This is a genomic window from Kushneria pakistanensis (assembly GCF_014652795.1).
GTDB lineage: Bacteria > Pseudomonadota > Gammaproteobacteria > Pseudomonadales > Halomonadaceae > Kushneria > Kushneria pakistanensis.
This window is the reverse complement of sequence record NZ_BMZM01000002.1, coordinates 172346-228968: the sequence shown is the minus strand read 5'-3', so window position 1 is coordinate 228968 and position 56623 is coordinate 172346. Positions and strand designations below refer to the sequence as shown.

54 protein-coding genes (2 of these 54 cut by a window edge) are annotated in these 56623 nt (G+C 60.9%); 30 read left to right on the top strand and 24 right to left on the bottom strand.

From position 1 onward, the window contains the following. Positions 1 to 1084: the 5' portion of an ABC transporter transmembrane domain-containing protein gene (locus IE123_RS06500; protein WP_189516326.1), read on the bottom strand. 665 nt of this gene lie to the left of the window's left edge; only the first 1084 of its 1749 coding nucleotides appear in the window; its start codon is at positions 1082 to 1084; its stop codon lies beyond the left edge, outside the window. After that, positions 1081 to 2832 (bottom strand): ABC transporter ATP-binding protein, encoded by a 1752-nt coding sequence (locus tag IE123_RS06495; RefSeq protein WP_189516324.1) that lies wholly within the window; start codon positions 2830 to 2832, stop codon positions 1081 to 1083. Before IE123_RS06495 ends, IE123_RS06500 begins: the two co-directional genes overlap by 4 nt. Before the next feature lie 172 nt (positions 2833 to 3004). On the opposite strand from IE123_RS06495, the gene IE123_RS06490 reads away from it, so the two are divergent. Beyond that, entirely contained in the window at positions 3005 to 3895 is an 891-nt protein-coding gene (locus IE123_RS06490) for a cation diffusion facilitator family transporter (protein WP_189516322.1), read from the top strand. A 27-nt stretch (positions 3896 to 3922) separates the two neighbouring features. Here the strand turns inward: IE123_RS06490 and lplAB are convergent, their stop codons facing one another. Further along, the gene (gene lplAB / locus IE123_RS06485; protein WP_189516320.1) at positions 3923 to 4984 is read right to left on the bottom strand and encodes a lipoate-protein ligase LplAB; all 1062 of its coding nucleotides are present in this window, start codon (positions 4982 to 4984) and stop codon (positions 3923 to 3925) included. Between the two features lie 166 nt (positions 4985 to 5150). On the opposite strand from lplAB, the gene IE123_RS06480 reads away from it, so the two are divergent. Continuing rightward, on the top strand, positions 5151 to 6320 hold the full coding sequence (locus IE123_RS06480; RefSeq protein WP_189516318.1) for an MFS transporter: 1170 nt from the start codon (positions 5151 to 5153) through the stop codon (positions 6318 to 6320). 24 nt (positions 6321 to 6344) lie between these two features. On the opposite strand, the gene IE123_RS06475 is transcribed toward IE123_RS06480, so the two are convergent. Both IE123_RS06475 and mnmE read right to left on the bottom strand, forming a co-directional pair. Continuing rightward, on the bottom strand, positions 6345 to 7241 hold the full coding sequence (locus tag IE123_RS06475) for a PhzF family phenazine biosynthesis protein (protein WP_189516316.1): 897 nt from the start codon (positions 7239 to 7241) through the stop codon (positions 6345 to 6347). A 110-nt stretch (positions 7242 to 7351) separates the two neighbouring features. Then, on the bottom strand, positions 7352 to 8713 hold the full coding sequence (gene mnmE / locus IE123_RS06470) for a tRNA uridine-5-carboxymethylaminomethyl(34) synthesis GTPase MnmE (RefSeq protein WP_189516314.1): 1362 nt from the start codon (positions 8711 to 8713) through the stop codon (positions 7352 to 7354). Positions 8714 to 8896: 183 nt separating this feature from the next. Here mnmE and IE123_RS06465 point away from each other — a divergent pair, with 183 nt between their 5' ends. Then, entirely contained in the window at positions 8897 to 9529 is a 633-nt protein-coding gene (locus tag IE123_RS06465) for a flavin reductase family protein (protein WP_189516312.1), read from the top strand. An 82-nt stretch (positions 9530 to 9611) separates the two neighbouring features. Here the strand turns inward: IE123_RS06465 and pgm are convergent, their stop codons facing one another. The 5 genes from pgm to rpmH form a co-directional block, all read right to left on the bottom strand. After that, entirely contained in the window at positions 9612 to 11276 is a 1665-nt protein-coding gene (gene pgm, locus IE123_RS06460; protein ID WP_189516310.1) for a phosphoglucomutase (alpha-D-glucose-1,6-bisphosphate-dependent), read from the bottom strand. A 94-nt stretch (positions 11277 to 11370) separates the two neighbouring features. After that, positions 11371 to 12339 (bottom strand): NUDIX hydrolase, encoded by a 969-nt coding sequence (locus IE123_RS06455; RefSeq protein ID WP_189516308.1) that lies wholly within the window; start codon positions 12337 to 12339, stop codon positions 11371 to 11373. Between the two features lie 139 nt (positions 12340 to 12478). After that, positions 12479 to 14173 carry a membrane protein insertase YidC gene (gene yidC, locus IE123_RS06450; protein WP_189516305.1) on the bottom strand — a complete coding sequence of 565 codons (1695 nt, stop codon included), beginning with the start codon at positions 14171 to 14173 and terminating at the stop codon, positions 12479 to 12481. Positions 14174 to 14254: 81 nt separating this feature from the next. Then, a complete protein-coding gene (gene rnpA, locus IE123_RS06445; RefSeq protein WP_189516303.1) occupies positions 14255 to 14632 on the bottom strand; it encodes a ribonuclease P protein component in 378 nt (125 codons plus the stop codon). 27 nt (positions 14633 to 14659) lie between these two features. Continuing rightward, positions 14660 to 14794, bottom strand: coding sequence for a 50S ribosomal protein L34 (gene rpmH / locus IE123_RS06440; RefSeq protein WP_019019264.1), 135 nt, complete (start codon positions 14792 to 14794; stop codon positions 14660 to 14662). A gap of 330 nt (positions 14795 to 15124) precedes the next feature. On the opposite strand from rpmH, the gene dnaA reads away from it, so the two are divergent. From dnaA to gyrB, 4 genes are all read left to right on the top strand, one after another. Beyond that, on the top strand, positions 15125 to 16675 hold the full coding sequence (dnaA, locus tag IE123_RS06435) for a chromosomal replication initiator protein DnaA (protein ID WP_189516301.1): 1551 nt from the start codon (positions 15125 to 15127) through the stop codon (positions 16673 to 16675). Positions 16676 to 16772: 97 nt separating this feature from the next. Next, on the top strand, positions 16773 to 17876 hold the full coding sequence (gene dnaN / locus IE123_RS06430) for a DNA polymerase III subunit beta (RefSeq protein ID WP_189516299.1): 1104 nt from the start codon (positions 16773 to 16775) through the stop codon (positions 17874 to 17876). 69 nt (positions 17877 to 17945) lie between these two features. Further along, the gene (recF, locus tag IE123_RS06425) at positions 17946 to 19043 is read left to right on the top strand and encodes a DNA replication/repair protein RecF (protein WP_189516297.1); all 1098 of its coding nucleotides are present in this window, start codon (positions 17946 to 17948) and stop codon (positions 19041 to 19043) included. Between the two features lie 13 nt (positions 19044 to 19056). After that, on the top strand, positions 19057 to 21474 hold the full coding sequence (gyrB, locus tag IE123_RS06420) for a DNA topoisomerase (ATP-hydrolyzing) subunit B (RefSeq protein ID WP_189516295.1): 2418 nt from the start codon (positions 19057 to 19059) through the stop codon (positions 21472 to 21474). A gap of 49 nt (positions 21475 to 21523) precedes the next feature. On the opposite strand, the gene IE123_RS06415 is transcribed toward gyrB, so the two are convergent. Genes IE123_RS06415 through IE123_RS06400 form a run of 4 tightly spaced genes read right to left on the bottom strand, consistent with a single transcriptional unit; the run spans position 21524 to position 25072 of the window. Continuing rightward, entirely contained in the window at positions 21524 to 21940 is a 417-nt protein-coding gene (locus IE123_RS06415) for a hypothetical protein (RefSeq protein ID WP_189516293.1), read from the bottom strand. 26 nt (positions 21941 to 21966) lie between these two features. Next, on the bottom strand, positions 21967 to 22722 hold the full coding sequence (locus tag IE123_RS06410) for a 3'-5' exonuclease (protein WP_189516291.1): 756 nt from the start codon (positions 22720 to 22722) through the stop codon (positions 21967 to 21969). Then, complete coding sequence (locus tag IE123_RS06405; protein WP_189516289.1) at positions 22710 to 23573, bottom strand: arginase family protein; 864 nt, start codon at positions 23571 to 23573, stop codon at positions 22710 to 22712. Before IE123_RS06405 ends, IE123_RS06410 begins: the two co-directional genes overlap by 13 nt. 59 nt (positions 23574 to 23632) lie before the next feature. After that, the gene (locus IE123_RS06400) at positions 23633 to 25072 is read right to left on the bottom strand and encodes an aminotransferase-like domain-containing protein (protein ID WP_189516287.1); all 1440 of its coding nucleotides are present in this window, start codon (positions 25070 to 25072) and stop codon (positions 23633 to 23635) included. A gap of 199 nt (positions 25073 to 25271) precedes the next feature. Here IE123_RS06400 and IE123_RS06395 point away from each other — a divergent pair, with 199 nt between their 5' ends. From IE123_RS06395 to gabT, 3 genes are read left to right on the top strand one after another with little or no spacing between them, the layout of a single operon-like run. After that, the gene (locus IE123_RS06395) at positions 25272 to 26693 is read left to right on the top strand and encodes an APC family permease (protein WP_189516286.1); all 1422 of its coding nucleotides are present in this window, start codon (positions 25272 to 25274) and stop codon (positions 26691 to 26693) included. A gap of 23 nt (positions 26694 to 26716) precedes the next feature. Beyond that, a complete protein-coding gene (locus IE123_RS06390; RefSeq protein ID WP_189516284.1) occupies positions 26717 to 28165 on the top strand; it encodes an NAD-dependent succinate-semialdehyde dehydrogenase in 1449 nt (482 codons plus the stop codon). A 25-nt stretch (positions 28166 to 28190) separates the two neighbouring features. Then, positions 28191 to 29465: a 4-aminobutyrate--2-oxoglutarate transaminase gene (gabT, locus tag IE123_RS06385; RefSeq protein ID WP_189516282.1), complete on the top strand. Its 1275-nt coding sequence runs from the start codon at positions 28191 to 28193 to the stop codon at positions 29463 to 29465. 83 nt (positions 29466 to 29548) lie between these two features. On the opposite strand, the gene IE123_RS06380 is transcribed toward gabT, so the two are convergent. From IE123_RS06380 to IE123_RS06370, 3 genes are all read right to left on the bottom strand, one after another. Beyond that, positions 29549 to 30499, bottom strand: coding sequence for a ribokinase (locus IE123_RS06380; RefSeq protein WP_189516280.1), 951 nt, complete (start codon positions 30497 to 30499; stop codon positions 29549 to 29551). 97 nt (positions 30500 to 30596) lie between these two features. After that, entirely contained in the window at positions 30597 to 31295 is a 699-nt protein-coding gene (locus IE123_RS06375; protein WP_189516278.1) for a pirin family protein, read from the bottom strand. 185 nt (positions 31296 to 31480) lie between these two features. Continuing rightward, the gene (locus IE123_RS06370) at positions 31481 to 32332 is read right to left on the bottom strand and encodes an HAD-IIA family hydrolase (RefSeq protein WP_229819639.1); all 852 of its coding nucleotides are present in this window, start codon (positions 32330 to 32332) and stop codon (positions 31481 to 31483) included. 421 nt (positions 32333 to 32753) lie between these two features. On the opposite strand from IE123_RS06370, the gene IE123_RS06365 reads away from it, so the two are divergent. Further along, the gene (locus tag IE123_RS06365) at positions 32754 to 33911 is read left to right on the top strand and encodes a glycosyltransferase family 9 protein (RefSeq protein ID WP_189516276.1); all 1158 of its coding nucleotides are present in this window, start codon (positions 32754 to 32756) and stop codon (positions 33909 to 33911) included. A 39-nt stretch (positions 33912 to 33950) separates the two neighbouring features. Here IE123_RS06365 and IE123_RS06360 read toward each other — a convergent pair whose 3' ends face one another. Next, a complete protein-coding gene (locus tag IE123_RS06360) occupies positions 33951 to 34853 on the bottom strand; it encodes a DMT family transporter (protein ID WP_189516274.1) in 903 nt (300 codons plus the stop codon). Positions 34854 to 35137: 284 nt separating this feature from the next. Here IE123_RS06360 and cdd point away from each other — a divergent pair, with 284 nt between their 5' ends. The 3 genes from cdd (at position 35138) to IE123_RS06345 (ending at position 36785) form a co-directional block, all read left to right on the top strand. Continuing rightward, on the top strand, positions 35138 to 35572 hold the full coding sequence (cdd, locus tag IE123_RS06355; RefSeq protein ID WP_189516272.1) for a cytidine deaminase: 435 nt from the start codon (positions 35138 to 35140) through the stop codon (positions 35570 to 35572). 26 nt (positions 35573 to 35598) lie between these two features. Further along, positions 35599 to 36162: a putative glycolipid-binding domain-containing protein gene (locus IE123_RS06350; protein WP_189516270.1), complete on the top strand. Its 564-nt coding sequence runs from the start codon at positions 35599 to 35601 to the stop codon at positions 36160 to 36162. A 371-nt stretch (positions 36163 to 36533) separates the two neighbouring features. Then, complete coding sequence (locus tag IE123_RS06345; protein ID WP_189516268.1) at positions 36534 to 36785, top strand: hypothetical protein; 252 nt, start codon at positions 36534 to 36536, stop codon at positions 36783 to 36785. Between the two features lie 169 nt (positions 36786 to 36954). On the opposite strand, the gene IE123_RS06340 is transcribed toward IE123_RS06345, so the two are convergent. Continuing rightward, positions 36955 to 37347 carry an MAPEG family protein gene (locus tag IE123_RS06340; protein ID WP_189516266.1) on the bottom strand — a complete coding sequence of 131 codons (393 nt, stop codon included), beginning with the start codon at positions 37345 to 37347 and terminating at the stop codon, positions 36955 to 36957. A 257-nt stretch (positions 37348 to 37604) separates the two neighbouring features. Here IE123_RS06340 and IE123_RS06335 point away from each other — a divergent pair, with 257 nt between their 5' ends. Continuing rightward, complete coding sequence (locus IE123_RS06335; protein WP_189516265.1) at positions 37605 to 38027, top strand: GFA family protein; 423 nt, start codon at positions 37605 to 37607, stop codon at positions 38025 to 38027. 2 nt (positions 38028 to 38029) lie between these two features. On the opposite strand, the gene IE123_RS06330 is transcribed toward IE123_RS06335, so the two are convergent. Next, positions 38030 to 38980, bottom strand: a complete 951-nt coding sequence (locus IE123_RS06330; RefSeq protein ID WP_189516264.1) for a D-2-hydroxyacid dehydrogenase family protein — start codon at positions 38978 to 38980, stop codon at positions 38030 to 38032. 34 nt (positions 38981 to 39014) lie between these two features. Further along, entirely contained in the window at positions 39015 to 39458 is a 444-nt protein-coding gene (locus IE123_RS06325) for a DUF4174 domain-containing protein (protein ID WP_229819638.1), read from the bottom strand. A 100-nt stretch (positions 39459 to 39558) separates the two neighbouring features. On the opposite strand from IE123_RS06325, the gene IE123_RS06320 reads away from it, so the two are divergent. The 8 genes from IE123_RS06320 to IE123_RS06285 all read left to right on the top strand — a co-directional run bounded on the left by IE123_RS06320 (position 39559) and on the right by IE123_RS06285 (position 46478). After that, positions 39559 to 40527: a ribonuclease Z gene (locus IE123_RS06320; protein ID WP_189516263.1), complete on the top strand. Its 969-nt coding sequence runs from the start codon at positions 39559 to 39561 to the stop codon at positions 40525 to 40527. Positions 40528 to 40625: 98 nt separating this feature from the next. Further along, complete coding sequence (locus IE123_RS06315) at positions 40626 to 41219, top strand: UbiX family flavin prenyltransferase (RefSeq protein ID WP_189516262.1); 594 nt, start codon at positions 40626 to 40628, stop codon at positions 41217 to 41219. Between the two features lie 70 nt (positions 41220 to 41289). Beyond that, positions 41290 to 41850 carry a DUF6438 domain-containing protein gene (locus IE123_RS06310; RefSeq protein ID WP_189516261.1) on the top strand — a complete coding sequence of 187 codons (561 nt, stop codon included), beginning with the start codon at positions 41290 to 41292 and terminating at the stop codon, positions 41848 to 41850. After that, complete coding sequence (locus IE123_RS16260; protein WP_189516260.1) at positions 41850 to 41984, top strand: DUF2256 domain-containing protein; 135 nt, start codon at positions 41850 to 41852, stop codon at positions 41982 to 41984. The genes IE123_RS06310 and IE123_RS16260 overlap by 1 nt, the downstream gene beginning before the upstream one ends. Before the next feature lie 87 nt (positions 41985 to 42071). After that, positions 42072 to 42269: a hypothetical protein gene (locus IE123_RS06300; RefSeq protein ID WP_189516259.1), complete on the top strand. Its 198-nt coding sequence runs from the start codon at positions 42072 to 42074 to the stop codon at positions 42267 to 42269. 217 nt (positions 42270 to 42486) lie between these two features. Continuing rightward, positions 42487 to 44058 (top strand): putative bifunctional diguanylate cyclase/phosphodiesterase, encoded by a 1572-nt coding sequence (locus IE123_RS06295; protein WP_189516257.1) that lies wholly within the window; start codon positions 42487 to 42489, stop codon positions 44056 to 44058. A gap of 48 nt (positions 44059 to 44106) precedes the next feature. Continuing rightward, positions 44107 to 45033 carry a DNA/RNA non-specific endonuclease gene (locus tag IE123_RS06290; protein ID WP_189516255.1) on the top strand — a complete coding sequence of 309 codons (927 nt, stop codon included), beginning with the start codon at positions 44107 to 44109 and terminating at the stop codon, positions 45031 to 45033. A 125-nt stretch (positions 45034 to 45158) separates the two neighbouring features. Further along, positions 45159 to 46478, top strand: coding sequence for a lactonase family protein (locus IE123_RS06285; RefSeq protein ID WP_189516254.1), 1320 nt, complete (start codon positions 45159 to 45161; stop codon positions 46476 to 46478). A gap of 195 nt (positions 46479 to 46673) precedes the next feature. Here the strand turns inward: IE123_RS06285 and IE123_RS06280 are convergent, their stop codons facing one another. After that, the gene (locus tag IE123_RS06280) at positions 46674 to 47570 is read right to left on the bottom strand and encodes an AraC family transcriptional regulator (protein ID WP_189516252.1); all 897 of its coding nucleotides are present in this window, start codon (positions 47568 to 47570) and stop codon (positions 46674 to 46676) included. A gap of 313 nt (positions 47571 to 47883) precedes the next feature. On the opposite strand from IE123_RS06280, the gene IE123_RS06275 reads away from it, so the two are divergent. Next, a complete protein-coding gene (locus tag IE123_RS06275) occupies positions 47884 to 49077 on the top strand; it encodes an iron-containing alcohol dehydrogenase (RefSeq protein ID WP_189516250.1) in 1194 nt (397 codons plus the stop codon). Between the two features lie 230 nt (positions 49078 to 49307). Here IE123_RS06275 and IE123_RS06270 read toward each other — a convergent pair whose 3' ends face one another. Both IE123_RS06270 and IE123_RS06265 read right to left on the bottom strand, forming a co-directional pair. After that, positions 49308 to 50279, bottom strand: coding sequence for an asparaginase (locus IE123_RS06270; RefSeq protein WP_189516248.1), 972 nt, complete (start codon positions 50277 to 50279; stop codon positions 49308 to 49310). Between the two features lie 32 nt (positions 50280 to 50311). Beyond that, positions 50312 to 51445, bottom strand: coding sequence for a DSD1 family PLP-dependent enzyme (locus IE123_RS06265; RefSeq protein WP_189516246.1), 1134 nt, complete (start codon positions 51443 to 51445; stop codon positions 50312 to 50314). 90 nt (positions 51446 to 51535) lie between these two features. Here IE123_RS06265 and IE123_RS06260 point away from each other — a divergent pair, with 90 nt between their 5' ends. From IE123_RS06260 to IE123_RS06235, 6 genes are all read left to right on the top strand, one after another. Further along, entirely contained in the window at positions 51536 to 52165 is a 630-nt protein-coding gene (locus IE123_RS06260) for a helix-turn-helix transcriptional regulator (RefSeq protein WP_189516244.1), read from the top strand. A gap of 105 nt (positions 52166 to 52270) precedes the next feature. Then, positions 52271 to 53233, top strand: a complete 963-nt coding sequence (locus IE123_RS06255; RefSeq protein WP_189516242.1) for a threo-3-hydroxy-L-aspartate ammonia-lyase — start codon at positions 52271 to 52273, stop codon at positions 53231 to 53233. A 111-nt stretch (positions 53234 to 53344) separates the two neighbouring features. Beyond that, positions 53345 to 53782: a RidA family protein gene (locus tag IE123_RS06250; RefSeq protein ID WP_189516240.1), complete on the top strand. Its 438-nt coding sequence runs from the start codon at positions 53345 to 53347 to the stop codon at positions 53780 to 53782. Between the two features lie 186 nt (positions 53783 to 53968). Continuing rightward, complete coding sequence (locus IE123_RS06245) at positions 53969 to 55330, top strand: dicarboxylate/amino acid:cation symporter (RefSeq protein ID WP_189516238.1); 1362 nt, start codon at positions 53969 to 53971, stop codon at positions 55328 to 55330. Positions 55331 to 55401: 71 nt separating this feature from the next. Next, positions 55402 to 56475, top strand: coding sequence for a type II asparaginase (locus tag IE123_RS06240; protein ID WP_189516236.1), 1074 nt, complete (start codon positions 55402 to 55404; stop codon positions 56473 to 56475). A gap of 94 nt (positions 56476 to 56569) precedes the next feature. Beyond that, positions 56570 to 56623 carry the 5' portion of a YbaK/prolyl-tRNA synthetase associated domain-containing protein gene (locus IE123_RS06235; protein WP_189516232.1) on the top strand. It continues 414 nt past the right edge of the window, so the window shows 54 of its 468 coding nt (coding positions 1-54); its start codon is at positions 56570 to 56572; its stop codon lies beyond the right edge, outside the window.

Here is a 56623-nt window from a genome sequence, read left to right as displayed (position 1 = left end):
TCTCGAGCGTAATGTCATTGAGCGTATTGTCGTCAGCGCCGTGATGGCGAAAATCCACCGCCTGGAGCCGGTAGTCGGCGCAGTGGATCGGCTGCGTATCGTCGCCGCTGTGCGCCTGCGGACGATCCAGCAGTGACAGCAGCCGCGTGCCGGCCACGCCTGCCTGCTGAAAGATGTTAAAGCGCTGGGTGATCTCGATCAGCGGCTCACTGACGCGCCCCAGCCAGGTCACGAAGGCATAGAGCACGCCGATTTCGGCACCGCCCACCAGCGCATCGGCGCCATAGCCGATCAACAGCGCGGCCAGAATGATGACGCCCACCAGATCCAGCGCCGAGCGTAAAAGCAGCGCAGAGATACGGATGGTATGCAGCCGGGCGTGATACTGCGCCACGTTGAGATCGTGATAGCGCTGTCGAAAGCGTTCGGTCTGATTGAAGGCCTGCAGCACACTCATGCCGCCGATTGCCTCATTGATGCGCGCATTCTGACCAGCGCGCAGGCGGCGTACTTCCATGGCGGCCGGCCCGCTGGCGCGCTGATAGCCCCAGATGACCACGGCCGCCACGGGGATCAGGGTCGCGGCAATCAGCATCAGCTTGAGATCCATCAGCGCCATGGCGAGAAGAATACCGATCAACAGCATCAGGTTCTGCAGCACCGTGGCCAGAAACTCGACGTAAAGCTCGCGCAGATCATCGGTATCGTTGGTCACCCGCGCCACCATTTCGCCAGTGGGGGTGGCGTCATGGACGTGCTGGGGCAGGCGCATGACGTGGCGAAAGATACGCTTTCGCAGCGCGTGCACGGCGTCCAGCGCAATACGGGCAAAGTAGAGTGTCTGTAGATAGCGGCCCAGCGCGGCAAGTCCCTGACTGCCGACATAGAGCACCAGCAGGATGACCAGCGGCTCGGGGCGCAGATCCCGCGGGACCAGATAGGCATCGATGTAGTGCTTGGTCAGCCAGGGGCCGAGTACATCCATGGCGGTGGCGGTCATGAGCAGCGCCAGTGCCAGGACCAGGCGGCGGCGATCGCGCAGGAGCGGGCGCAGCATCAGCGCAAGCAGGCGACGATTGATCATGACGAAGCCTCCTCACCGCGACCGTTACTGCAACCCTGCTGCTCCTGCCACAGGCGGGCATAGTGGCCACCGCGGGCCAGCAGCGCTTCATGCCTGCCCTGCTCGACCGGCCGGCCCTGATCCAGTACCACGATATGATCGGCGTGGCGCACCGCCGACAGCCGGTGGCTGACGATCAGACAGGTGCGCTCGCGCTCGGCCTCCAGCGTTTTTAAAAGGGCCTGCTCGGTGGTCTGATCCACCGCCGAGAGCGTGTCATCGAGCAGCAGAATGGGCGCCGGGGAGAGCAGGGCACGCGCCAGTGCTACCCGCTGGCGCTGGCCGCCGGAGAGCGTGACGCCGCGCTCGCCGATGCGGGTATCCAGCCCTTCGGGCAGACGCTCCAGATCCGGACCAAAGGCCGCCGCGGTCAGCGCCGTGCGGATCGCCTCGTCACTGGCGTCGGGTACACCCAGCGCCACGTTTTCACCCAGCGTGGCCGCAAAGAGATACGGATCCTGCGGCACGTAGGCATACATCGCACGCAGCGCGCCGAGCTGGTAGTCACTTAAAGGCTTTTCGCCCAGCGTTAGCGTGCCGTTTTCCAGCGGGTACTGGCGCAGCAGCAGGCGAATCAGGGTGGACTTGCCGCTGCCGGTGGCGCCGACAATGCCCACGGCCTGACCTGGCATAATGGTGAGGTGCAGATTCAACAGCGCCGGGGTGTTCGCCAGCGGATAGGTAAAGTCGTCAATGGCGATATGAAGGGCCGGGGAGGGCGCCATGGTCAGCACGCCTTCATCGCTGATGGTTTCACGCTCATGAAAAAATTCGGTCAGGCGTCGCGCCGCCGCCTCGCCGCGCTGAAGAATGTTGAGACACCAGCCGAGCGCGAACATCGGCCAGATCAGCTGCACCAGATACAGCGTAAAGCTGGTCAGCTCGCCCAGCGTGATCGCGCCGCCAAGATAGCGCCAGCTGCCGGCCACGATGGTGGCCAGTGTTGCACTGCCCAGCGCCAGGAAAACGACCGGGTCGTAGCGCGCCTCCATGCGCTGTACCTGATAGTTGGCGTGAGCATGCGCCTCGGCCCGTTGATCGAAATCGGCAATTTCGGCCTCGATCAGCGAATGCTGGCGCAACAGCCGCAGCCCGGCAATCGCCTCCTGGGTACGGTCATTGAGATCGGAAAAACGCGCCAGCGACTGGCCGAAATAACCCTGAACCCGGCTGGCGACGCGATAAAAGCCCCAGGCCATGAAGGGAAAGGGAATCAGCGCGATCAGCGCCAGCGGGGCGTCGATCACGATGATCATCATGGCCAGCACCAGTACCAGTGTCAGCGCGCCATCCACACTGGAGAGCACGCCTTCACCGGCGGCTACTTCCACGGCGTCAATGTCCTGGGTCGAGCGGGCCAGCAGATCGCCGCTGCGGCGCTGCTGAAAAAAACCCGGGTCCAGCCGGGTCAGCTTTTCATAGAAGCGATCGCGCAGGGCCACGCCCAGTTGATAGGAGGCGCCAAAGAGCAGCATGCGCCACAGATAGCGCAATACATACATGGCCAGCGCCACCGCCACCAGCACCGCCGTACTGCGCCAGAGCCCGGGCATGTCGATGCGCCCTTCGTTGAGAGCATCAATGATGCGCCCGGCCCACCAGGGCAGCGCCATGTTGAGAAGACCCACCGCCAGCAGCGCCATGATGGCCAGCAGATAGGCGCGGCGATGGGTCGCCAGAAAATCGAGAAGCAGTCGGCGTAGCGCCATGGGCGTCGGGTCGGATCAGGAAGGTGGATGGAATCTGAAGGATAAACGCCTTCAGTGTAACAAAAGGTCATGACCATCGGCGCCATGTCTTGCCTTCCCATCTCTCGATTCCCGTTGTTGTCACGCCTGGTGGGGATTACGCTATGGCGCTTTGAAGCGTGAGGACAGGATCGTGTCAACCACGATGAAAATTGCCTGGGCCAGTCTGCTGGTGGGCTTTGCCGTACTGGGACTCAAGACGCTGGCGTATGCCCTGACAGGGTCGGTGGCGCTGCTGTCGGACGCGCTGGAAAGCCTGGTCAATGTGGTCACGGCGGTGGCGGCCCTGATTGCCATTCGGGTGGCAGCCATGCCGGCCGATGACAACCACCCCTACGGCCACCACAAGGCGGAGTTTTTCAGTGCCGTGCTGGAAGGCGTGATGATCATCATCGCAGCGCTCCTGATCCTGCGCGAGGCCGTCACCGGGCTCATGGACCCGCAGCCGCTCGAACTGCCTGTCATAGGGATCGTCATCAGCCTGGTCGCCACCGTGATCAACGCTGTCTGGTCGCGGGTGCTGATCCGTGTCGGACGGCGCGAGCGCTCACCGGCGCTGGTCGCCGACGGTCGTCATCTCTTTACCGATGTCGTCACTTCGGGCGGCGTCATCATCGGCGTTTTGCTGGCCATGACGAGTGGCTGGTGGCTGCTGGACCCGCTGGTGGCCATTATCGTGGCCGTCAATATTCTCTGGTCCGGCGCCAAGGTGATTCGGGAATCCCTGAGCGGGCTGATGGATGAGGCCGTGCCGCCCGAAACGATGGCGCGGATTCACAGTGTGATTGCCGCCACCGGCGAAGGGGCCGTCGAGGCCCACGATGTCCGCACCCGCCACGCCGGACGGGCCACGTTTATCGATTTTCATCTCGTGGTGCCGGGTGATACCACGGTGTTTCACGCCCACGAGATCTGCGATCGCATCGAGGCGGGGCTGCGACAGGCGCTCGGGGAGGTGCGCATCACCATTCACGTCGAGCCCGAACACAAGGCCGAACCGGTCGCCGACATTGTGTTTGATTGAGCCGGCGTTTCTGGCTGCCCTGCTCCTTCAGGGCACGCGGGTCAGCCACGCCTCGTCCTGAAACTTCGATTCGGCCAGCGCCTGCGCAGCGGCCAGTTCCTCGGGGCGGACGTCATCAGGGGTGAGCGTAAAGCGCTCTCCAAAAGAGGCCGCCATGCGCTCGATAATGGCCTCGCGCGACAGGCCGGTCTGGCGTCGCAGCGGATCGACCCGCTTGCCGGCGCTGGCGATGCCCTTGTCGGAGAGCTTTTCCCGGCCAATGCGCAACACCTTCGTCAGGCGCTCGGCGTTGATGTCATAGGCCATGGTGACGTGATGCAGCACCGCGCCGTTCAGGCGCTTTTGCGCAGCACCGGCGATCTTGCCGCCTTCCGAGGTAATGTCGTTGATGGGCACATACCAGGCATGAATGCCCATGTCGCCCAGCGCCTGAATCACCCAGTCGTCGAGAAAGGCGTAGCTTTCGACAAATGACAGCCCCTCGACCAGCGTCTCCGGCACGATCAGCGACCAGGTAATGGTGTTGCCCGGCTCCACGAACATCGCGCCGCCGCCGCTGATGCGCCGCACAACCTCGATGTCGAGATCACGGGCGGCGTCCAGATCGATCTCGTTGGACAGCGACTGAAAGCTGCCGATGATCACGGCCGGGCGGTCCCACTCCCAGACCCGCAGCGTCGGGCCGCGCCGGCCTTCGGCGACCTCGCGGGTCAGCACCTCATCAAGGGCCATGTGCAGGGCCGGGGGCTCCGGCGGGCGATGGATCAGGCCAAAACCGTGATCGCGCCAGTCCGAGCTTCTGGCCAGCGCCCGGCGGACTACGCTGGCTACTGCCGGGGCTGAAAGACCCACCATGACGGTGCCCTCCGGCAGGGCCTGACGCACCCGCTCGGTCAGTTCTTCGGCGCTGGCGGCAACGCTTGTACCCACCAGCGCCTGATTGATGGCATCGAGTGCCTCATCGGGTTCAAGAAAGAAATCGCCCGACAGGCGCACCGAGGCGAGTCGACCGCTGTCGGTGGTGATATCGGCCACCAGCAGCTTGCCGCCGGGGACCTTGTATTCGCCGTGGCGTGAGGCTTCGACCATAGTCTAAAATCCCGGTCCGGTTTAACGTTTCGGCAGTATAGCCGTTGGCGATCCACGGGCCGCTACCGGTGGATCCGATCCCCTGTTTCATATACGCGATGCCTCATGGCACGGCCCTTTTGGGCACGTGCGATGAGTATCGGCTTTTTTTAACGTGCGAGGCATCATGGTTCGTCATACCCATCCCCTGCTGGTGCTGCTGGCACTGGCGACCGGTGGCTTTGCCATCGGCACGACCGAGTTTGCCAGCATGAGCCTGCTGCCCTTTATCCAGCAGGACATGCAGATCAATGCGTCCACGGCCAGTCACATCATCAGTGCCTATGCGCTGGGCGTGGTCATCGGCGCGCCGGTGATTACCGTACTGGCCGCGCGTATCGATCGCAAATGGCTGCTTTTGATGCTCATGGGCCTGTTTGCGCTCGGCCACGTCCTGAGTGCGCTGGCGCAGAGCTATGGCTCGCTGATGGTGTTCCGGTTTCTCAGTGGCCTGCCACACGGCGCCTATTTCGGGCTGGCGGCGCTGATGGCCGCCTCGGTGGTCACCAGTGGCAAACGCACGCGTGCCATCGGCATGGTCATGCTGGGACTGACGGTGGCCACGATCGTTGGCGTACCGATGGCCACCTGGCTGGGCCATGCGGTGGGCTGGCGCTGGGGCTACTGGCTGGTCGCTGCCTTGGCACTGGCGACGATGGTCATGATTGCCCTGTTTGCGCCCAGAACGGGCGTGGCCAGCGAGCGCAGCGCCAAGGGCGAGCTGCGGGCGCTGAAAAACGGTGCCGTACTGCTGACGCTGGCCATCGGCGCCGTCGGTTTCGGCGGCATGTTCTCGGTCTATACCTATCTTACCTCGACGCTGGACAGCATCACGCAGATGACCTCTGCCACCATTCCGCTGGTGCTGGCCGTTTTCGGTCTGGGCATGACGATCGGCAATATCGTCGTACCGCGCTTTGCTGACCGCGCCCTGATGCCTACGGCCGGCGGACTTTTGATCTGGAGTGCGGTGGCGCTGGGAGCCTTTCCGCTGGTGGCGGGGAATGCGTGGCTGGTCACTATCGATGTGTTCTGTATCGGCATTGGCGGTGCGCTGGGCACCATTTTGCAGACCCGGCTGATGGACGTGGCCGGCGAGGCACAGAACATGGCGGCCGCGCTCAATCATGTGGCCTTCAACATGGCCAATGCGCTCGGCCCCTGGCTTGCCGGCCTGTCGCTTGCCATGGGCTTCGGCTTTCGCTCGACCGGGGTGGTGGGCTGTCTGCTGGCGCTGGGCGGTCTTGCGATCTGGATATTGGCACATCGTCAGGAACGGCGGTTGCAGGCGGCCTGAGACGCCGCAGGCGCCTTTCGTGTTTTAAAGGCGCAGCCGGCCTTCACTGATCACCACGGCCGTTCCGCCGACATGGAGGGCCGTGACCCTCTGTTCGGCTTTTTCGACCAGTACTCCAATGCGGCTGGGACGGCTCATCTCGATGCCCTGAGTGATCGTATACTCCAGTGTCCCGGTCTCGTGTGACTGCAGCGCCAGATAACCAGCCAGCGGTGCCGCGGCGCTGCCGGTGGCCGGGTCTTCTACCACCTGATCATTGATGCGAAGCTTGCGCGCCCGAACGGTGCTCGCACTCTCCTGAACGTACAGGTAGAGATTGGCGCCGTGTTCGGCTTTCAGTGCTGCCGGCAGCAGGGAAGGGTTGGCCTGAACGTCCCCCAGCGTATCAACGGATGACAGACCGATCAGGTGAAAGGGCGTGCCGCAGGAGGCGCCGACGACCGGGTCGTCGATGATACTCTCCGGTGACAGCCCCAGCAGGCTTGCTGCGGTCGCGCGCGTCAGCGTCGACGGCGCAATGCTCAGCGGTTGAGGGGTACTGAGCCAGGCGTGTTCGCCGTCAAAGCGAATGGGCACCTCGCCTGCCTTTTCACGCAGGATCAGCGGTGTCTGATCGTCATGCCAGCCGATCCTGCGCAACAGCCACGCCGCGCCGATGGTGGGATGACCCGCAAAGGGCAGCTCCTGGTGCGGGGTAAAAATGCGCAGATCGAAAATGCCCGGCATGGCGGTAGCGGTCATGAACACCGTCTCCGACAGATTGAACTCGCGGGCGATGCGCTGCATGACGCTGGTGCACAGCGCGCCGGCTTCAGGGAAGACGGCCAGGGGATTGCCCTGAAAGGGCGTGTCGGTAAAGACATCCAGCACAATGTAATCAAGAAAGGGTTCTCGCGGGTCGATCACACTATCAAGCGGCATAACGGCTCTCTTGTCTGGAATTGGGTCCACACCCCGGCATTATATTGATCCATGCCAACGATATGATGGCCGAGGTGCCGTGCAGGTCGCCACATTGTCCGCGGTGAAACCTACTTGCCGATACAGAAACTCCCGAAGATCTCGCCCAAAAGCTCATCGGCGGTGAACTCGCCGGTGATCTCACCCAGCGCGTCCTGAGCGGCGCGCAGGTCTTCCGCCAGCAGTTCGCCGGCGCCGGCACCGGCGAGCTGATCCGCGCCGTGGGTGAGCGCCTGACCGGCGCGGTCCAGCGCGTCAAGATGGCGCCGACGGGCAGAAAAACGCCCCTCGCTGGTGGACTGATAGCCCATGACAGCCTTCAGGTGCGCCTTTAAATGATCGATGCCGGCGCCGGTCGTGGCGGACAGGCGGATCACAGGCGGTGTGGTATCAAAATCGGGCTTATCCGTTTCCCCGCTTTCATCAATCTTGTTGCGCACCAGCGTCAGCCTGGACGGGTCGGGCAGGCGCTCAACGAATTCGGGCCAGATCGCCATCGGGTCGAGCGTGTCGCTCTCGCGGCTGTCGACCATCAGCAGCACCCGGTCGGCCTTTTCGATCTCTGCCCAGGCGCGTTGCACGCCGATTTTTTCGACCGCGTCCGGTGTGTCGCGAAGGCCGGCAGTGTCGATGATGTGCAGCGGCATGCCGTCAAGATGAATGTGCTCGCGCAGCACGTCACGAGTGGTGCCGGCGATGTCGGTGACGATTGCAGTCTCGCGTTCGGTCAGGGCATTCAGAAGACTCGATTTGCCGGCGTTGGGGCGCCCGGCAATGACCACGCTCATGCCCTCGCGCATGAGTGCCCCCTGGGCGGCGCTGGCACGCACCTCGGCCAGGCTTTCCCGAACGCCTGCGAGCATTTCGGCCACCCGGCCATCGCCGAGAAAGTCGATCTCTTCTTCGGGGAAGTCGATGGCGGCTTCCACAAAGATGCGCAGTTCAATGAGGCGCTGGACCAGCGCCTGTATGCGTACCGAGAATTCACCCTGCAGCGAGTGCAGGGCGTTTTCAGCCGCGGCACGGGAGCTGGCATCGATCAGATCAGCGATCGCCTCGGCCTGGGCAAGATCGAGCTTGTCGTTTAAAAAGGCGCGCTCGGAGAACTCGCCCGGGCGGGCCAGACGGGCGCCGAGTGCCACGGTGCGCTCTAAAAGCCAGTCCATGATGACCGGGCCGCCGTGGCCCTGCAGCTCCAGCACGTCCTCACCGGTAAAGGAGTTCGGCCCCGGAAACCAGAGCGCGATGCCTTCATCGAGCACCTGACCGTCAGCGCCCAGAAAGGGACCGTAGTGGGCCCGGCGCGGTTCGGGATCAAACCCGAGCATGGCGCGGGCGATGTCTGCGGTTCTGGCGCCGGACAGGCGAATGATGCCGACGCCGCCGCGACCGGGCGGGGTAGCCAGCGCACTGATGGTGTCCTGATCGAGCATGAGCGTTCCGAAAGGGTAAGAAGCCGGCAAGGGCGGCATGAATGATATGGCGCCGATTGTCAGCGCTGGGACCAAACGCTGCAAGCGTCGGTCGACGTGGTCGGTTGATGGATTCTGTTGATAGTCCCGCTGGTTGCTATAGTGGTTCGCAGACTATCAATATTGCCATGCCGGAGCACTTCAATGACCGACCAGTTCCACTTCTACGAGCCGCGCAAGGGCCACGGCCTGCCGCACGATCCCTTCAAGGCGATCATCGCACCGCGCCCGATCGGCTGGGTCTCCTCGCAGAGTGAGCAGGGCCGGCTCAACCTGGCGCCCTACAGCTTCTTCAACGCCTTCTGTGCGGCGCCGCCGATCATTGGCTTTGCCAGTTCCGGCTGGAAGGACAGCGTGGCCAACATCGAGGCCACCGGCGAGTTCTGCTGGCATCTGGCCACGCGTGCACTTGCCGAGAAAATGAACACCTCAAGCGCCAGCGTCGGCAGTGAGGTGGATGAGTTTGCCCTGGCCGGGCTGACGCCGGCGGCCTCAAATGTGGTGAAGGTGCCGCGGGTGCTGGAGGCGCCGGTGTCGTTCGAGTGTCGCCTGACCCAGCTGATTCAGCTGGAATCCGCCAACGGTGAGACGCTCGATAACTGGCTGGTGCTGGGCGAGGTGGTCGGCGTGCATATCGATCAACACCTGCTGACGGACGGTATCTACCAGACCGCTGCTGCCGAGCCGATCATGCGCGCCGGCGGGCCCGCGACCTACTACACCATCCATGACAGCGTGCGCTTTGAAATGGAACGCCCGGACAACTCTGGTCAATAGTGGCAGGGGTCAACAGGCCATCAGGAAAACGCAAAAAGGCCGGCAATTGCCGGCCTTTTTTATGCTGTCTCACCTAGAGGGATCAGCCCTTGAGCACGCCATCCACCAGCGCCTTGGCTTCTTCCTGAATGCGCTTGAGGTGCTCTTCGCCTTCAAAGCTCTCGGCATAGATCTTGTAGACGTCCTCGGTGCCCGAGGGGCGGGCGGCGAACCAGCCGGCATCGGTTTCCACCTTGAGCCCGCCGATGGCGGCGCCGTTGCCGGGCGCTTCGGTGAGCTTGCGGGTGATCGGATGACCGGCAAGTTCTGACGCCGTGACCTGCTCGGGAGAGAGCTTGCCCAGGCGCGCTTTCTGGTCGCGGTCGGCCGGGGCATCCACACGGGCGTAGACCGGGGCGCCGAAGCGCTCGGTCAGCGCCTGGTAGCGCTCGCCCGGGTCCTTGCCGGTTACGGCGGTCATTTCCGCCGCCAGCAGGCCGAGAATGATGCCGTCCTTGTCGGTCGACCAGGGCTGGCCGTCAAACGTCAGAAACGAGGCACCGGCGGATTCCTCACCGCCAAAGCCAAGGCTGCCGTCCATCAGGCCATCAACGAACCACTTGAAGCCCACCGGTACCTCGACCACGGTCTTGCCAATACCGTCGGCGACGCGGTCGATCATTGATGACGACACCAGCGTCTTGCCGATGGCGGCGCTGTCGCCCCACTGGGGGCGATGGGTAAAGAGATACTCGATCGCCACCGCCAGATAGTGGTTGGGGTTCAGAAGACCCGTGGAACGGGCGACGATGCCATGACGGTCATGGTCAGTATCGCAGGCAAAGGAGACGTCAAAGCGATCCTTGTTCTCGATCAGACCGGCCATGGCGTGCGGTGAGGAGCAGTCCATGCGGATCTTGCCGTCCCAGTCCAGCCGCATGAAGCGAAAGGTCGGGTCCACGGTGGTGGAGATCACTTCCAGCGGCAGATGGTAGCGCTTTGCGATGCGCGTCCAGTAGTGCACACCGGCGCCGCCCAGCGGGTCAACGCCGAAGGTGAGACCGGAGTCCCGGATCGCGGCCATGTCGATGACCTTCTCAAGGCCCGAAACGTAGCTTTCAATGAAATCAAAGCGCTGTGTGGTCGGTGCGGCCAGCGCCTGGGCATAGCTGACGCGCTTGACGCCCTCGAGCTCACTGGAGAGCAGCGCGTTGGCGCGCTCCTGAATCCATTTGGTGATGCCGGTATCGGCCGGACCGCCGTTGGTGGGGTTGTACTTGAAGCCGCCATCCACCGGCGGGTTGTGCGACGGCGTAATCACGATGCCGTCGGCCAGATCGCTGGTGCGATCGCGGTTATGGTTGAGGATCGCATTCGACAGCGCCGGCGTGGGGGTATAGCCCGGCTCGCCGCCCGTTTCCTCGCAGCCGGCGTCGATGCGAGTTTCGACACCGTTGGCGGCCAGCACTTCGAGCGCCGAGACAAAGGCCGGCTCGGACAGCGCATGGGTGTCCATGCCGATAAACAGCGGCCCGGTGATGCCCTGCTCGCGACGATAGTCACAGATCGCCTGGGTGGTGGCCAGGATGTGCCACTCGTTGAAGCTGGTTTTCAGCGATGAGCCGCGATGACCGGACGTACCAAAGGATACCTGCTGGGCGGGATCCGTCACATCGGGGCGCTCGCTGTAGTAGCGCGACACCAGACGCGGCAGGTGGGCGAGGCGGTGCTCGTCGGGCTGCTGCCCTGCATGGGGATCGATGCTCATCTCTTCATCCTTTGAGAAGCGTGGCGACAGAATATTGACGCCATTCTAGCAGGCGGGGCGAGGGTGCCTCTGTGCCTTTTTGTGAGTTGCCGGGCTACTGATACTCGCTGTGCGCCAGCGGCGTCTGCACGCCCGGCGCCATCTGCTGGCGCCACTGCTCGCGACAAAAGCGAAAGCGCTCGGCCGGACGACCGCCGGTGGTGGTGTCGACCGCGCCCGTGGGCACGACCAGTCCGGTGCGATCCAGCGCGCGGCGAAAGTTCTGCTTGTGCAGGCGACAGCCGATGATCGCCTCGATGGTCAGCTGCAACTGGGACAGGGTGAAGTGTTCGGGCAGCAGGTCAAAGACGACCGGACGATAGCGCAGCTTGCCGCGCAGGCGGTCCATGGCAGTGGCAAGAATGCGCCGGTGATCGGACATCAGCGGCTGCCCCGGCAGGGTGGTAACGACTTCGGTGTTGGCGTGACGCTGGGCCTCGGGCGCGAGCCCTGCTTCATATAAAAGCTCAAAGCGCTCCAGCACCCGGGTATCGACCCAGCGGGCCCCGTTCAGACCGAAGGCCAGCTGCGCGCGCTGGCGCCGCGCATCACGCTGGGCCGTATCCTCGCTACCGTCGATCCAGCGGGTCAGCGCCGGGGCGATGATCATGTCGATCATTGCCGGACGACCATGGCGATAATCCTCCCACGGGAAATGATCGTACCAGCTGGCCCAGACGGCATGCTCGTCAAGCAGGGTCTGCCGATGCGACACCAGTCCCAGATGGCCAATGGAGATATGGCGAGTGATTTCCTGATCCGGCATGTCCGACTCGAGGCGGCCCTGATCGCCAAAGGTGTAGAGCTGCTCGACGTAGTCCAGCGCCAGACCGGTCTGACGGGCCACCCGATCACGAAGGCCCAGCTCGAAGGTCCGGTGCTGACGCGGGTCAAAGTCGCCGGCCGGCAGCATGGGCGCGCGACAGCGATCATCGGGATGGGTAAGCAGAACGGCAGGGGTGGCCGAGTCCATGGCAACGACGACGGCAGAGAGTTCGATGGCAATGACAGCGCTGTCTGGCATGGTGACGGCCCGGGGCATTCCGTGATCAGCAGGTGTTTTTGGCTGGGCGCTATTGTGTCACAACCTGGTCACGTATGGCGGATAAAGAAAAACCCCTGCCTGAGCAGGGGTTTTGGGTAGCACTCGAACCATTGTCGGTTCAGGCAGCCTTTTCCTTGTCGCCATCACCCTTTTCGATGCGCTTGGTGATGTAGTACTGCTGCGCGATCGAAAGCAGGTTGTTGGTAATCCAGTAGACCACCAGGCCTGCCGGGAACCACAGGAAGAAGAAGGTGAAGACAATCGGCAGCATCTTCATGATCTTCGCCTGCGTGGGGTCCGGCGGTGTCGGGTTGAGCTGCTGCTGCAGGAACATGGTCAGACCCATGATGATCGGCAGGATGAAGTAGGGGTCCTGCGCCGACAGGTCATGAATCCAGAGCATGAACGGCGCATGGCGCAGCTCGATCGACTCCATCAGCATCCAGTACAGGGCGATGAACACCGGCATCTGGATCACGATGGGCAGACAGCCTCCCAGAGGATTGATCTTCTCCTTCTGGTAGAACTTCATCATCTCCTGCGACATCTTCTGACGGTCATCACCGTGCTGCTCCTTGATGCGCTGCATCTCGGGGCCCATCTTGCGCATCTTGGCCATCGACTTGTAGGCGGTGGCAGAGAGCGGGAAGAGGACGGCCTTGACCAGTACGGTCAGCAGGATGATCGAGAAGCCCCAGTTGCCGATCAACGCATGGATATGCGTGAGCAGCCAGAACAGCGGGTTGGCCAAAAACCACAGCCAGCCGAAATCGACGGTCAGCTGCAGGTGCGGCGCGACGGCTTCAAGACGCTCGTGCTCCTTGGGACCCATATAAAGGGTCGCCGAGAGATCACCGTTCTGACCCGGCGCTACGGTAGCACTGGGGCTGGCAAAGGCTGCCACGTTGCGACCGCGCTGGTCGACATCGGCGTAATACAGGTTCTGCTGATCCGGATTGGGCGCCCAGGCGGTAGTGAAGTAGTGCTGAATGACCGCTACCCAGCCGCCGCGGACATCGGCGTTATTGAACTTGCCTTCCTGAATGTCCTTGAAGCTGACCTTCTGGTAGTGATCATCCGGCGAGGAGAAGGCTGCGCCCAGATAGGCATGCATGCCCACGCCGGCACCGCTGGTCGGGTCGTCGCTGTTGTCACGCGCGAGCTGGCCGATAAAGCGGGCGCTGACCGGCGTCTGTGAGGCGTTGTCGATCAGGTAGTCGACCTTGACGGCGTAGCTGTCGCGCTCAAAGGTGAAGCGCTTGACGATGTTCACACCGTTGACGGTCACGCTCATGTCGACCTGCAGGGACTGCTGGTCATCACCCAGCTGGTAGCTGGTCTGCTCGGGGCTGAAGTTGATTCGGCCCTGATGACCTTCCATCTGCAGTCCGGAACGCGCGATATAGCTGCGGCGCTGGTCATCGGAGAGCAGTACGAAGGGAGCATCGGACTCAAGACGCTGCAGATGTTTCGGCAGGGCGGCATAGACGATATCGCCACCGCGCGGATCGATACGCAGATCAAGCGCATCGGTGCGAACGCTGATCAGGCGGGTATTCTGAGCATTGGCATTGTCGGCACTGTCAGTATCGCCTGGCATGTCGCCGGACTGCGGCGCACTGGCGCGCTCACTGGCGGACTCGGGCGCATCAAGCGACTGTTCACCGGGTTCAACGTCACTGCTTTGCTGGGACAGGGCGGGAGGCGCTTCATCGGGCCGGTCGTTGTGCCCGTGATCATTGCTCCATTGAATGATCATCAGATAGGCAAGTACGGCCAGCGGGATGACAAAAAGAAGTCGTTTCAGATCCATTGTGGGATTGCCCGGTGGGAAAATGTCGACGCGGCGCAAAAAAAACGACGGGTCGCATTCGACGGGTCGTCGCGCCTCGTATTATTGCTGATGCTCCGGCTGACGTTTGACGTCCTTTTCAAGGCGTCGCCACATGCCGTGAAGCTGTCTGGCCAGTGTCTGGGCGTCAATCTCATGCACGCCCTTGCGCGACAGCACCACGATATCCACGGCCGGCAGCCACTGCTGGCGCAGTCGCACCGATTCTCGCGTCAAACGCTTGAGACGGTTGCGGTCCACGGCACGGCGCACGTTCTTTTTGCTGATGACCAGTCCGACCCGAACGTGACCGAGGTTATTGGGGGTGGCGAGTGCCAGAAGCCCCTTGCCGTGAATCCTGAAACTGGCATGTTCGAAAACATGACGGTATTCCCCGGCGGTCAGGATTCTGAGACCGCGGGGAAATCCCTGACTGGTCATGAGCGCAGCTGATCCACTAATAAGGGATCAGGCGCTCAGGCGCTTGCGGCCCTTTGCACGACGACGTGCGATGACCTGACGGCCGTTCTTGGTGGCCATGCGGGCACGGAAGCCGTGGACACGCTTGCGCTTGAGCACGCTGGGCTGGAAAGTACGTTTCATGGTTGCGATTCCCGAATTGAGACTTGAGTGATCGGCGACACCGATGCCCTCAAAATCGAGGCGCACGGGGGTCAAGAGCCGGGATTCTAGAGAATTCAACGAGGACGTGCAATTTTTATCCACGCATCAATATCAGGCGGGTGTGCATAACTTTGTGCACAAGCATTACACATCATTCCTGCAGGGGCAGCTGTACGGCCTGCAGGGGCCCTGACAGCGGGGACAAGGTTATCCACAACCGGTTTTTCACGCCAACCCGGTGTGGATAACCCGCTGCGCGAGCGTTACACTATCGCCCCATTTGCACGACTCACCATCAAGAGGTCGCGTGTGTCCATCGCTCTCTGGCAGCAATGTCTTGACTATTTACAGGACGAATTGAGCTCTCAGCAGTTCAATACCTGGATCCGTCCCCTGCAGGCCGAAAGCGGTTCCAGTGACCACGAGCTCTCCCTGCTGGCCCCGAATCGATTTGTGCGTGACTGGGTCAACGACAAGTATTTAAAGCGTATCAACGAACTGATGCGCGAGCTGGCCAACGGCCGCCCGCCCAAGGTGATGCTGGATATCGGCAGCCGCCGCACGGTATCCAATCCCGTGTCGCGCCCGGCTGGTAGCGGTGAGCACGATGCCACCGCGTCTCGGGATAGCGCCAGCGAGCCCGCCGTGGAGGCCTGGTCATCGGGTGTGACGCGTGCGTCTGCGCGCCCGCCCATGCCGCCGTCCCCACCTGTTTCGTCGCGAGGCAGCTACCACGACGAGCGCGAGATTCCTGCGGCACCGCCTTCCGGCAACACGATGGGCGGTCGGCGCAACGACAACGGCGAACGTCAGGTCCAGGTCGAGGGCAGCATCCGCCATCAGAGCGGACTCAACCCGGGATTTACCTTTGAAACCTTTGTCGAGGGTAAATCCAACCAGCTGGCACGCGCCGCCTCGCGGCAGGTCGCCGAAAATCCCGGCGGTGCCTACAACCCGCTGTTCCTTTATGGCGGCGTGGGCCTGGGTAAAACGCATTTGATGCACGCGGTGGGCAATCATCTGGCCGGACTTCGTGACAATGCCCGGGTAGTCTATCTGCATTCAGAGCGTTTCGTGGCCGACATGGTCAAGGCGCTGCAGCTCAATGCCATCAATGACTTCAAGCGCTTTTATCGCAGCGTCGATGCGCTGTTGATCGATGATATCCAGTTCTTTGCCGGCAAGGAGCGCTCGCAGGAGGAGTTTTTCCACACCTTCAATGCGCTGCTTGAAGGCGGCCAGCAGATGATCCTGACCTCCGATCGTTACCCCAAGGAGATCAGCGGTGTCGAGGAGCGCCTCAAGTCCCGTTTTGGCTGGGGCCTGACGGTGGCGATCGAGCCGCCCGAGCTTGAGACCCGTGTGGCGATCCTGATGAAAAAGGCCGAGCAGGCCAAGGCGGACCTGCCGCATGACGCAGCATTTTTCATCGCCCAGAAGATTCGCTCCAACGTGCGCGAGCTTGAAGGGGCGCTCAAGAAGGTGATTGCGGATTCCCACTTCATGGGCCAGTCCATCAATCAGGAATTTATCCGCGAATCGCTCAAGGATCTGCTGGCGCTGCAGGACAAGCAGGTCGGCGTGGACAATATCCAGCGTACCGTGGCCGAGTACTACAAGATCAAGGTGGCCGACCTGCACTCCAAGCGCCGCTCGCGCTCGGTCGCCCGCCCGCGCCAGGTCGCCATGGCGCTGGCCAAGGAACTGACCAATCACAGCCTGCCCGAAATCGGCGATGCCTTTGGCGGACGTGATCACACCACGGTCCTGCACGCCTGTCGCAAGGTGGTGGAACTTCGCGAAGAAAATTCCGATATTCGCGAGGACTACAAGAACCTGCTGCGTCTTTTAACCAGCTGATGGCGATCCGGTCCCTTGATACCGCATGCGCACCATCGGCTGTCATCAACATGACAACACTGTGGCCGGAACAAGAGCCTGAAAAGAGTGGAGCCCCATGAAATTTTCCATTTCGCGTGAAGCCCTGCTGCGCCCGCTATCGCTGGTAGCAGGCGTGGTGGAGCGCCGTCAGACCCTGCCGGTGCTTTCCAATGTTTTGTTGACCGTCAGTGACGATGAACTATCGCTGACCGGTACCGACCTTGAAGTCGAGCTGGTCGGTCGCGTGGCGCCTTCCAGCATCGAGCAGAGCGGCTCGGTGACCGTGCCGGCGCGCAAGCTGATGGATATCTGCAAGTCGCTGCCCGATCAGTCCGAGATGACCGTAGCCATCGAGGACGGCCGGGCACTGCTGCGTTCGGGGCGTTCGCGCTTTACCCTGTCGACCCTGCCGGCGGCTGAATTTCCCAGCGTTGACGAATCCCAGGGCAGCACTGAGCTGACCCTGCCGCGACGCACCCTCAAGCAGCTCATCGACGCCACCGGGTTTGCCATGGCGCAGCAGGACGTGCGCTATTACCTCAACGGCATGCTGATCGAACTGCGCGATCATCTGGTACGCACCGTGGCCACTGATGGTCACCGTCTGGCCGTGTGTTCGCGCAGTGCCGATATCGCGCTTGATGAACCCAGGCGGCTGATCCTGCCGCGCAAGGGGGTTGTTGAGCTTTCGCGCCTGCTTGATGACAGCGAAGAGCCGATCACGCTGATGCTGGGTGCCAGCCATCTGCGCGTGCGTACCGGCGCCTACACCTTCACCTCGCGTCTGGTGGATGGCAAGTTCCCCGACTACGAGCGAGTCATCCCCAAGGGGGGCGACAAGCAGATCCTGGCCGAGCGCAGTGAACTTCGTCAGGTGCTCTCGCGCACCGCGATCCTCTCCAATGAGAAATACCGTGGCGTGCGGCTTAATCTGGAAGCCGGCAACCTGCGCGTACTGGCCAACAACCCCGAGCAGGAAGAGGCCGAGGAAAACGTGGCGATCGACTACAGCGGCAGCGCGCTGGAGATCGGCTTCAACGTCGGCTATCTGATCGATGTGCTCAGCGTGCTGGACACCGATCAGGTCCAGCTGACGCTGTCCGACCCCAACAGCAGTGCGCTGCTGGAAGCGCCCGGCGGCGGCGACGCCATGTATGTCGTCATGCCGATGCGGCTCTGACGCTTTTGCGGCATTTTCTGCCACACCCGTGCCCGGTAGTGACCGGGCGCGCGTCCCCTTTGGATCGTCATGGCGCTTGATCATCTCCACTTTCAGGGGCTGCGCAACCTGCCGGCTGTCACCTGGCAGCCCGGGGCACACGTCAATCTGATCTTCGGCGACAACGGCAGCGGCAAGACCAGTCTGCTGGAAGGCCTGCATGTGCTGGGCATGGGCCGCTCGTTTCGTACCCGTCAGCTCAAGCATGCCATTACCCATGATCAGGACGCGCTGACGCTTTTTGGCCGACTGGCGGGTGACCCGCCTCTGCCACTGGGCGTAGAGCGCCGTCGCGATGGCAGTACCCTTGCCGTGCGGGTCGCCGGCGAGAAGATCGATCGCATCGCCGAGCTGGCCCGCCATCTGCCCATGCAGCTGATCAACCCGGACGCCTTTCGTCTGATCGAAGGCGCCCCGGCCGCGCGGCGAGAATTTCTCGACTGGGGCGTGTTTTATATTCACCCCGATTTTTTTGATGTCTGGCGTCGGGTAAGACGCTCGCTCAAACATCGGAATGCGCTGCTCAGACATGATAGAATTGACGAACAGTCGCTCTCGCTCTGGAGCCGCGAACTGGCACGCTGGAGCGATGCGCTGGATACCATGCGCAGCGACTGGATGGCGCGCTTCACAAGTGTTTTCAACGCCACGCTTGCCGAGCTGATCGAGCTGCCGGAATTAAGCCTTCGCTATTATCGTGGCTGGGATAAAAACCGTCCGCTTGAAGAGATCCTGCAGGAAAGCGTGGCGACTGACCGGCAGATGAAGTTTACCCAGCAGGGGCCTCAGCGCGCGGATCTGCGTCTGCGCATGGGACGCTATCCGGCCGCCGAAGTCCTCTCCAGAGGGCAGCAGAAGCTGGTGGTGAGTGCCATGAAACTGGCGCAGGGGCGACTTCTGGAACAGGAAGGCCGCAAGCGCTGCCTCTATCTGATCGATGATCTGGCAGCCGAACTTGACGAACAGCATCGCCGCGCCTTTTGTCGGCTGCTGGAACAGATGAATTGTCAGACCTTTCTGACCGGTATTGAGCCTGCCTCCCTTGAAGGGCACTGGCATATCGATACCGACGTCAGAAGGTTTCACGTGAAACACGGTCGTCTGGCAAGCATGCCAACGGCACGATGACCCGGGAGCATCAATGAGCGAACCACAGGCTTACGACTCATCGAGTATCAAGGTTCTTAAAGGACTGGACGCGGTACGCAAGCGCCCGGGCATGTACATTGGCGATACCGATGATGGCACCGGCCTGCACCACATGGTGTTCGAGATCGTCGATAACTCGATCGACGAGGCACTGGCCGGCCACTGCAGCGAAATCCGGGTCGTTATCCACCCTGATGAGTCCGTGACCGTCTCCGATGACGGCCGTGGCATTCCGACCGATATCCACTCCGAAGGGGTATCGGCGGCAGAAGTGATCATGACCGTGCTTCACGCCGGCGGCAAGTTCGACGACAACTCCTACAAGGTGTCCGGTGGACTGCACGGCGTGGGCGTGTCGGTGGTCAACGCGCTCTCCGAGCAGCTCAAGCTCACCATCTGGCGCAAGAACCAGATTCACGAGCAGGTCTACCATCACGGCGTGCCGCAGTCGCCGCTGGCGGTGGTAGGCGATACCGAACGCTCCGGCACCCAGATTCACTTCAAGCCTTCGGCCGACACTTTCGCCAATATCGAGTTTCACTACGATATCCTGGCCAAGCGTCTGCGGGAGTTGTCGTTTCTGAACTCCGGCGTGGCGATTCGCCTGCTCGACGAGCGTGACGGCCGCGAGGAGCTGTTCCACTATGAGGGTGGTCTGCGCGCCTTTGTCGATCACCTCAACACCAATCGCACCACCATCAATCCGGTGTTTCACTTCAATGCCGAGCGCGAGGATGGCATCGCGGTAGAAGTGGCGATGCAGTGGAACGACAGCTACAGCGAAAACATCTTCTGCTACACCAACAACATCCCGCAGCGCGACGGCGGCACGCACATGGCAGGCTTCCGCGGTGCGCTGACCCGCAGCCTCAACAGCTACATCGAGGCCGAGGAGCTGCAGAAGAAATCCAAGGTCGCAACCTCCGGCGATGATGCCCGTGAAGGTCTGACCGCGATCATTTCGGTCAAGGTACCCGACCCGAAGTTCTCCTCGCAGACCAAGGACAAGCTAGTCTCCTCCGAGGTGAAAACGGCCGTCGAGCAGGAGATGAGCCGCCAGCTCTCCGACTATCTGCTGGAAAACCCCGCTGACGCCAAGGCGATCGTCAACAAGATGATTGACGCTGCCCGTGCCCGTGACGCTGCACGCAAGGCGCGCGAGATGACCCGCCGCAAGGGCGCGCTCGATATCGCCGGGCTGCCCGGCAAGCTGGCCGACTGCCAGGAAAAGGACCCGACCCGTTCGGAGCTCTACCTGGTCGAGGGCGACTCGGCTGGCGGCAGCGCCAAGCAGGGGCGTGATCGTCGTACCCAGGCGATCCTGCCGCTCAAGGGCAAGATCCTCAACGTCGAGAAGGCGCGCTTTGACAAGATGCTCTCCTCGGCCGAGGTCGGCACCCTGATCACCGCACTGGGCTGTGGCATTGGTCGCGAAGAGTTCAACGCCGACAAGCTGCGCTATCACTCGATCATCATCATGACCGACGCCGACGTGGATGGTTCGCACATCCGCACGCTGCTGCTGACCTTCTTCTTCCGTCAGATGCCGGAGCTGATCGAGCGCGGGCACATCTTTATCGCCCAGCCGCCGCTGTACAAGATAAAGCGCGGCAAGAACGAAATGTATCTCAAGGATGAGGCGGCGCTGATCCAGCATCTGACCACGACGGCCCTCGATGGTGCGCAGCTGCACGTCAACGCTGATGCTCCGGGCATCGGCGGTGAGCATCTCGAGAAGCTGGTGCACCAGTACCGTGACGTGATGGATCGTCTGGACCGTCTGGCACGCGTCTATCCGGCGGATGTCCTCAAGCGTCTGATCTACGCCGACGCTGTCAGTGAGGAGATGCTGGGGGACAAGGCGGCCATGACGCGCTGGATCGAAGCCCTGCAGGTCGATCTGGACGAGCGCATTGCCTACGCCGGTGGCCCGCGTTATACCTTCCGGCTGGTCGAAAACGAAGAGCGTGGCCTCTTCCTGCCGGCGGCGATGCTGACCGCTCATGGGGTGGAAACCGACTATCCGCTGGGGCTGGGCTTTTTCCAGTCCGCCGACTACGCCGCCATGGTGGCGCTCAATCAGGCGCTTGACGGTCTGCTGGAAGAGGGCGCCTATATTGCCCGCGGCGAGCGTTCAAAGCCGGTCGAGAACTTCCACGACATCCTCACCTGGCTGATGGCCGAGGCCAGCCGTGGTTTCAGCATCCAGCGCTACAAGGGGCTGGGTGAGATGAACCCGGACCAGCTGTGGGAAACCACCATGGACCCGGACAGCCGCCGCATGCTCAGGGTCACCATCGAGGACGCCATTGGCGCCGACATGATGTTCAACACCCTGATGGGTGATGAGGTCGAGCCGCGTCGTGACTTCATCGAGCAGAACGCGCTGGTAGCGAATCTGGATATCTGATCCGGTCACACCCCTTTGTGATCCAACCGGAGCCTCGCGCTCCGGTTTTTTATGCCCGGGAGTCAACCTCGATAAACCACTTTGGCTTTATGCGGCCAAAATCGCGGCGCATGTGGTGTCTGAGTGCCGCCTTTGAATCCAGCACGACACTTTCCCGTTCGGTGCGCATGAACACCACCCAGTGCCAGAAGGGCACGCCGTCGATGCGTCGCCACTTGATCGCCAAAAGCGCCCGGTCCGGCAGGTCCTCCCAATCGGTAAAGGGCTGCTCGCCCTCAATGGTTTCGATACCCAAAGACGCCAGCAGCCTTCTGACATGCACCGTTTGCGACCACAGTGTGCGATCACTGGCGTGAATGCCCAGGGCGGCTGCCCGGGTTCGCGCGGTCTCGTAATCCAGCCCGGCCAGCGCGGCACAGGCCGCGATGCCGCAGCCAGTGGGTTCTTCCTGAATGACGGGTGTCATGACGTGATCCGTTACCATTCAATCACCTAAAAAAGCTGCCCCTGTTCGGGCCGTGCTGCAAGCCCACGCCTTGCATACTCGGCCTCAAGCGAGGCGTGCACATCAATATTGCCGCCGCGCCAGCCGTTCAGCGCCCGGGTCAGGGCGTCATCATCAAGTGACTCGATGGTCTGGCCGCGCGCCGGGCCAAAGCGCAGGCGTATGCCGGGTACCGGCTGGCCGGTCGTGGCCCAGTCAAGAAAGGTTGAAAAGTCGGTAAAACCAAAACGTGCCATCAGTGGCGGGATCAGCGCAGCGGTCATGCGCGCGTCAAACAGCGCGTCATGGGCGTTAACGGGTTCCTGACCGGTCAGTTCACGGTACGTGTTGCCCAATGAAGCGCTTTCCAGGCCGTCGCGCTTTTTCAGCCGATAGGCAGGAAGGAAGAGATCCAGGCTGCGTTTTGGGCGATAGCCCAGCCGGCGGGCAATCACGTTGTCAAAACTGGTATTGCTGAAACCGATCACCAGCGCATCAAATCCCTGTCGCGCGGCCTCCCGGTAAACCTCGGGCACGGCACGGCGATAGTCGGGGCAGTGGGCGACATCCTCATCATGCAGCCCGTGCACCTGGGTGGTGATCGGGTCGATCGGCCCGCCGGGATGATAGTTGGCACAGGACTGCCAACGGATATCGAAGGCGCCATCGTCCCCCACCGCTCCACCCATGACTGCCAGCTGCACCACGCCACACTCGCGTGCCCGGCCGCCGGCGGTTTCGAAATCGTGGATCAGGGCGCGCATGTCACCTCATCCGACAGGAGCTTTCTGGCCAGCGGCATCAATATCTCCACCAGCACCGTCAGATCTGCCGGCGCCGAATCGTCCGGCCAGTGCGATTCCAGCTCGGCCACTTCCATTCCGATGATGTCTTCTCGAGACAGGGCGGTCATGAGCTCGGCCAGGGCGTCAGGCGCAAGGCCACTCTCGATCTGATAATCGCTGGGTACGACGCCGGCCTGGAGCACGTCGCAGTCGAGATGAATATAGACCGGACGCCCGGCAATGGCGTGCTGCAGCGATTCGGCGTTTAGATGCGTCGGGGACAGGTGGCAAAGACGCTTGTCATCGATCAACGCCTGCTCGCCGGGGTCCAGCCAGTGAGCGCCCGCCAGAATCACCTGAGCGAGCGACAGGTCACTGCCCAGTCCGCTCTCCCAGAGTCCGGCTGCCGCGGCAATTACCATGCCGCCGAGATAGCCCGACTCGGAGGTCTCCGGGGTGTTGAGATCGCCATGGGCGTCGAACCAGACGATGCAGGCATCCGGATGATGCCGTGCGATCACCGGCAGGGTCGCCATGCCGCCGGCACAGCGACTCATGGTCAGCACGGGACGCCTGCCTTCGGAAAGTGTCTTTTCCATGCATCGGGCCAGTGATACCAGATCGGGAGTGACAGCCGCCAGCACCTGCTGCCAGCTGCCCGACAGCGCCTGGCCCGGCGCGCCGAGCGTCTGCAGGGGAATCCCGAGAACGTCTGCCAGACGCTGCGCCAGCGCCAGGGCGCCGGTCATGCCATGAGGATTGCGGCCGGCACAGTTGCCCTGAAAACAGATCAGCGGCGGGGGCGCGGTCAAGGGGGGCTGCTGCACCATGGTGCCTCCATGTCAGAGAGCGGATGGTCTGATCATGCCACGGTGTCTGCGTGATCACATCAGCGTGTGGTCATAAAGGCACGAATGCCTTCGGCCAGCTGCTGTCCAAGACGCTCCAGCGTCTCGCCCTCGACCATGCCGATGCCCAGCACCAGCCCGCGGCGTGGGTCATCGTCCGCGCAGACCGGGCTGAGCGGCTTGACCACCAGACGGTAGTGATTGAGCAGATAGCGCGTCAGGCGTACATCATCGATCTCCGGGGCCAGCGTCACGCACAGGGTAATGGTGCCGGCCGGCGGCGAGATATCGATAATGCCCGGCAGCCCGGTCAGCAGGTCATGCAGGGTCTGCTGGCGTGTCAGATACGCCCGGTTGATGCGCCGGCACCAGCGGTCTAGGTCGCCATCGGCCATGAACTGCGCCAGTACTGCCTGATCCAGCATGCGCCCTTCACGAAATACCTCGCTGCGTACCCGGTTGATGGCACCGCTCAGCGCGCGGGGCACCACCAGATATCCGAGCCGCAGCCCCGGGAACATCAGCTTGGAAAATGATCCGGCCAGAATGGCGTGGCCGTCATCAGGGGAAAAGAGCAGCCCCCGATGGTGAACATCAAAGAACTCGTAGTCATCCTCGATGATGATCGCCGGTGACAGATGCTCGACCAGTGCGCGCTTGTCCTCGATCGGCATGGGCACGCTCAAGGGGTAGTGGCGCGCGCCGGTCAGATACAGGATGCGTGGCGAGGGCGCCATGGCCTGCAGGTCCTGATAGCCCGCGCCGGGCTGCCAGTGGCACTGGGAAATCGCAAGTCCTGTCGCCTGAAAGACGTTGCGTGCGCCCCAGTAGCAGGGTGAATCCATCACGACGCGGTCGCCGTGATCGGCCAGCGCCAGCGCACACAGCTCCAGCCCGTGGTGGGTGCCATCGGTGATGATGATCTGCTCCAGGGCGCACTCGATGCCGCGACCGCGGCGGAGAAAGTCGGCGATCGCGCGCTTGAGCGGGCCATAGCCACCGCTGGAATAGGAGAGCAGCAGGGCGTTGTGCGGTACGGTCAGGGTGGCGTAAAGCGCGCGCCAGCGCCGCATGGGGAAGCGCGCGATATCGGGAATGCCGGGCACGAAGGCACCGCTCTGGATCGCACTGGCACCGGTCGTGCTCAAAATTCGTTGCGCACGCTGTGACAGCGATACCGCCGTTGTCGGCGAAAGCGGTGAAGCGGCATCGGGGCGCCGGCTCCAGCTGCCGCGACCGTGCTGGGTGGTCAGAAGATGCTGTGACTGTAAAAGCTCGATGACGCCGGCCAGCGTATTGCGCGCCACGCCCAGCCGCTGGCAGATATCGCGATGGGCCGGCAGACGCTGGCCGTCGACCCACTGCAGCTCGATCAGCGTGGTCAGGGCCTGCTCCAAGCGTACCTGCTTGCTCAGCCGCTCGGGCTGGCGCTGCCAGGCCGCTTCGAGATCACTCAGGGCCTCTTCGACAGATCGCTGCATGATACGAGTCCGGGCTGAAGTAACGGGAGAGAAGGCCATTATGGTCGTCGCATCAGGCAGTGGTCTACCTGAACACCCAAGTGGTTCACGTACCTGGCGCGCCACAGTGGTAGCGTGTGAGAGGGAGAGATAACAAGACGGCCCGGCCGGACAGAGACTCCCATCGCCCTGAATGACCATAACAATGATGGAACAATCCATGCAGAGCACCACAACACCACGAGAACTGGTACGCGTTCTGGCACGCGCTGACGTGCTGGCCCTGGCCTTTGGCGCGATGATCGGCTGGGGCTGGATCGTCCTGACCGGTGGGGCGATTCTCGATGCCGGCAGCCTTGGCGCGATCATTGCCTTCATCATCGGCGGCATTGCCGTATTGCTGGTCGGCCTGACCTACGCCGAACTGGCCTCGGCCATGCCCAAGGTCGGCGGTGAGCACGTCTACAGCTACCGCGCGCTGGGGCACTTCGCCTCCTTTGTCTGCACCTGGAGCATCGTGCTGGGCTACATGAGCGTGGTCTCCTTTGAAGCGGTGGCCCTGCCCACCGTGGTCGAACAGCTCTTTCCCGGCTATGACGTGGGGCATCTCTGGACGGTGGCCGGCTGGGACGTCAAGGCCAGCTGGGTCGCGGTCGGCGTTGTCGGCTCACTGGTGATGATGGCAATCAACTATGTCGGTATCACCACCGCGGCCCTGATCCAGAAGCTGGTGACCGGTCTGATTCTGGTGGCGGGTGTGCTGTTCGTGACCGGGTCACTGTTCACCGGCGAGGCAGCCAACATGACGCCGCTGTTCAATCACGAGGCCAGCGGTGGATTTGTCGGCGGCATCATGGCGGTGCTGATCATGGTGCCCTTTCTGTTTGTAGGCTTTGACGTGATTCCCCAGGCTGCCGAGGAGATCGATCTGCCCTATCGCGACATCGGCAAGGTGCTGATCGCCTCGGTTTTGATGGCGGTGATCTGGTACGCGCTGATCGTGCTGGGGACCAGTCTGATGCTCGATCACGACGCGCTGCAGGGCACGTCGCTGTCAGTGCCGGATGCCATGGCCGCCGTCGTGGGCAGCGTCTGGGGTAGCAAGCTGATGGTGCTGGCCGGTATCGCGGGCATCATCACCAGCTGGAACGCGTTTTATATCGGCGGGTCGCGGGCGATCTACGCCCTGGCGCATTCGGGCATGCTGCCGGCCTTTCTGGGCAGGCTGCACCCGAAGTACAAGACGCCCACCAACGCCATCATCATGATGGGGCTTTTGTCGACGATCGCACCCTTTCTGGGTCGTCCGGCCATGGTCTGGCTGGTGGATGCCGGCGGTCTTGGCATCGTGATTGCCTATCTATTTGTGGCGCTCTCCTTTCTGGTGCTGCGAAAGCGTGACCCCGACATGGACAGGCCTTTCAGGGTAGGTAATGGCCGGGTCGTGGGGACACTGGCGGTCATCCTGTCACTGGTCATGGCGTGTCTTTATCTGCCGGGCAGCCCGTCAGCGCTGACCGGTATCGAGTGGGGCGTGTTCGGGGGCTGGATGGTGCTGGGGCTTGCGATGTATCTCTTTGCGCTCAATCGTTACGGGCGTGCCTTCAGCGACAGGGTCATGCAGGACGTCTATCACCGCTGACATCACACCCATGAGGTCAAGACATGTTTGATATCGAATTCAGGACACAACGCGCCGGCGCATTGATCGGTGAACACTGGATCGAAGGCGCGCAGCGCTTTGCAGTAAACAACCCGGCCACCGGTGAGCTCGTGGCCGAAGTGGCGGATCTGGGCGCTGATGACACCCGTGACGCCGTGGCCGCCGCCGATGCAGCACTGGCTGACTGGCGCAAGGTGCCGGCCAAGGAACGCTCACGCCTGCTGCGCCGCTGGTTTGATCTGGTGGTGGAAAACACCGACAAGCTGGCGCGACTGATGACGCTGGAACAGGGCAAGCCGCTGGCCGAGTCCCGCGGGGAAGTCGGCTATGGCGCCTCGTTTATCGAGTTCTACGCCGAAGAGGCCAAGCGCATTGCCGGTGAAACCCTGCCCGGGCACGGGGCCGACAAGCGCATTCTGGTCATGCGCGAGCCGATCGGCGTGGTGGCGGCCATCACGCCCTGGAACTTTCCGCTGGCGATGATCACCCGCAAGTGCGCGCCGGCGCTGGCCGCCGGCTGCACGGTGGTGATCAAGCCCGCCGAGGCGACCCCACTGACCGCGCTGGCGCTTGCCGCCCTGGCGCTGGAGGCCGGCATTCCCAGGGGGGCCATCAACGTGGTCACGGCCAAAAGCCCGGTGGCGGTAGGCGAGGTACTGACCACCGACCCGCGGGTACGCAAGGTCTCCTTCACCGGCTCCACCCCGGTGGGCAAGAAGCTGCTGGCGCAGTGTGCCTCCACGGTCAAGAAGACCGCCATGGAGCTTGGCGGCAACGCACCCTTTATCGTCTTTGATGACGCCGATCTCGACGCGGCCGTCGAAGGCGCGATTGCCTCGAAATACCGCAACGCCGGTCAGACCTGCGTATGCACCAACCGCTTTCTGGTGCAGTCCGGCATTTATGACGCCTTTGTCGAGAAATTGGCCGCTCGTGTGCGCGAGCTCAAGGTCGGCAACGGTCTGGAAGAAGGCACGATCATCGGGCCGCTGATCAACCAGGCGGCCGTGGACAAGGTCAGCGCGCACGTCAGTGATGCGCTCGACAAGGGTGCCAGGCTGGTGGAAGGCGGTGAAGCGCATGCGCTGGGCCACACCTTTTATGCGCCCACGGTACTGGCCAATGTGACGTCCGACATGGCGGTGGCCCATGAGGAAACCTTCGGACCACTGGCCGCGGTGTTTCGTTTTGACCAGGATGAACAGGCCATCGCCATGGCCAACGATACGCCCTTTGGCCTGGCGGCCTATTTCTATGCCCGCGACTACAAGCGCATCTGGCAGGTGATGGAGGCGCTGGAGTACGGCATGGTCGCCGTCAATGAAGGGCTGCTTTCGACCGAACTGGCGCCCTTTGGGGGGATCAAGGAGTCAGGGCTGGGTCGGGAAGGTTCACATCACGGACTCGAGGAGTTTACCGAACTCAAGTATGTCTGCCTTGGCGGGCTGTGATCGCTGCACATCAAAGGAGATGAAGATGAATAACAATGAACTCAATGATCTGAAAAAGCGTTATGTGGCCAACGGCGCCGCCAGTGGCGACAGCCATTTTGCCGACCACGCCGAGAATGCCGAGCTGTGGGATGTCGAGGGCAAGCGCTTTATCGACTTTGCCGGCGGGATTGGTGTGCTCAATATCGGTCATCGCCATCCGAAGGTGGTCGAGGCGGTCAAGGCGCAGCTCGATAAGGTCATGCATACCTGCCAGACCGTTATGCCCTATGAAGGCTACGTGAAGGTGGCCGAGAAGCTCAGCCAGATTACACCGGTGCGCGGGCATGCCAAGGTGATGCTGGCCAACTCCGGCGCCGAGGCGCTGGAAAACGCGGTCAAGGTGGCGCGTGCGGCCACCGGACGCTCCGGCGTGGTCTGCTTCACCGGCGGCTATCACGGGCGTACCTTCATGACCATGGCGATGAACGGCAAGGTCGCGCCGTATCGCACTGACTTCGGCCCCATGCCGGGACAGGTCTATCGCGCGCCCTATCCGGTCGAGTCGATCGGTGTCAGTGAGGAAGACGCGCTGCGCGGGCTGAAGATGACCTTCAAGACCGATGCCAACCCGAAGGACACCGCCGCGATCGTGATCGAGCCGGTGCTGGGCGAGGGCGGTTTTCACGCCGCCTCCCCGAGCTTCATGAAGGCGCTGCGCGAGATCTGCGACGAGCACGGCATTTTGCTGATCGTGGATGAAGTGCAGTCCGGCTTCGGCCGTACCGGCAAAATGTTTGCCATCGAGCATACCGGCGTCGAACCCGACATCATGACCATGGCCAAGAGCATGGCCGGTGGCATGCCGATTTCGGCCGTGGTGGGCACTGATCGCATCATGGACGCCTCGGGCGGCAACTCGCTGGGCGGTACCTACACCGGCAGCCCGGTCTCCTGTGCAGCCGTGCTGGCGGTGCTGGACGTGTTCGAGGAAGAGAACATTCTCGAGAAAAGCCGCGCGCTGGGCGAAAAGCTCGGTGAGCGCTTCCAGAAGCTTGAGGGCGCGTTTGACTGTGTGCGTCACTCGCGCCATCTGGGCGCCATGGCGGCCTTTGATCTGGTCCGTGCCGATGGCGAACCCGATGCCGAGCTGGCGGGAAAACTCTGCAAAACCGCCCGCGAGCGCGGCCTGATCCTGCTGTCCTGCGGGATTTATGCCAACACGATCCGCTTTCTGATGCCGGTCACCATCAGCGATGAGGTGCTTCATGAAGGCATGGATCTGATCGAGACCATGCTCGGCGAGCTGACGCAGCAGTAGGCATTGGCGCTGTAGAGACACAAAACGAAAGGCCCCGCTCATGGCGGGGCCTTTTTTAATGCGCTTGTGTCAGCGCCCGGGAATTATTCAGGCCGACCGGCGATCTGTAGAAAGGTCTCGACCTCATCCACAACAGGAATACCGGTCGCCGCCCCGGCACGCTGCACGGCCAGCGCCGCTGCCGCGGTGGCCCGCTCCAGACAGGTGGCGTCGTCGCGGCCCGCCTGCAGGGCGGCCATGTAGTAGCCGATAAACGTGTCGCCGGCGCCGGTGGTGTCCACGGCCTGTACCGGCCGGGCCGGTTGATACAGGGGGTCATGGCGTTCGCCGTCAATGCGCCAGGCGCCTTCCGAGCCGAGCGTGAGCACGATATTGACGCCCGGCAGGGCCTGTTGCAGCGCCCTGATCAGGGCATCGGCATCGCTGTCTTCGTCCAGATCCACCAGCGCGGCTGCCTCGCCGCGATTGACGAACAGCAGTGACAGCTCGGTCAGCGGCAGGTCACGAATGGCGGGCGTCATCGGCGCCGGGTTGAAGGCGACCTTCAGGCCCCGATCCAGCGCCTGACGAATGACGGCGTCAATATCGTTGCACTCGTTTTGCAGCAGCAGCCAGCCCTCATTGTCGGTGTTCTTGATCAGTGCCTCGATGCGCTCGGAAGTGAAGCGCTGATTGGTGCCGCCAAACAGCACAATGGCATTTTCGCCCGCGTCATCGACCTGAATCACGGTATGACCGCTTGAGCCTTCCAGCAGTGTCACATCCGTGATGTCAGCCCCGGCACTTTCCAGCGTTTCCAGCGCCCAGTCATCTGTCCTGCCCAGCTGGCCCCAGTGGGCCACACGGCCGCCGGCACGGGCCAGCGCGATGGTCTGGTTGGCGCCCTTGCCCCCCAGCACGATCTGATAGTCGGTGCTGGACAGTGTTTCGCCCGGGCGCACCAGGTGTGGCACGCGATAGACATGGTCGATGTTGATCGATCCGTAGTTGTAGACGGTGGCCCTGCTGGATGCCGGTTGCTTCGATGCTGACATGACGCCCTCGCTGTTGTGGCAATGCGGTTATAGCAATGATCTGGCGTGATCATCGAACACAACAAGCCCCCTTGTCGATTCAGGGCAGATCAACGGTTCAGGGAAGATCGAAAACCAGCACTTCGGCGTCACGCCCACGGGCAAGCTCGATGCGTGCCTCATCTTCCAGCATCAGCGCATCGCCGCCTTCAAGTGCGTGGCCGTTGACCTCAAGCGCGCCGCGAACGAGATGCACGTAACCACGCCGGCCAGGCGAGAGCTCATGGGTCAGGGCGGTATCGCCGTCCAACAGCGAGGCATGGATGAAGGCGTCCTGCTCGATGCGTAGCGAGCCGTTGCGACCATCCGGTGAAATGATCAGCCGCAGCTGATCGCGCTTTGACTCGGGCGGAAAGTCCGCCTCGCTGTAGCGCGGCGCCAGATTCCGCTCGCGGGGGAAGAGCCAGATCTGCAGGAAGTGCACCGGCTCACTGTTCGAGTGATTGAACTCGCTGTGCTCCACGCCGGTGCCTGTGGTCATCAACTGCACACGTCCCGGGCCAATGCTGGAACCGTTGCCCAGCGTGTCGCGATGGGCCAGCTCACCGGACAGCACGTAGGAAAAGATCTCCATGTCGCGATGACCGTGCTGACCAAAGCCACCGCCGGGGGCGACGCGATCTTCATTGATCACCCGCAGGGGGCCGAAATGCACATGGTTGGGGTCGACATAGCCGGCAAAGGAGAAGGAGTGGTAGCTCTCGAGCCAGCCATGATCAGCGTGGCCGCGCTCATTGCCGGGGCGAAGGGTCAGCATGGGAGTTCTCCAAAAGTCAGGAATGAACCCAGCATCTGCTTCGAATTCCTGCAGGGCAAGGGCATAAAATGAACGTTTGGCATCGAAAAAATAGCATGCGCCCGCCCTGAAGGTTCAGCGCGGGCGCAGTAGCTGAGCAAGGAGTTCAGGCGCCCTGCGTGACAAAATGCGGCCTGAAGGACGGCCTACTTTTTGCTCCCGGCTTTCCTGCCATCGCCGTCATCCTTTTTCGTATTCTGCGTGCGCTTGTCGTCCTCGAGCAGATCCGCCACCGAATCAAGAATTTCCTTGGGCCGATACGGATAGCGCTCGACCTCGGAGCGGTCGGCAATGCCGGTCAGTACCAGCACGGTATGCAACCCGGCCTCGATGCCGGCCACCACATCGGTATCCATGCGATCGCCGATCATGCCGGTACGCATGGAGTGAGCCCCCAGCTTGTTGAGCGCCGAGCGAAACATCATCGGGTTGGGCTTGCCGACCACATAGGGCTCGCGCCTGGTCGCGCTGGTGATCAGCGCCGCCACTGCGCCGGTGGCCGGCAGCGGCCCTTCCCGACTGGGGCTTGTGACGTCCGGGTTGGTGACAATAAAGCGGGCACCATCGTTGATCAGGCGAATGGCGCGGGTAATGGCTTCGAAGGAATAGGTCCGCGTTTCTCCCAGCACCACGTAGTCCGGGTCGGTGTCGGTCATCACAAAGCCGGCTTCATGCATGGCCGTGGTGATGCCGGCCTCGCCAATGACAAAGGCTGAACCATTGGGCGACTGATCCTTTAAAAAGGCTGCGGTCGCCAGCGCCGAGGTCCAGAGCTGCTCTTCGGGCACATCGATGCCGCTGCGCGCCAGACGGGCGCTAAGATCACGCGGGGTATAGATCGAATTGTTGGTCAGGACCAGAAAGGGCTTTTGCTTTTCCCGCCACTGATCGATCAGCTCGGCAGCGCCCGGAATGGCCTTGTTCTCATGCACCAGCACACCGTCCATATCGGTCAGCCAGCAATCAACGTCGCGTTCCACCTTCTTGCCTGTAGTCAAGATTCGTTCCCCCCATGCCTGTGATGAACTTCAGCATAGCGTTAGACAGCGCGTCATGTCTTTCACCGCTGGACGTGTAGCCGGGCGGTACCTGCCTGATATGGCTAACGTCGTCGTGTCAATGGCGGGGAATCATGGCCGAGGCGCCTTTTATGAGACGACATTATTTAAAAACATTGTTTGCTTTCATTATTTTCAGGGGGGGATAAAAGCGACGAAAACAAGAAAGGAAGGGAGATCGTCATTTTTAATATTTCCTTCATTTTAGCATGACTATTTTTATAAAATGCTATTTGTATCGTGGAACAAGTGTCTGTCAATGTGGTCTTTAAATGTCAGTAAAAACGCGGATTTCATTTAATAAATCATTAATGATTGCGAAGGGTTAACCTCGCAATGGCAGGCATGATCAGGTGATGTGATGTCTCTGAAAACAGCGATTCGCACCAATACGGTACTCAAGAAAACAGCGCAGAAGATCGAGAAAAGTGCACGACGTGGCATGACCTTTCTCATCACAAAATATCTTCAAAAAAACGATGCAGTCGAGGTTGAAAATCTCCAGGGCCCTTTAAGAATTTTGCTGGTGCGGCCCAATTACCGTATTGGCAACGCATTGATCATGTCGCCTGTTATCGACACGTTTCGACAGCGTTTTCCCGATGCCCGCATTGACCTTCTCACGACCGACAATACCTGCACGCTGTTTCGACATCAGCCCCTGGATCATGTGCTGACCTTGTCACGCGACTGCATCCTGCGCCCGTGGCGCTTTATTGCCATGATCAAACGCCTGCGCCGGACGCAGTATGATCTGGCCGTGCAGGCCGGTCCCAGCTCACTGACCGGACTGATCTTCGTGCGCTGTATCAATAGCCGCTACACCATGGGCAAGAGCAAGCGCGGCCAGCACTGGTTTGATATCGAAGTGCGGGGCGATCAGGATCACGCCTATGACATCCCGCAGATGTTCGCCCGGGCACTAGCCACACCCTGCCGTAACCACCCGCTGATGAGATTGAGCAACGGCGAGCGCAGCATCGGCCGCGGCGAGCTGGAAGAGCTGGGCATCGATTTCGATGACGCCGGCCACGCGACGCCCTTCGTGGCCCTGTTCGTTGGCGGGCATCTCGACAAGCGCCTGCCGCTGAGCTTCTGGCAGGAGAGTTTCGACGCACTGGAAGCGGCTGGGCAGCGCTACGTGGTGTTTGTCGGCCCCGAGGAACTGCGCCATGCCGCGGTACTCGAGCAGCAGATGGCCCGTGGTCAATACGGCGCGCTTTGTCGCCCCCGGCCGCTGCGCATCTTTGCTGCCATGCTGCATCATGCCCGCTACCTGATCAGCCCGGATTCGGGACCGCTGCACATCGGTGCGGCACTCGATGTGCCGGTGATGGCACTGGTGCAAAAGCGCAAGTCACTGAAGTTTGCCCCGCGCGGCCCGCTGGACATCGTGCTCTGGCAGCCGAACGCCCGGCAACTGCTGGAGGCCGTTACCCGGCCCGAGCAGTTTCAGGGGCGTCGTGACGCTGGCGCATTTGAGTCCGCGATGGATCCGGACATGGCGTTGACGTCATAAGTGCTCAAGCGGCATTGCGGTTGACGCTTTCCGGTTGAATTACCTGGGCCGGGAAGTGCCCGTTATCCAACGCGCTCCGGGCTTTCGCAGTCCCAGCCAGGCATTGACGAGCAGTGTCACCAGCGTCAGCAGGCCGCCGTAGAGGGTCGCGCCCGGCGGGTTTTCACCGAGCAGCCACCAGACCCACAGCGTGCCGAGAATTGCCTCGACCAGGTAAAAGAGTGCCACCTCGGCGGAGGGCAGATAGCGGGTGGCGTTGTTGATCAGCGCCGTGGCCAGTGGCATCTGCAAAAGGCCCATGATGGCGAGCACGGCGTAGCTCTGGGTGCTCAGCGCCAGTGGCGTCGCCATGGGCCAGGCAATAATGGCCGTGATCACGCCGCCGCCGGCGATCAGGGGCAGCCGGTCCAGCATCGGGTAGCGCCGCAAAAGCGTCAGATTGGCGCCGACCGCCATCGCAGCGCCCAGTGCGTAGACGTCCCCCAGCAGGCCATCACCGGTCAGCGACCCGGCAAAGACGATGATCAGCCCCAGCATGGCAAGGCCGATCGCGACCCAGGTTCTCGCCGCCACCCGCTCCTGTAGAAACAGCCGGGTGAGGATGGCTGCAAACAGCGGCGCTGTACTCAGAATTACCACCACGTTGGCCACGCGGGTGTGCATCACCGCCATCACGAACAAAAGCGAAATTGCGGCCAGCAGTCCGGCGGAGACCAGCGAAACTCCGCGATGGGCGTTGAGTGTCGCCAGTCGCCGGCGTTGACAGTAGAAAAGCCCCATGACGAGCGCCATCAATGCCCCGCGCCAGAAGGCGATATTCCAGCCGTCGGTCACTGCCAGCCGCACCAGCAGGCTATCGAAGCTCAGGATGACAATTCCGACGGTCGCCAGCGTCAGCCCACGCGAGTGATGGGATGCAGCATCATGAGGCGTACTAACCATGGCAGTTATCTCCTTCACGACAGTGCCGCTGCAGGGCGCACGTGCTGTCGTGTCTGTAGGGCGTCAGTCGATCCGGTGACCCACCATCCTGACCCGACAGCGGCCGGCAGCCTGTTCCCGTTGCGTCGCCGGGGAGGGCATGGGCGACCCGAGTGATGCCCGCAAGAAGGCACAGCGTTCTGATGGCGACAGGTAACAGTGTCGCTGCCAGCCTTGCATTGCGCTGCTGTTACCGACACGCGTGTGCTGCGACAATGCCCGGCCATCATTATCAGGAGCCTCCCATGACCGAGTCCGTTCTCCCCCCGCTGCCCGAAAGTCTGCGTCAGCAGCTCATTGGCGTGCGCGACAACGCCTATGCGCCCTATTCGAACCATCCGGTCGGGGCGCTCTTGATCAGTGAAAGCGGTACCGTCTACACCGGCTGCAATGTCGAGAGTGCCAACTACAAGGGACTGTGTGCCGAGGCCGGTGCCATTGCCGCGCTGATCGCCCACGGCGAGCGCGAAATTCGCACGATCTATGTCATTGGTCCGGGGGACGGGCTTTGCACCCCCTGTGGCGACTGTCGCCAGCGTATTCGTGAGTTTGCCGCCCCCGATACCGAGATCGTGGTGGTCGATGGTCAGGGCCTGCCCATGAAGTGCTATGACATGGATACCCTGCTGCCGGATTCCTTTGGCCCTGAAAATCTCGGCAGGACTTCAAAAATGGGGTAGATCCGATCGGTGAGGGGAGAAGACATATGCAGCGAGAGAGCAGCTGGACCGGCTGGGATCACCAGGGCAGTGAACATTTGCGGCTGCATATCGGCAGTGACGGTGTTGACGCCGCCAGCCGTGTGGAAGGTCGCCACGCTGGCGCTCCCTGGCAACTGACCTATCGACTGCAGCTGGATGTGCACTGGCGACTTCAGCGGCTATCGGCCCGGCTGACGGATGGGCGGGAATGCCATCTTTCAATCGATGGGCACGGGCAGTGGTGGCGCGATGAGCAGGTGCTGCTGTCATCACTGACAGGCTGTATCGATATTGATATTGCGGCCACCCCCTTTACCAACACGCTACCCATTCGACGGCTGGGCCTGAGTATCGGCGAGTCGTCGACCCTGAGGGTTGCGCTACTGTCCGTTCCGGCGCTGACCTTAAGCATCGCGCGCCAGCGCTATACGCGCCTGTCATCCCGGGGCTGGCGCTATGAAGGCCTCGATAGCGGCTTCACGGCGCAGCTGGAAGTCGATGATCAGGGGCTTGTACTGGATTACCCCGATACCTTTCGCCGCAAGCATGGGCCCTGCATGTCCTGTTGACGCCATGGCGGAAGGGCATCCAGGAGGGTTAGAAAACAGTGTTGTACAAGTTGAGAGAAACGTGGGTCAGTTTTTGACGTATGTTCTTCAAAATGTCACATAAAAACATGCAGAAACGTTTTCCTAACCCGGGTTTAATGTTTACAAAAAATTATAATGTACAACCCTTGTACATTGAATGGCGCTATGCCAAAGTGTGTTCACACGGTCAGCACGGACGCTGACCCGGGATCGACAGGGACGTTGATCAGTACGGCGAGGAACGCCACGGCAGGGACTGCCGCAGATATCGGCCAGGATGGCCAAAGGCAAGGATTGCCAACCATATCGCCCAGGACGGGCGGTAACATCACCAGGGAAGGAACCGAGTCATGACACACTACATCTCCTGCACACGCTGTGGTCACGATCAGAACGCTCCGATGGACACCTGCAACGAGTGGGATGAAATTACCTGCTCCGAGTGTGGCGAATTTCTGGACACGGTTGGTCACTGGAACGACCTTCACGCACCGTCCTTTGCCATGCAGACGCTGAACAAGTCCAGAACACTGACGCTCATGATGGCCCGCGAGAGCCGCCCCATCAATGATCACCAGATCGGGCATCGCGTTTCCGCCTGATAGTCGGCCGAAACCGCAAATCTCCCAAAATGCCGCCCATCGAGGCGGCATTTTTCATGTCCTTCCGGTTACTTTTCCGACGCCTGACCACTGCTTGTCGCGACATTAAAAACGCCCGGCCATGTGCCGGGCGTTTTTTGATCCATCAATCAGGCAGAAAAGGCGCGGTCTAGAAGATGACCGCCAGTACCACCAGCACGAGCCCAAGCAGGCTGACGCCCCAGACCATTGAGCGCACGTAGGGAATGCCCATGGCATAAAGGGGAACGTAGGCCACACGGGCCAGGAAATAGAGCCACGCGCCCCAGGCCGTCATCGCGCCTTCCTGAAGGCCGACGTGGGCGATCAGAATGGCGCCGATAAACAGCGGCAATGTTTCAAACAGATTCTTCTGGGCACGAAACAGCCGCGCCGTCACCACCCCCATCGGTGGGCCTTCCTTGTCGCGCGGGCCGGCATTGTAGTCAATGCCGGTCTCGCGATTGCGATACATCGCAGGCAGCAGGATCTGGACGATGGCAAGCACCAGCGTCCAGCCCAACAGATACAGTTCCATGCTCATGGGTGGCTCCCGGAGTGATCAGGACAACAATTCTCCCCTTGAGCGTAGCAGGCCACCGGCATTGGGGCGTCTGTATGGTGAGAAAGCACATGACACTTTTATCATTTGCCATGAATATAGAGGTTGCTGATGTCTCATACTGGATCTCCAGAGACTGACACCGTGATACGGTGCTTAATGACAACGCGATTGGCGCAGACACTGATCACCGTCCGGCAGTGGCTGCATTACCGGGTAAGGCCTTCAAGGAAGAGATCATGACCGACATTACGGAAAGGGCAGGTGGCTGCCTCTGCGGCCAGGTGCGGTTTACGGTACGTCATGGTGGCGAGGTGCACGTCTGCCATTGTTCGTTATGCCGCAAGGCTACGGGTGGGCCCATGCTGGGCGTCGTCTGTGACGGCGAGCCGGTGTTTGATGACGCCTCGCCCGTAGGGATCTATCACTCCTCCGAGCAGGGCGAGCGCGGCTTCTGTCTGCGCTGCGGCAGCCAGCTCTATTTTCGCCATACGCCTGACAACGCCTATGCGTTCACGGCCGGCACCTTTGATGACCAGTCACCCATGGTGATGACCGAAGAAATCTACATCAAGGACAAGCCCGGCTTTTATGATTTTGCCAACGAGACCCGCCGGTTCTCGCAGGACGTGGACAGCGACATTATCCCGCGTCAGGGGTAGTCTCAGAGCCTTCTGATCGGCGTGCCCGCAAGCCAGGCCTCGATATTCTCGATGGCCTGGCCAAACCAGGTGCGATAGTTGGTATCACTGACATAGCCGATATGCGGTGTGGCCAGCACATTGGGCAGCCGGCGCAGGGGATGATCGAACGCCAGCGGCTCCTGCTCGAACACATCCAGCCCCGCACCGGCTATCCGGTCGTCCTGCAGCACCTCGACCAACGCGGCCTGGTCGACGATGGCAGCGCGTGAGGTATTGATCAAAAGTGCCGAAGGCGACATCCATTCAAGCGCCTGTCGATCGATCAAATGATGGGTGCGTGCACTCAGCACCAGATGAATCGAGACGATATCGCTTTCGCTCAGCAATGCCCGTTTCGATTTGGCCAGCGTTACCCCGACCTCATCACAGCGCGCCTGGGTGAGATGTTCGCTCCAGGCCAGTACTTCCATATCAAAGGCCTTCGCGATGTGTGCCATGCGCGTACCGATCTTCCCAAGCCCCATGATGCCCAGCGTGCGCCCCGCCAGCGTCATGCCGACCGTGCTCTGCCAGGGACCATTGGTGGTGAAGTGGTGATGCTCGGCCGGCAGATGGCGCGCCAGCCCCAGTATCAGCGCCCAGGCAAGCTCCGTGGGCGGCGCGGGGTGACTGTCGGTGCCGCACACCGTAACACCGCGTTTGCGCGCCGCCTCGATATCGATGGCCGCATTGCGCATCCCCGAGGTAATCAGCAGTTTCAGATTCGGCAGACGTGACAACAGTGGGGCCGGAAAGGGCGTGCGCTCGCGCATGATGACAATCACGTCAAAGGGCGAGAGCCGCTCAATCAGCGTATCTTCATCGTCAACATGGTCGTGAAAGACCGTGATCGCCACGCGCTCCTCGAGACGCGTCCAGTCGGCCATGGCCTGCGCCGCATGCTGATAGTCATCAAGAATCGCGCAGCGCATGGGTGACCCTCCTGGTTGTTTTATCCGTGACGGCCTACTGACGCGCGCGACGCATCGGCATGTTATCGACCGTATCAAACAGCTGGCGGGGGTCGACAAAGCCCTCCTGCTGCACCTTCTTGCCGCCATCCTTGCCGATGAGCACCGTAGTCAATGGCCCACTGGCGTTCAGACCCAATGAGGAGAGCAGGGCGCCGGTTTCGGCTTCGGTCAGGCGCTCGCCTTCCTTCATGCCCGCGCCGTCTTCCACGGTGTAGAGCACCATGTCACGGTCGTTAAAGGCATTGCGCTGCGTCTCGACAATGCCGCGCATGCGCTCGTAATCGCTGTTGTCGGCACTCGGCGTCACCATGACCAGCGGGCGCGACTGCCACTTGTCGGTCAGCAGCGGATTGGCGGCCGGGTCGACCTGGTCGGCCTGCGCGCCGGCGCCACTCAGTCCGGCGGCCAGCAGAGCCGGCATGATCCAGTGTTTCATGATCTACTCCTGTGACAGGTTGTCGTTGCGATGTTTCCCAGCATAGCGTCTGACATGTTTGCCATCATCACACTCTGCTTAATACCACGAGGTCATCGCCATGCAACTGCGTTTTCTGGGCACCTCGGCCGGCATGCCCACCCGAACCCGCCATGTCAGTGCGCTGGCCCTGCAGCCCGAAGGGCAGCGGCGCTGGTATCTCATTGACTGCGGTGAAGGCACCCAGTATCAGCTGATGCGCACGCCCCTGAGTCTGGCCCGGCTCGAGGCGGTTCTGATCACCCATATTCACGCCGATCACTGCTACGGCCTGCCCGGGCTTTTGGCCAGCGCCTCGATGGCCGGACGCCGGGCGCCGCTGACGCTGGTGGGGCCGCCGGCCGTTTGGGAATATATCGAGGCGATGAAGGCCACCACCGGGCTTTTTTTCGATTTCGAGCTGATCTACATCGAGGCCTCAACGCTGGTTGATACGCCCTTGAGCCTTGCCGATGTCACCGTGCGCGCCACGCCCCTGTCCCATGGCGTCGAGTGCTACGCCTACGCGTTCGAGGAGCGTCATGTCGAGGCATCGCTGGATACGGCGCTGCTCATGGCGGAAGGGATCGCCCCGGGCCTGATCTGGGGCCGGCTTCAGCGCGGCGAGACGGTAACCGACGATCAGGGGCGCCATCTCGACGGCGCCGACTATCGCCTGCCCTCGCGCACGCCGCGGCGGCTGGTGGTGGCCGGCGACAACGATACGCCGGATCTTCTGACAGCGTTTTGCCGCGAGGCAGACGTGCTGGTGCATGAGGCGACCTATACCGAGGCGGTGATCACTCGTCAGGGTACGGATCATGGCCACAGCAGTGCCGCCCGCATTGCCGCCTTTGCCGACAGGGCAGGGCTCGCCGGGCTGATCCTGACCCATTTCAGTCCGCGCTACGCCAGTCGCCCGGGATCGGCGTACTGCATTGACGAGATCGAGCAGGAAGCGCGTGAGCACTTTGGCGCCACGCTGATGCTGGCCGAGGACCTTGCCGTGTTTGAGCTGTCGCGTGACCACAGGCTGCAACGGTGTGAATGAGTCGGTGCCCGGCTTCGATGTGAATGACGCCGTGCCCGGCTACAATGGGCGCTCACGCGTTCTTTCATGACACTCTTTCATGACCCCAGGGAGCCCTGATGACCCCCCGCCGTCTGATCATTGCCATTACCGGTGCGACCGGCTTTGTCTACGGCGCGCGCGCCCTGGAACTGCTCAGGCCGCTGAATATCGAGACCCATCTGGTGGTGTCCAAATCTGCCGAGCTGACCCGGCGCTATGAAACCGGCATCAGTCGCGAGCAATTGTTTGCACTGGCCGACGAGGTACACCCGGTGGGCGATATCGGCGCATCATTGGCCTCCGGCTCCTTTCGCACGCTGGGAATGCTGGTGGCCCCCTGCTCGATCAAGACCATGTCGGAGATCGCCACCGGCACAACCACCAACCTGATTTCGCGCGCCGCTGATGTGGTACTCAAGGAGCGGCGCCGGCTGGTACTGATGCTGCGGGAAACGCCGCTGCATCTGGGGCATCTGCGCACCATGACCAGCCTGACCGAGATGGGCGCCATCCTGTTTCCCCCGGTACCGGCCTTCTACGCCCGACCGGCCACGCTCGAGGAGATGGTGGATCACAGCGTGGCGCGCGCGCTGGATCTCTTTGATATCGAGATCGACGGCATGCCGCGCTGGGGCGAAAACCTGCATCCGCCGGGGAGGACCCGAGAGTAACGAACTACGCTTGAACCATGCCGCCTCGTGTGACCCACGGGGCCATGACTCATGCTTCAGGGAGCTGCGTATGAAATCCTGTTTCTCGTCCGGGTTTTTGGCGGGTACGGCACTGCTGCTGGCGGGCTGCGCCGGCGGTGATCACACACAGCCCTCGCAGCGAAGCGACACCGGGCGAACCCCGACGGCCGGCGATCTGGCCAGTATTCGCTACGATGTCGGCCCCTGTCACGGCTTCTGCCCGGTCTACTCGGTAGAGGTGCTCGCCGACGGGACGACCCGTTTCGTGGGCCGGGAACATACGCAGGTCTACGGCCGGCAGGCCCGTCAGAACGGCGAACAGGCGTTCACGCAGCTTCAGCGTACGCTTGCGCCCTGGCAGCCGGTGATGAACCAGCAGCGTGAATCCACCAACTGCGGGCCAAGGGTCACCGACATGTCGCAGTACACCGTGACCTGGACCGGTCGTGACGGGCGCCAGGCGAGGCTTTTGCATGATGGCGGCTGCCGTTCGGCCAGTGCCCTGTCGCTGACGCGCCTGCTCGATGAAGAGATCCCCGACCGGCTTGGCATTTCGAACTGGATCGGCACGCCTTCGACGTCCAGCGCGGTGACGGCGCCTTTGAACTGATGCGAAAGAAGTCCGACCTGCCGACCAAGACCTGCCCGGTATGCGGCCGCCCCTTTACCTGGCGCAAAAAGTGGGCGCGTGACTGGGACAACGTGATCTACTGCTCCGAGCGCTGTCGACGATCGAAGTCATGACACTGTTATCTTCGCGTCATCGTGATGACATCCGGGCTCGCCATGCTGCGCCCGATAGATGCCATCCACGGTCACGGAGCAACGCTCATGCTGGGTCTGACGTCACGGGAAATGGAAAGACTTGTACAGCGCGATATCCATCCAGTGTGTACCGATGGCAATGACTGTCTGGTCAGAATGCATGGCCGGGTCATTCGCTGTACCCCGCATGACCTGCACCGGCTGGCGGCGCCCTCCCTGCGCGAGCGCATGCGCGGTCAGATCAATCGGCTTTCAAGGGCCTGATCATCCCCTGACCCTTCATTGATTAAACCGGCGCCGGCACGTGTCAGGCGCGGTTTTTCGCATCAGAAAATGGCTTTGCCACAGCGCAATACTTAACCAGTGATATGAACGCAGGGTATAGAAGATTAAAGTAGCGGCCGATACGTCTGTCATAGCATTAGTTGTTCCTTAACAATTTGCTGTCAGTCAGCGCTCGCGACTTCTGGTACTTCTTCCCATGCGAACCAAAGGTTATCTCCTGCGCCAAGGGCTTGTGCTCTTTGCGGCCACGCTTGTAACCCTCTTTCTGATCGCCCTGATCTGGATGTTCTGGCTGGAAGCACACGTCTTTCGCCTTCTGAACTGGGGACCGCCTCCGGATCTTGATAACGCCTCACGCTGGCGCTTTATCCTGACCTGTACTGCCTTTGCCGCCATTGCCATGGTGGTGCCGAGTCTTTTATCCCTGCGGCTGACCTGGCGGCTGCGAAATCGCTATCGCGAGTTGCTGGCCGCGCGCGCGCGTGGCAATCATCTGGCCCAGCACGATGCCCTGACCGGGCTGATGAATCGGCATTATTTCATGGCGCGGCTGCATGCCCGGCTGGACCCCCAGCTGGAGCAGACCGCGCTGCTGGTCATCGATATTCAGGGCTTTCAGGCCATCAATGACGCCTACGGCAATACGGCGGGGGATTATGCCCTGCGTCGCATTGCCGATCGGCTCAGCAGTATTCGGGCCGTGGGCGACCCGCTGCTGGGACGGCCGGGAGGCGATGAGTTCGTGATTGCCCTGACCGGTGCCCTGAGTGCAGGTGAGCTGCTCGATCAGGCCCGGGCCCTGCAGCGCCAGGTCAAGCAGCCGCTGGTCTGCGGTAACCGACGGGTTCAGCTGGACACGACCATCGGGATTGCCGTCGCGCCCCTGCATGCCCTGACGGCGGATCAGCTGCTGGCTACGGCCTACGGCGCCATGCACGATGCCAGACGGGCTGGCGAGCAGATACGAATGCAAAGCGACTGTCTGACCGAGGCACAGCAGGAGGAGGCCCGCCGCGCACAGCGCCTGCGCCAGGCACTGGATCATGGCGAGATCGTGCCGTTTTATCAGCCGGTGGTGGCGCTTGAAAGCCGAAAAACGGCGGGCGTTGAAATTCTGGCCCGCTGGCAGCATCCCGAGCGTGGACTGGTCCCGCCCGATGAGTTCATCCCGCTGATTGAAACCCTGGGGCTGATGCCGGAAATGACCCGCTATCTTCTGGACATTGCCATGCGTGACGCTCGCCAATGGCCCGGAGCGCCCTTTTTGGCGGTCAATATCACCGCCTCCTATCTGGAAGATGAGGACTTCACCGCGCAGATGGCGGCGCTGCTGGAGGCACATGCCTTTCCGGCCGATCGTCTAGAGGTCGAAATTACCGAAAACGTGCTCATTGAGCGTCTGGACGTGGTCCAGCAGAATCTGAGCCGACTGCACGATATGGGGGTGCGCGTGTCGCTGGATGACTTCGGCACCGGCTATTCCGGGCTTTACCATCTGGCTAGGCTGGATATCGACAAGATCAAGATTGATCGCTCCTTTTTCGATGCCGAAGAGATTCGCCAGGACAATCTGGTGCGCCTGATGATCGCCATGGGTCGCTCGCTGGGCATGGCAGTGGTGGCCGAGGGCATCGAGGATGAGCGTCTGGCCGAAAATCTGACGCAGCAGGGCTGTCACTTCGGTCAGGGCTATCTTTTTGGCCGACCGATGCCGGCGCATGCGTTGTATGAGTATCTCACTCGATCTCATGAAACGGTCCAGCCCTGAGTGCCATCTCTGCCAAGCTTGAAACATCACCTGCCAGGAAGCGCCCTCATGTCCGACACAAGACAACGCCCCGCTCTTCGCGATATGCGCCGCCTGATCGACCCTGCCGCCACGGCGCTGGCCGAGCCGCCCACGGCCCGGGCCGCCACGGTGGCCGAGCTGGCCACTCGTGACGGCTTTGACCCGGATTTTCTGATGGATATGCCGGTAGCACTGCCGGTGCCGTCCGATGCGCTGGCCGAGGACGTGACACCGGTGCCCGGGCGTGAGGATGGGCGCCTTGATTACACCCATTTCTCACTGGTGATGTCCCAAAGCCGCAGGCTTGCCCTGTTTACCGCGGTCAATATCGACGGCAGCGCGCTGGTCAGCATTACTCGCGGCAGCGATTACTGGCGCTTTGATCCGCGTATCGCTCGTGACCTGCAGGCCGGTCCGGATATCTACAGCCGTAACCCGCTCGATCGCGGCCATCTGGTGCGCCGCACCGACCCCAACTGGGGCGAGCAGGCACAGACGGCCAACGACGATACCTTCTATTTTACCAACGCCACGCCCCAGCTGGCGGGGTTCAATCAGCAGACCTGGCTGGGCCTTGAAGACTACCTGCTGGAGAACGCCCGCGCCGATCGCCAGCGCATCACGGTGTTCTCCGGCCCCGTTCTCGATCCGGATGATCGTGTTTACCGCGGCATCCGCCTTCCCGAGGCCTACTGGAAGGTGGTGGCCTTCATGGGCGATGACGGTCGCGCCTCGGCGACGGCCTACATGATAGAGCAGGGTGACGGACTGGATCAGCTCGGCTTCATGTTCGGTCAGTATCGAACGTATCAGCGCAGCGTGGCGCGTATCGAGGCGCTGACCGGACTGGATTTCGGTGATCTGAGCACGTTTGATGGCTTCTCCAACGAAGAGCGTGCCACCGGCGTGCGCATCGAGACCGAGATACGCGGGCCGGAAGATATTCGGGTCTGATCAAAGGCATGGACCGGGAGATGACACTCCCTTGCGCAAGTTCAGGAATCTCTACCAAGGTCTGGATTGTCGACCTGACGGGGAAAGCCAATGCTTTTGCTTTCTTTCTCCTGAAGGGGCATGGCATGGATCAGCAACCAGGCGATACAGACAATGCATTGATCGATGAGATTCGTCGTCGACTTCTCAAGGGCATGGGGGTCGCGGCCGGCATGATGGCGCTGTCCCCGGTACTTTCCCTATCGGATGCCTTTGCTGCCTCTGGTCAGAGCAGCGGCAGTAGCGCGCAGTATGTCTATGTCGGTACCTATACCGGGCCCAATACCGCGCCCGGGGGTGTGGCCCCCAGTCAGGCCCGGGGAATCTACGTGTTTCGCATGGACTCTGAGCAGGGTGGGCTCACTCAGGTACAGGTCATGGCGGCGGAAAACCCCTCCTTTCTGGCCCTGTCACCGAATCGTCGCTATCTCTACAGCGTCAACGAGCTCGGCCCGGATGCGGCCGGCAAACCGCAGGGGCAAGTGAGCGCCTACCGGATCGATCCGTCCAGCGGCGAACTTGCCTTTATCAATACCCGACCCACGCAGGGCACCTGGACCTGTCACTGCTCGGTACATCCCTCCGGGCGCTATCTGTTTGCGTCCAACTACGGCACCGGCAGCTTCTCGGTCTTTCCGCTGGGGGAAAATGGCGAGATCGGGGAAATGAGCGATCTGGTCGAGTCACCGCCCAACGGGCTGGGCCCGGACGGTGTGCGTCAGGAGGGCGCGCATGCCCACATGATGATCACGGGGCCGGGTGGCCATCACGTTTTCGGCCTTGATCTGGGTGCGGACCGGTTGCTGGCGTTCACGCTGGACATGGACAGCGGCAGGCTCTCGCCCGGGCCGGTGCCCTATGCCAACGTGGCCTCGGGCAGCGGCTGTCGGCACATGGTCTTTCATCCGCAAAAGCCATTCGCCTACGTGCTCAACGAGCTCTCTTCAACGGTGGATGTCTTTGACTTTTATCCCGAGCGCGGCAGTTTCATCCATGTTCAGGCGCTGTCGACCCTGCCGGCCGACAGCGAATTTGGCCGACCGGTGTTCAACCCCGACAACCCGGGGGAAGTGCCTGGCGGCAGCAATACCACCGCCGAGCTTCGCATCCATCCGCAGGGGCGCTTTCTCTATGCCACCAATCGGGGCATGAACAGCATCGCCATGTTCGAGGTAAACACGCAGAGCGGGCACCTGACCAATACCGGCTGGGTCGCCAGCGGCGGCGAGATTCCGCGCGGCATGAACCTGGACCCCGCGGGGCGCTTTCTCTACGTGGGCAATCAGAACAGCGATACCATCAACGTGTTTCGCATTCAGGCCGACAACGGCAAGCTGGAAGGCCCGGTGCAGACGATCGGCTCGCCGGTGCCGGTCGATTTTGTCTTCAATGCCGTCAATGGCTGATCGATATTGAGAAGGCGCCGTGCTGATCAGCGGCGCCTGTCGATATCAGCCGTGACACAGCTCAAGCGCCAGAGCGATTCGAGCCTTCACCGGTGACATTGCCGCCATTTAAGACAGAAGCCAATACGCTCAAGATAAAAGCCATGTTTTATTTAAATAGCGTCAACAGGATTTAAAAAGAACATTATCCGGTGACTATTGTTTCTGCAGTATTTGCTCCTGGCGGCGATTTTGCAGCGGGGAGTCGCCATAGTAACGTTTATAGTCGCGGCTAAATTGCGCCACGCTTCGATAACCTACGGCTAATGCGGCCTGACTGACATTATGGTTCTGCTGTACAAGAAGCTGCTGTGCCTTGATCAGGCGCATTTTTTTCAGGTATTGAGCAGGGGATGTTCGTGTTACCTGTTTAAAATAGTGGTGAAACGTCGAAATACTCATATTGGCCTGCTGGGCAAGTTGCCCAACGCTAAAATCCTCGGCAAAACTCACCTGAAGTTTTGAGAGCACCTGTACGATGCGTGAATAGTGTCCCTGGCCGTTAACCAATGCTCGTAATGCTGGTCCCTGATCTCCTTTTAACGCTTCAAAGATGACCTCGCGGATGCGCGCAGCACCCATGGTTGCACACTCTTTGGGGTCATCAAGCGCGTTGACCAATCGTACAACGGCCATCTGCATGCTATCCGTCATTGCCACCGACGCCATGGGTTTAGGCAGAGGGAAGGGTGCGTCAATCTCGCCCATGCTCATCACCATCTCATTCAATAGCACTGGATCCAGCTTTATTGAAATGCAAAGCATTGGCGCTTCGCGTGAGCCATGGGTTTCGCATTCAAAGGGCAATGACAGTGTTTGTACGAGGTACTGGCCTGGAACGTAGCGAATTTCGCGATCGCCCAGATAACATATCTTTTTTCCCTGAGCGATAAAAATAAGGCTGGGTTCATAAAGCAGCGGCGTGCGCTTTTGTAAATGACTCAAACAATGCAGTGATACGCCAGGTAGAAGCGTTTGGGTAGGGCCATCTCCCCTGATCAGAGCCGCGATACTGTCAGTCAGCGATGGGTGGAAGCAGGGCGATATAGCCAAGAGGATCTCCTGTAAAAATCCGTCAAGTCATGCCAATCGTACAATTATGACAAGATATGACGATTAATGGTTGCCTTGTCCGTTCACCCGGAGGAATAAGCAAAAAAAGCGGAGATTGGTTCATCGTTACTGATGCCCTGCCAACCTATAATGGAGATTAGTCACTGTTGTTAAAAGTGATCTCGATGCAAAAAGACTTATTTAATGATTACGTATTGATTGCTGCCTACAGGGCCATGATTGCTATATCAGAGCATTAACCGAGTCTGTTTGTTATATGTCGAGCATACATTCATCACCAGGGAAGCTGATCATGCAGCAGGAAATAGCCAATTTTACGTTTCAAAATCCTACTAAAATCGTATTCGGCAAAAATCAGATTGAATCATTATCTACCTTGATTCCGCGTGACAGGAAAGTTCTGATCACTTATGGAGGTGGAAGTGTTAAACGCTCAGGTGTACTGGATCGCGTACGTGAAGCATTGACAGATTATGATCTGGGTGAGTTCGGTGGTATCGAAGCCAACCCCACTTTTGAAACCTGCATGCAGGCAGTTGAGCTGATTAAAAAAGAACAGTTCGATTTTATTCTTGCCATTGGTGGCGGTTCAGTTATTGATGGTTCCAAATTCATTGCTGCTGCAGCGAAATTTGAAGGGGACCCGACCAATATATTTGGCGACGGCGTTGGAACAGGCGAGCCTGTCAAGGCTGCCCTTCCCCTTGGAACCATTCTGACACTACCTGCTACAGCTTCAGAAATGAACAGCATCTCAGTGATCACGTTCAAGGAGAAAAAAGCCAAGGTCGGTTTTAGCAGTCTTCAGGTTTATCCGACTTTTTCGGTACTGGATCCGGAGATGACCTATACACTTCCCAGTAAACAACTGGCCAACGGTGTTACAGACTCTTTTGTCCATATCATCGAGCAGTACCTGACCTTTCCAGTCGGCGGTATGGTTCAGGACGGATTTGCTGAAAGCCTGATGAAGACTCTTATTAAAATTGGGCCTGATGTCGTCAAGGAAGATTTACACGACTATACCCTCAGGGCCAATTATATGTGGACAGCTACCCTGGCCTGGAACGGCATACTGTCCACCGGTGTACCCGGTGACTGGTCTACGCATGCTTTAGGCCACGAACTTACAGTGCTCAACGATACGGATCATGCAAAGACGCTGTCCGCTATCCTGCCGGCGGTCATGACGGTAAGGAAAGAACAGAAATTTGATAAACTTGTTCAGTATGCTGAAAACGTCTGGTCAATTACGGATGGCTCCGACGAAGAAAAAATAGATGCAGCCATTTCAAAAACGGCTGCTTTCTTCAAATCGCTTGGTATGCCGGTAACTCTGAACGATATCAATGTGTCTTCTTCTGACATCGACTTTTTGATTAGCCAGCTTGAAACGCATGAATGTACTGCAATCTCTGAGCGTGGTGATCAAACACTGGATGTTTCAAGAGCCATTTTTGAGAAAGCCCTTGAATTAGAATCGTAATCGTAAAAGCAGCGATAAACGCTTTTGGAGCAGCGCCACCACTTTTATATTGGTGGCGTTGTCCTTTTCATGTTTTGTATCAATAATTTTTTTGATATGACCTGAGTGCCAATGCAGTCATTTTTATTGTGACGCAAGCCTGAACAAACCGGGCTGCGACCGCCCTCATGTCATGACAGCTCTTCCGAGGCTCATGGGCCCAGCAGCCTTTCTTGCTTATCCACGATATTTCATATCGCTCTGCAAAGTTTCAATAGCAGATCGACCCTCGCCTTCACCGGTGACAGTGCCGTCATGATCGGGAAGGGGGCATCAGGCGTGGGCAGCAGCCGACCTTCGTTACAGCGCGCGGCCACGCGCACCTCGATACCACTCTCGCGAGCCCGATGGGCGGCCTGCTCGAGATGGCGATGCAGACTGGCGTTACCGGTCGCGCCCAGCACAATGCCTGCGACCGGGTCGGCGGCGCCGCTCTGGCGTTCCCGCACCAGCGTATCAATCAACGTGCCGCTGGCACCGGCATGACTGAGCACGATCTCGACGCGGGGCCAGTGCTCGGCCTCCGGCAGGGTGTTCTGATCGCTGTTCTCCGGGCGCGGCCAGGGGCGCAGCTGGCGGACGGTTCCTTCCTCCACGTAACCGATGGGGCCGCTGTCGCCTGAGGAAAACGCATTCAGCCGATAGGGGTGGTCCTTGCGCACGTCGAGCGCGCCGTGGATCTCCCCGGCGCAGACCACCGTGACGCCCGTAGCCTCAGGCGTTGCCGCCACGGCCAGCGCGTCACGCAGATTCTGCGGGCCGTCCGGCATGCGGGCAGTGGCCGGGCGCATGGCGCAGGTCAGCACCACGGGTTTGGTTGAAGGCAGCACCGAGTGCAGCAAAAATGCTGTCTCCTCGATCGTATCCGTACCGTGGGTGATGACCACGCCTGCGATGTCCTCCTGGCCCAGCCAGTAGTCGCAGCGCTTGCGCAGGGCACACCAGGTCGCGACATCCATGTCCTTGCTGTCGAGCTGGGCGATCTGCTCGGCCTGCAGGGTCACGCCATTCGGCGCCTCTATACCGCCAAGCAGGTCTTCGACTGCGACCGTTCCTGAGGTATAGCCAAGATTGGCGCCGATCTCGGAGGAAGAGCCGGCAATGGTGCCGCCGGTGCCGAGCACGACAAGGCGACGTGATCCTGTCGATGGGGGGTGTGTCATGAAAGCTGCTCCCTGATTGCTGGTCATAAACATTACCAGCCGTAAAAACGCGGCCAGATATCGACGCTTTCGTCGGACGTCAGAGCGGCGTAATGCGGATGCTGTGCCCCGGTGGCACACGCGTGGTTGGGCAGAATACGCAGACGCGTGCCGATGGGAAAACGATTCCTGATATCGTGATCGGTCTCGCCAACGTGAGACAGGATGCCGTGTTCCTGGTTGGCACCGCTCAGGATGTAGCCCTCAAGCACCGTGCCGTCTTCGGTACATACCTGACCGAAACCGAAATCATGCGTCTGCTTCTGCGTGCCGCGATCACGACTCATCGCCATCCAGCCGGCATCGACGACAGCCCAGCCCTTTTCTTCCTGATGACCGATCACGGTGGTGAGCACGCTCAGCGCGATGTCATCGAGTGCGCATACGCCCACGTTGTGCATGACCAGATCAAACAGCGCATACACGCCGGCACGCACCTCTGTCACGCCGTCAAGATGTTCGGCACTCAGGGCCGTGGGGGTGGAGCCCACGCTGACCACCGGGCAGGGAAGCCCGGCCTCGCGCAGCCTCTGCGCTGCCCTGACGGCGCCGGCACGCTCCTGCTCGGCAATCTCGCGCAGGGCCTCCGGGGTGTGGTAGTCATAGCTGGAGCCGGCGTGGGTCATGATGCCGCCCATGGTCATGCCGCTGTCCTGAAGCTCGCGGGCGATCTCCAGAAGGGCCTCGTCGTCAGGCTTGATGCCGCTGCGATGCCCGTCGGTGTCAATCTCGATCCATACCTCGAAGGTGGCATCGTGGGCCTTCCCGAACTCACCGATAGCGCGGGCGGTATCGATATTATCCACGATGAGCTTCAAATCGCAGCCCTTCTCCAGCAGCGCGAGCGCGCGCGGGAGCTTGTCGATTGAGATGCCCACGGCATACAGAATGTCGGTGATGCCGGATTCAAAAAACTGCTCGGCTTCCTTGAGGGTCGACACCGTAATACCGCGGGCACCGGCGGCGATCTGCGCCTGCGTTACGTTTGGGCATTTGGCGGTCTTGACGTGCGGACGAAAGCGCACGCCGAGCGTGTCCATGCGTGCCTGCATGCGCTCGATATTGCGCTGCAGGCGTTGGGTGTCAATCAGTGCGGCGGGTGTCTCAAGAGCATTCAGGGTCGTCATGAGCGTACTCGATCAAAGTAGAAGAAGAGGTGCATTGACATAGTGTCCAGAATTAAACAGTCTGTCAAAAACGACGATGGTAGCATTCCCATGACCCAGCGAACCCCGGAGCAGCGACTGCTGCTTGAACAGCTCAAGCAGACGGCGGAGGGCATTGCCAGAACCTTCGCCCCGTTTTGTGAGGTGGTGGTCCATGACCTGCTGGACCCCTCACATGCTGTGCTGGCCATCCACAACAACCTTTCGGGGCGTGAGGTCGGTAGTCCGGCCACCGAGCTGGGGCTGGCCCGCATTCAAAGCGCCGATGTCGAGCAGATCATTGCCAACTACGCCAACAGCTTCTCGGATGGCCGTCAGGTCAAGAGCACCTCGATCGGCATCAAGGATTCCGGCGGTCGCTACATCGCCGCGCTGTGCATGAATATCGATCTCAGTGTGTTTCAGGGCTTTCAGGGCATGCTGAATCAGTTCGTCGACCTGCCCGGCGCTGCGCCTGCGCAGGAGACACTCGACCCGATGGGCGCTGACGCCATCCGGGCTCGTATCGATCAGTTCGCCGCGAGCATGGCCACCACACCGCGCGCGCTGAAGGCGGAAGACCGACGGGTGCTGGTCAGGGAGTTGAAGTCGGCAGGCCTTCTGGAGGTGCGCCGGGCGATGGAGATTGTCGCCGGCCATCTGGGTGTTTCCCGCGCCTCGGTCTATGGCTATGCCAAGTAACCCCGATGGCGTGTCACGGATCGGGAAGACAGCAGTGCCCATGCGCTTTGACGAGCATAGATACCCATTTGTGTGGCCTGGCGGCCACATCAGGAGAGATATCCCATGAATCAGCTTCCCACCTTCGACGACGTGGTCGCCGCTTCAAAGCGCATTGAAGGCCACGCCCACCGCACGCCGGTGGTGACCTCACGCACCGTCGATGAGGCCATGGGCGCGCAGGTGTTTTTCAAATGCGAGAACTTCCAGCGCGTGGGCGCCTTCAAGTTTCGTGGTGCCTTCAACGCGCTGTCGAAATTCAGTGCCGAGCAAAAGCGCGCCGGGGTTGTGGCGTTCTCCTCCGGCAACCACGCTCAGGCCATTGCTCTTTCAGCCAGAATTCTGGGCATTCCGGCCACCATCGTCATGCCCGAGGACGCGCCAGCCGCCAAGGTCGCCGCCACCGAGGGCTATGGCGGTAACGTGGTGAGGTATGACCGCTACACCGAGGACCGGGAGCAGATCGGCCGTGACCTCGCCGAGAAGCATGGCATGACCCTGATCCCTTCCTATGATCACCCGGATGTTCTGGCAGGCCAGGGTACGGCCGCCATGGAGCTTTTTGAAGATGTCGACGAGCTGGATGCCCTTTTTGTTTGTCTGGGCGGCGGCGGTCTGCTGTCGGGCTGTGCGCTGGCGGCCAGAGCCATGGCGCCGGACTGCAGGATCTATGGCGTCGAGCCCGAGGCGGGTAACGACGGGCAGCAATCGTTTCGCTCAGGGCAGATCGTGCACATCGATACACCCAAAACCATTGCCGATGGCGCGCAGACCCAGTATCTGGGGAAGGTGACCTTTCCGATCATTCAGCGTGATGTCGACGACATTCTGACCGCCTCGGACGGTGAACTTGTCGAGTGCATGAGCTTTCTGGCCGAGCGCATGAAGATGGTGGTCGAGCCGACGGGCTGTCTCGGTTTTGCCGCGGCGCGGCAGATGAAGGCCGAACTGCAGGGCAAGCGTATCGGCGTCATCATCAGTGGTGGCAACGTCGACATGGCGCGCTTCGCCAGTCTGTTGACCTCATAGTTCGTTGAGCGGCCCATTGCCGGGCCGCGTATTACCGTACCGGTTCGCGCCCCTCAACCTTTCATGGTTGCGGGACAAGGACCCCTTGTGCCCAAAAAAAGGACTCTCCTCATGACGCAAACCACTTCTCACGTTGATATCCGCTGTGAGAACAGCATGGATATCGCTCGTCCCGGTGGACACTACTCCCATGTCTGCATGGGCGCCGGCCAGGTCTTTATCTCCGGTCAGCTCCCCATTCGACCGGACGGCACGCACCTGAGCGATGCCTCGTTCGAGGAACAGGCGCGTCAGGTGCTGGCCAATATCGATGGCTGCCTGGCCTGCGCAGGCGTTGATAAAAAGAGCCTGATGCAGGTGCGCATCTACGTCACCAATATCGACCACTGGCCGGCGTTCAACGAGATTTATGCCGAATGGCTTGGAGAGCATCGCCCCGCGCGCGCGGTTGCCGGCATCGCCCAGCTGCACTTTGGCTTTGCCGTCGAGGTAGAAGCCGTGGCGCTGCTTGGCAGTGATCACCCGCACACGCCTTCATCGTTTCAGTAAACAGGCGTATGCCCCTGGCTGATTCCTCCAAAGCCACCCTTGAGCACTGACCCGCAGTGTGCCATGCCCCATGGACATGATGGCGTCATCCCGGGGCTGGCCCCGGCGTTCCTGCCCCTGCAGGGGCGCCGCCTGGCAGGACGTTGTATCTGAAAACCGCAAACAGCGGGAAACAGGAGACGTACAATGACAAGAAATACCGTTCGCTCATCTGCCCGACGCAATCCCTTGAGGGTCTGGCTCGATATGGCGCTGTGGAAGCAGATATTCATTGCGCTGGGGCTGGGGCTGGTTCTGGGGATTGCGCTCAACCAGACCGGCAATGCCGATATTGCCGCCTCGGTAAAACCGGTCGGAGATCTGTTTATTCGCGGGATCAAGATGCTGATCGTCCCGCTGATCTTTATCACGCTGGTCGCAGGCGTTGCCTCATTGCAGGACCTCAAGACCATGGGGCGTCTTGGGGTGAAAACGTTTGTTCTGTACTTGGCCACTACCGCCATTGCCATTTCGATCGGCCTGGCCCTGGCGGTACTTTTCAAGCCAGGTGTGGGGATCGATATTGGTACCGCTGAAGCCGTCCAGCCCAAGGATGCGCCATCGATTGCCGATACCATCCTGGGGCTTGTACCGACCAACCCGGTCGAGGCCTTTGCCACAGCCAACGTGCTTCAGATCATTGTCTTTGCGATGTTGCTGGGCATTGCCATCGTCATGGCGGGCGAGGTTGCCAAACCGATCAAGACCTTTTTCGATGCCGCCGCCGAGGTAATGTACAAGCTGACCTCGATCATCATTGCCTTTGCGCCCTATGGCGTTTTCGCCCTGATGGTCTGGGTGGCCGGCACCTATGGCATGGATGTACTGGCGCCCCTGGCCGGTGTCATCGGGCTGGTCTATCTCGCCTGTATTCTCCATGCCCTGATCGTCTACGGTGCCATGATCAAATTCCTGGCCCGCCTTAATCCTGTTCGCTTTTTTCAAGGGACCATCGAGCCGGCCCTGGTGGCCTTTACCAGTACCTCCAGCTCGGGAACGCTGCCGGTCACGATGATGTCGGCCGAGCACAACCTGGGCGTGTCACGTCGGGTCTCGAGTTTTGTGCTCCCACTGGGCGCCACCATCAACATGGACGGCACGGCCCTTTATCAGGGCATCTGCGTGGTCTTCATCGCGCAGGCCTATGGCGTTGATCTGACGACCAGCCAGTACGCGACCATCGTCCTGACCTCAACACTTGCCTCCATCGGCACCGCCGGTGTGCCCGGTGCGGGCCTGATCATGCTGTCTTTGGTCCTGACATCGGTAGGCCTGCCGCTGGAAGGTATTGCCATCATTGCCGGTATTGACCGCATCCTCGATATGGTCCGCACTGGCTTGAATGTGGTCGGCGACAGTGCGGTAACGTGCGTCGTGGCGCGCAGTGAAGGCGAGCTTGATCAGACGCTTTTCGATACGCCTCACGTGCTCAAGGCCGGCGAAACCTCCCCTGATGCCGGACCGGCGTCTGATCCCGATCGATCAGTCAGCGATCGTCCCCTGTCCTGACAGGGGCTCCCTGTTCGGTTTGATAACGACACAACATCATCGGCGGCAGGTGAGCGCCGTATGGAGACCTCATGAAACACATGATTTGTTCCGGGAAGTGGTGGTTGATGCTGTTGCTGCTGGTCATGGCGGTGCCTTTTGCCCAGGCCAGCGAAGAAAAACCCAATATCGTGATTCTGGCCACCGGCGGCACCATTGCCGGTTCAGGGGCATCAAGTGCCAACGTCAGTGCTTATCAATCCGCCGTGGTGGGGGTCGACAAGCTCATCGCTGCGGTACCGGAGCTCAAGGATGTTGCCAGCGTTCGCGGTGAGCAGGTCTTTCAGATCGGTTCGGAAAGCTTTAACAACGAGCGCTGGTTGACGCTGGCGCGCCGCGTCTCGGAGCTTCAGAACTCGCCTGATGTGGACGGCATCGTGATTACGCATGGTACGGACACGATGGAAGAGACCGCCTATCTGCTGAATCTGACCCTCAAGAGCGACAAGCCTGTTGTACTTGTCGGTTCCATGCGGCCTTCCACGGCCCTGAGTGCCGATGGCCCACTGAATCTTTACAACGCGGTTGTGGTTGCGGCAGACCCGAAAGCGTCCGGTATGGGCGTGCTGGTGGTCATGAATGATGACATTCACAGTGCCCGGGACGTGACCAAGTCCAGCAGTCTCAAGGTAGAAGCCTTCCACTCCCTTTACGGGCCGCTCGGTGAGGTCGTCGAAGGCCAGCCGCGCTTTTATCGCGCCCCGATACGCCCTCATACCACGCAAAGCGAGTTCAGCGTTGATGACATCGCATCAATGCCCGAGGTCGACGTGGTGTATACCCACGGCAACATGAACCGCGTTCCGATGGACGCCTTCATTGCCCATGGTTCAAAGGCGCTCATCTGGGCGGGGTTCGGCAATGGCAGTGTGCCCGACTACATGGACGCTGTTCTGGAGGAGGCACGTGCCAGGGGCGTGTTTATCGTTCGCACAACACGTACCGGCAGCGGCGCCGTTGTCCGCAACGGCGAGGCCGAGGACGACAAGTACGACTACATCGTCGTGGACGATCAAAACCCTGCAAAAGCGCGTCTTCTGATGGCGCTGGCGCTGACAAAAACAACCGATACTGCAAAGCTCCAGGAGATTTTCTGGAAGTATTAAGCCGATCAGGAAGGTATTCGAAAGGACCGGCCGGGGACGGCGAAAGATTGCTGCCCCCGGCCGATGACGTTGGGGCTACCCGGGAGTTTTACCCATGTTTGATCAGCTTGTGCAGCTGTTGAAGACACATGATGCACGCTTTCGCATC

What these genes read in the sequence shown, in the direction of transcription:
- IE123_RS06455 (WP_189516308.1), bottom strand. Translation starts at nt 12,339, where the DNA reads ATGCCAGACAGCGCTGTCATTGCCATCGAACTCTCTGCCGTCGTCGTT.
- IE123_RS06265 (WP_189516246.1), bottom strand. Translation starts at nt 51,445, where the DNA reads ATGACGACCCTGAATGCTCTTGAGACACCCGCCGCACTGATTGACACC.
- IE123_RS06410 (WP_189516291.1), bottom strand. Translation starts at nt 22,722, where the DNA reads ATGCGCGCCCTGATCCACGATTTCGAAACCGCCGGCGGCCGGGCACGC.
- IE123_RS06405 (WP_189516289.1), bottom strand. Translation starts at nt 23,573, where the DNA reads ATGGTGCAGCAGCCCCCCTTGACCGCGCCCCCGCCGCTGATCTGTTTT.
- gyrB (WP_189516295.1), top strand. Translation starts at nt 19,057, where the DNA reads ATGAGCGAACCACAGGCTTACGACTCATCGAGTATCAAGGTTCTTAAA.
- recF (WP_189516297.1), top strand. Translation starts at nt 17,946, where the DNA reads ATGGCGCTTGATCATCTCCACTTTCAGGGGCTGCGCAACCTGCCGGCT.
- IE123_RS06315 (WP_189516262.1), top strand. Translation starts at nt 40,626, where the DNA reads ATGACCCCCCGCCGTCTGATCATTGCCATTACCGGTGCGACCGGCTTT.
- IE123_RS06325 (WP_229819638.1), bottom strand. Translation starts at nt 39,458, where the DNA reads ATGAAACACTGGATCATGCCGGCTCTGCTGGCCGCCGGACTGAGTGGC.
- IE123_RS06380 (WP_189516280.1), bottom strand. Translation starts at nt 30,499, where the DNA reads ATGTCAGCATCGAAGCAACCGGCATCCAGCAGGGCCACCGTCTACAAC.
- IE123_RS06465 (WP_189516312.1), top strand. Translation starts at nt 8,897, where the DNA reads ATGACCGACCAGTTCCACTTCTACGAGCCGCGCAAGGGCCACGGCCTG.
- IE123_RS06290 (WP_189516255.1), top strand. Translation starts at nt 44,107, where the DNA reads ATGTCCGACACAAGACAACGCCCCGCTCTTCGCGATATGCGCCGCCTG.
- IE123_RS06475 (WP_189516316.1), bottom strand. Translation starts at nt 7,241, where the DNA reads ATGCCGCTTGATAGTGTGATCGACCCGCGAGAACCCTTTCTTGATTAC.
- mnmE (WP_189516314.1), bottom strand. Translation starts at nt 8,713, where the DNA reads ATGCTCGATCAGGACACCATCAGTGCGCTGGCTACCCCGCCCGGTCGC.
- IE123_RS06495 (WP_189516324.1), bottom strand. Translation starts at nt 2,832, where the DNA reads ATGGCGCTACGCCGACTGCTTCTCGATTTTCTGGCGACCCATCGCCGC.
- IE123_RS06275 (WP_189516250.1), top strand. Translation starts at nt 47,884, where the DNA reads ATGCAGCAGGAAATAGCCAATTTTACGTTTCAAAATCCTACTAAAATC.
- cdd (WP_189516272.1), top strand. Translation starts at nt 35,138, where the DNA reads ATGACCGAGTCCGTTCTCCCCCCGCTGCCCGAAAGTCTGCGTCAGCAG.
- IE123_RS06285 (WP_189516254.1), top strand. Translation starts at nt 45,159, where the DNA reads ATGGATCAGCAACCAGGCGATACAGACAATGCATTGATCGATGAGATT.
- IE123_RS06260 (WP_189516244.1), top strand. Translation starts at nt 51,536, where the DNA reads ATGACCCAGCGAACCCCGGAGCAGCGACTGCTGCTTGAACAGCTCAAG.
- IE123_RS06335 (WP_189516265.1), top strand. Translation starts at nt 37,605, where the DNA reads ATGACCGACATTACGGAAAGGGCAGGTGGCTGCCTCTGCGGCCAGGTG.
- dnaN (WP_189516299.1), top strand. Translation starts at nt 16,773, where the DNA reads ATGAAATTTTCCATTTCGCGTGAAGCCCTGCTGCGCCCGCTATCGCTG.
- IE123_RS06255 (WP_189516242.1), top strand. Translation starts at nt 52,271, where the DNA reads ATGAATCAGCTTCCCACCTTCGACGACGTGGTCGCCGCTTCAAAGCGC.
- pgm (WP_189516310.1), bottom strand. Translation starts at nt 11,276, where the DNA reads ATGAGCATCGATCCCCATGCAGGGCAGCAGCCCGACGAGCACCGCCTC.
- IE123_RS06240 (WP_189516236.1), top strand. Translation starts at nt 55,402, where the DNA reads ATGAAACACATGATTTGTTCCGGGAAGTGGTGGTTGATGCTGTTGCTG.
- rpmH (WP_019019264.1), bottom strand. Translation starts at nt 14,794, where the DNA reads ATGAAACGTACTTTCCAGCCCAGCGTGCTCAAGCGCAAGCGTGTCCAC.
- IE123_RS06480 (WP_189516318.1), top strand. Translation starts at nt 5,151, where the DNA reads ATGGTTCGTCATACCCATCCCCTGCTGGTGCTGCTGGCACTGGCGACC.
- IE123_RS06340 (WP_189516266.1), bottom strand. Translation starts at nt 37,347, where the DNA reads ATGAGCATGGAACTGTATCTGTTGGGCTGGACGCTGGTGCTTGCCATC.
- IE123_RS06400 (WP_189516287.1), bottom strand. Translation starts at nt 25,072, where the DNA reads ATGCAGCGATCTGTCGAAGAGGCCCTGAGTGATCTCGAAGCGGCCTGG.
- rnpA (WP_189516303.1), bottom strand. Translation starts at nt 14,632, where the DNA reads ATGACCAGTCAGGGATTTCCCCGCGGTCTCAGAATCCTGACCGCCGGG.
- IE123_RS06330 (WP_189516264.1), bottom strand. Translation starts at nt 38,980, where the DNA reads ATGCGCTGCGCGATTCTTGATGACTATCAGCATGCGGCGCAGGCCATG.
- IE123_RS06350 (WP_189516270.1), top strand. Translation starts at nt 35,599, where the DNA reads ATGCAGCGAGAGAGCAGCTGGACCGGCTGGGATCACCAGGGCAGTGAA.
- IE123_RS06310 (WP_189516261.1), top strand. Translation starts at nt 41,290, where the DNA reads ATGAAATCCTGTTTCTCGTCCGGGTTTTTGGCGGGTACGGCACTGCTG.
- IE123_RS06320 (WP_189516263.1), top strand. Translation starts at nt 39,559, where the DNA reads ATGCAACTGCGTTTTCTGGGCACCTCGGCCGGCATGCCCACCCGAACC.
- IE123_RS06270 (WP_189516248.1), bottom strand. Translation starts at nt 50,279, where the DNA reads ATGACACACCCCCCATCGACAGGATCACGTCGCCTTGTCGTGCTCGGC.
- IE123_RS16260 (WP_189516260.1), top strand. Translation starts at nt 41,850, where the DNA reads ATGCGAAAGAAGTCCGACCTGCCGACCAAGACCTGCCCGGTATGCGGC.
- IE123_RS06295 (WP_189516257.1), top strand. Translation starts at nt 42,487, where the DNA reads ATGCGAACCAAAGGTTATCTCCTGCGCCAAGGGCTTGTGCTCTTTGCG.
- IE123_RS06395 (WP_189516286.1), top strand. Translation starts at nt 25,272, where the DNA reads ATGCAGAGCACCACAACACCACGAGAACTGGTACGCGTTCTGGCACGC.
- IE123_RS06375 (WP_189516278.1), bottom strand. Translation starts at nt 31,295, where the DNA reads ATGCTGACCCTTCGCCCCGGCAATGAGCGCGGCCACGCTGATCATGGC.
- IE123_RS06415 (WP_189516293.1), bottom strand. Translation starts at nt 21,940, where the DNA reads ATGACACCCGTCATTCAGGAAGAACCCACTGGCTGCGGCATCGCGGCC.
- IE123_RS06360 (WP_189516274.1), bottom strand. Translation starts at nt 34,853, where the DNA reads ATGGTTAGTACGCCTCATGATGCTGCATCCCATCACTCGCGTGGGCTG.
- IE123_RS06345 (WP_189516268.1), top strand. Translation starts at nt 36,534, where the DNA reads ATGACACACTACATCTCCTGCACACGCTGTGGTCACGATCAGAACGCT.
- IE123_RS06300 (WP_189516259.1), top strand. Translation starts at nt 42,072, where the DNA reads ATGCTGGGTCTGACGTCACGGGAAATGGAAAGACTTGTACAGCGCGAT.
- IE123_RS06365 (WP_189516276.1), top strand. Translation starts at nt 32,754, where the DNA reads ATGTCTCTGAAAACAGCGATTCGCACCAATACGGTACTCAAGAAAACA.
- lplAB (WP_189516320.1), bottom strand. Translation starts at nt 4,984, where the DNA reads ATGGTCGAAGCCTCACGCCACGGCGAATACAAGGTCCCCGGCGGCAAG.
- yidC (WP_189516305.1), bottom strand. Translation starts at nt 14,173, where the DNA reads ATGGATCTGAAACGACTTCTTTTTGTCATCCCGCTGGCCGTACTTGCC.
- gabT (WP_189516282.1), top strand. Translation starts at nt 28,191, where the DNA reads ATGAATAACAATGAACTCAATGATCTGAAAAAGCGTTATGTGGCCAAC.
- IE123_RS06250 (WP_189516240.1), top strand. Translation starts at nt 53,345, where the DNA reads ATGACGCAAACCACTTCTCACGTTGATATCCGCTGTGAGAACAGCATG.
- IE123_RS06390 (WP_189516284.1), top strand. Translation starts at nt 26,717, where the DNA reads ATGTTTGATATCGAATTCAGGACACAACGCGCCGGCGCATTGATCGGT.
- IE123_RS06245 (WP_189516238.1), top strand. Translation starts at nt 53,969, where the DNA reads ATGACAAGAAATACCGTTCGCTCATCTGCCCGACGCAATCCCTTGAGG.